The following is a 57,671-nucleotide window of genomic DNA, read 5'->3' on the forward strand; positions in this document are numbered from 1 at the left end:
CCTTTTTTGGAGAAATGATGGATAACGCGTCATTTCTACAATAAAGGAGCTTTAATGCGTTTGGCTACGAGAAAACAATCATAATATTCCTTATACAGGTAATTATGGAGATCGTTTTTTTCATGTTAGGTTTGATGCATGACTAGTGCAAAAAAGTGCCTTGACCCGACCCGACCCGGAGAATGGAGGCCAAAAAAGTGCCTCCACCTGACCCGAGCCCGGGGGCGGAGGCCAAAAAAGTGCCTTAATGCTCACCCAATGGCTGCGGTCGCTCATAGTTCGCCTAACCTGGCAACAGTGGGATGTATCTCCTGGAGGAGCCAGGCGTTTGCCTTTGGAAATCGTGAGATCTCGTTGTAACGAGTTTGCCCTTAAAGCAAGGGTGCTCATAAGTCGCTTATGAGTCGCTTATGTGACGGCCTCTTTGTCATGTTTTCCGCTCTAGCGGCCAATTCTTTTCCTTCACTAGCAACTCTATCCTTTCGAACGCGTCTAATAGGATACAATGTTCTATACGACATGAGTAAATTTTACCGGAGGATGGATTCATGCTTTTTCGTAATCGCCGCTATGCCTTGTTTTTGCTGTGCTTGTTCCTTCTCGTCCCGATCGCGGGGCACTCTGCTTCCGCGGAAGCGCCGCCGCAGATCGGCATTTACCTGGATGGGAAGAAGATCGTGACGGACGTTCCGCCGTTCATCACGGCGAAGACGAACGTGACGATGGTGCCGCTGAGCGTTATCAGCAAAAGCTGGGGAGCAAACGTCAGTTGGTCGCAAGCGACGAAAACGGCGACGATTCGGCACGAAGGTCTTGTCCTAGACATGACGATGGGCCAGAAGTTCGCGCTCGTTAACGGTCAACGTACGGACCTGGAGACGACCGTTCAAGTGGTGAGCGGACGCGTTATGGTGCCGCTTCGGTTCGTCGGCACGCAGCTGCAACTGCTCGTAACTTGGCAGCAGGCTACGCGGACGATTTTGCTCCAGTCTCAGGAAGGCGGAGAGGTCGGCCCCGGCCCCGGTCCTGGTCCCGGCTCCGGCAATAGCGAAACTCTGAGAGGCGCCTGGGTATCGACGGTGTACAATCTGGACTGGCCAACGGACAAATCTTACGGGAAACCGGAGCAGCAGAAGCAGGATTACATAAAGCTGTTGGACGATTTGCAGGCAATGGGGCTGAACGCCGCATTCGTGCAGGTGCGTCCGTCTGCAGACAGCTTCTATCCTTCCGCGCTTGTTCCGTGGTCGCGATATTTGTCGGGCAAGCAGGGAACCGATCCTGGCTATGATCCGCTGGCCTTCATGATCGAGGAGACGCACAAGCGGGGCATGGAATTCCATGCGTGGTTCAATCCGTTCCGCGCGACGGTCGACGAGAAGAAGGAGGGATTGGCTGCGAACCATATCGCGATAACCCATCCCGAGTGGGTCGTCCTATTTAATAAGAAGTATTACATCAATCCGGGCATCCCCGAGGCGAGGCAGCATATTATCGATGCGATTATGGAAGTCGTACGAGGCTACGATATCGACGGCGTTCATCTGGACGATTACTTCTACCCGTCCGGCTCGTTCCCCGACGATGCGACGTATGCGGCCTACAATACGGACTTGCTTAGCGCCAAAGCCGACTGGCGGCGCGATAACATTAACCGGTTCGTCAAGGAACTGGGCGAATCGATCCATCTGGTGAAGCCGCAGCTAAGCTACGGAATCAGCCCGTTCGGCGTCTGGCGCAACATTGCCGACGACCCGACCGGATCGGATACGAAAGCCGGCGTTACGACGTACGACAGCATGTACGCCGACGTTCGCACGTGGATTCAGCAGGGCTGGATCGATTACGTCGCTCCGCAGATCTATTGGAGCTTATCGTTCGAAGTTGCTCGCTACGACAAATTGGTCAACTGGTGGGCGAACGAAGTGAGAGGGACGAACGTCAAATTGCTGATAGGACACGCGCCTTACAAGTTGGGTACGAAAGAAGCCGGCTGGAGCACCGCTCAAGAGATTATCAACCAGTTGATCTACAATAAGAACGTCGTCGAGGTGCAAGGAGACATTTTCTTCAGCGCCAAAGATTTGCGAAGAAATCCGCTTGGACTCATTCCGCTTCTGCAACAATATTATCAACAGTAAGAAGTAAGAGGCTGCACGAGATCGATTAAGATCCCGATGCAGCCTCTTCTGTGTCATCCGCCCAATTGTCGAGCCAGCCATTGGCGAATGACGGTGAACACGTCCTCGCGTCGCGACTCGTTGTGCAGCTCGTGCTTGAAATCCGGCCATTCCCGCCAATCGACGCTCCTGCCGGCTTGACTTGCGAACGCTTTGCTCGCTTGGAGCGAGGTGACCTTGTCGTCGCCGCCGTGCATGAGCAGCAGCGGAACCTGCAGCATGTAGGCGTGGTTGAGCGCCCACAGTCCGGCCTTCTGCACGCCGAAGAAGAAGCGCGCCGTAATCTGCCCGTGTCCGAGCGGATCGTTCACGTACCGTTCGATCATCGCCGGATCGCTGGTCAGATGCTCCGCGACCATCGGGCGGTTATTCGTGTAGGACGGATATACCCGCTCGACGACTTTGCCCACGATCGCTTGCAGCGAAGGCGGCTTAAACGCCAGCTTCAGCCACGGTCCCGTCACGACTGCTCCGCGAATGGCCGGCTGCCGCCGCAGCAAATAATTAAGCGTGACATTGCCGCCCATGCTGTGACCGTACAGAAAGATCGGCAATGCCGGATATTTCCGCTGCGCCTCGTCCAGCAGCAGATCGACGCCCTCCAGCAGGGCTTCGTAGGTCGGCGCGTGGCCGCGCTTACCCTCCGTCTTCCCGTGACCTCTCTGATCGAATCCCAGCACGGCGTAGCCTTCTTCGTTCAGCATTTCCGCCAGATGAGCGTAGCGGCCCATATGTTCGCCCATGCCGTGGACGAGACCGACGACCGCCCGGGGGCTGCCGTTAGTAGTATCCGGACTCCACTCGTATGCGTGCATACGAGTCTGATCCTTGCACCGCCATTCCATGATGTTCATGCCCATCCGCCTTGCCTCCTCCTTTAGAGAAGTTTTTTCCATCTAGGGGTTGTTCTTATACGTTAATCATATCCGAAATCGAGCGAATCGGCGAGAGAATTACACCTCAGGCGGAAGGATTGGAATCGCGCATCGATATTGATTACAATAGAGACAGAACCTAAGCGACAGAAGGAACGGGAGGAGTATCAACATGGAAAATAACGCGCAATCGCAGCTCCATAAAGCGACTTTCGCCGGCGGGTGCTTCTGGTGCATGGTGACGCCGTTCGAGGAGCTGCCGGGTATTCACGGCATCGTATCCGGTTATACAGGCGGGCATGTCGCCAATCCCACCTATGAAGAAGTATGCTCCGAGACGACCGGACATACTGAGGCGGTGCAAATTACATTCGACCCGGGCCTGTTCCCGTATCGTAAACTTCTCGACATCTATTGGCGTTCGGTCGATCCGACCGATGCGGAAGGGCAGTTTCACGACCGGGGCTCGTCCTACCGTCCGGCAATTTTCTATCACGACGAGCAGCAGCGGGAGGAGGCCGAAGCGTCCAAAGAGGAGCTGCGGCGCAGCGGGCGCTTCGACAAGCCGATCGCGGTCTCCATCGAACCGGCGGTCGAATTCTATGCAGCGGAGGAGTACCATCAGGATTACCATACGAAGAATCCGCTCAGATACAAGTACTATCGCCACGGATCGGGCCGCGACGCGTTTCTTGAGCAGCACTGGAATACGGCGAAGGATAAGGAGGAGCTGCACAAGGAATTGCGTCAACGGCTTACGCCAATGCAGTTCGAGGTGACCCAGAACAGTGCAACCGAGCCGCCGTTTCGCAACGAGTACTACAACAATGCGGAGCAGGGGATTTACGTCGACATCGTGTCCGGGGAGCCGCTGTTTAGCTCTCGCGATCAGTTTGACGCAGGCTGCGGCTGGCCGAGCTTCTCCAGGCCGCTGCACGGAGGCAGCATTCAGGAACGTCAGGACTTTACCCACGGCATGTACCGCATCGAGGTGCGCAGCCGGGAAGCCGATTCTCATCTCGGCCATCTGTTCGACGACGGACCGATGCCGGGCGGACATCGCTACTGCATCAACTCCGCTTCCTTGCGTTTTATTCCGAAGGAGCGGATGGAGGAAGAAGGCTACGGCAGCTACTTGTCGGAGCTGTAAGCCGGCGCCGGGCAGCCGACGTCGTGCCGCATTAGTAGAGCACTCGCCATAAATAGAACGTCGTATAGGCTTCCCAGCCCTGCCAGCCGACCGCCAGCTCTTTAATCCGGGCGACGGTCGGCTTTTGTTCCATCTGCAGTACCGATTTGATTGCATTGTGCAGGCCGACGTCGTCAATCGGAAAAGCGGACGGGTAGCGCAAGCATCTCATCAGCACATAGTTGGCCGTCCAAGGACCGATCCCGCGAATCGCGACCAATCTTTTTTCCGCGGAGCGGATATCGCTTTCCAGCAGTATGGCTCTGCCGAGCTCTCCGCTGGCTATGAGACGCGCGACGCCGATCAGATACTCTGCTTTCTTTGTTGTCATTTTTAACTCCGTAATATCATTGACGTTCAGTTCGGCAATATCCCGAGGCTCCGGAAACAACCAGCAGTCGACGTCCCCGCGCCTCACCTGCCGCCCGAATGTCTCGACGAACCGACGCTTGAGCGTGTATGCGAATGCCAAATTGATCTGCTGCCCGATAATGCCCCAGCAGAGGGCCTCGAACAGGTCGGGAATGCCCATGTTGCGCAGGCCGTAAAGCCTGGGGACGACGTCGCGCAAAATCGGATCGCGGCTCGACATCGCGTAAAAAGCGGAAAGATCGTTGTCGAGATCAAACCATTCTCTCGTATAGGCGACGACCTCTTGCGCGATTTCGTCGTTCCACGGCTCCTCGTCCAGCGGACGAAGAAGCAGGCAGCCGGGCTCCGCGTCGACCTCGAAGAAAACGGCTCGAGAGCCGGCGGGAATCGCCTTGTACAGCCTGCCGTCGCGGATGCGATACAAGCTCTCGTCGGGAGAGCGGGACAAGTAATCGAGATTAACGGAAAAGTCGAATTCGGCGGGAACGGGGATGCGAATCGGGCCATTTATTTGGTTCATAGGCGGTTCTCCTGACTCTAAAAATTCAAGTAATTTAGTTGTACCATAAAACGGATCCCCGCGGCTTACGATATGTTGCGGTTATATTAAAGCAATGAAAGGTAATTCTATCGGAATAGAGCGGGGTTTATCTTGATTCCGATGCTGCTTTTGCGGTATACTTTTCTCGCCAATATCATAGATGAGGAGCAAGAAAATGAGCAAAGTATTGATTTTCGGTCACAAAAATCCGGATACGGATACGATTTGTTCTGCCATTGCTTATGCGGATTTGAAAACTCAGCTCGGCGAAGAGGTCGAAGCGGTTCGTCTGGGCGCCGTCAGCGGGGAAACCCAGTATGCGCTGGACAAATTCGGCTTTGAAGCGCCGCGGCTTGTTGAGACGGTTGCGGGCGAAGCCAAAGGCGTTATTCTCGTCGACCATAACGAACGTCAGCAAAGCGCCGCCGACATCGATCAAGTGACGGTGCTTGAGGTCATCGACCACCACCGGATCGCCAATTTCGAGACGAGCGCTCCTCTTTACTACCGCGCAGAGCCGGTAGGCTGCACCGCGACGATTCTGCTCAAGCTGTACAAGGAGAACGGCAAAACCGTTCCCGCCAACATTGCCGGCCTGATGCTGTCTGCAATCATCTCCGATTCCTTGTTGTTCAAATCCCCGACCTGCACCGCGCAGGACGTTGCCGCTGCCAAGGAATTGGCCGCGATTGCCGGCGTAGACGCGGACAGCTACGGCCTTGATATGCTGAAAGCCGGAGCCGATCTGAGCGACAAGACAATCTCACAGCTTATTTCTCTGGATGCCAAAGAATTCCAGATGGGCCAAGCAAAAGTCGAAATCGCCCAAGTGAACGCGGTTGACGTTAACGACGTTCTGTCCAAGCAAGCCGAGCTGGAGGACGCGCTGACAGGCATCATCAACGAGAAGGGGCTCGACCTGTTCTTGTTCGTTGTCACCGACATTCTGAACAACGATTCCGTTGGCCTTGCCCTCGGCAAAGCGGCTGACGCGGTTGAAGAGGCTTATAGCGTCAAGATCGAGAACAATCGCGCATTTTTGAAGGGCGTCGTTTCCCGCAAATCGCAGATCGTTCCCGTACTGACCGATATTTTTAACAAGCGCTAACGGTTGCTTAAGGGAGCTGTCCCATAACAGAGCGAATCCGGATTATCGATAATAGTAGGGGTATGTATCTCCTGGATGGAGGTACATACCCCCTTTAACCATTATGTTCGATAATTAACTTGATTGGCTTACAATTTCTCATCCGGGATGTATACAATACGCCTAGAGGTTCTCTGCCAAGGATGGCGGGGCCGCTTAGGTTGGATGTCCAACATAGAAGCATGGAGGCTTCGAAACATCATGAAACTTAGCGTACTCGAACATTCTCACGTGAATGAAGGCAGATCCGTGAGGGATGCGTTGGACGAGACGGTAGCGCTGGCGAGGGAGACGGAGAAGCTCGGATATTATCGCTTCTGGGTGTCCGAGCATCACGGAAGCGCGGCGTTGGCCTCTTCGAGCCCGGAAATTCTGATGGCGCACATCGCATCGCATACGAAGACGATTCGGATTGGCTCGGGCGGCATTATGCTGCCGCACTACAGCGCCTACAAGGTGGCGGAGAACTTCAGACTGCTGGAGGCTTTGTATCCGGGCCGGATCGATATGGGCTTGGGGCGCGCTCCCGGAGGAACGCCGATCGCAACTAGAGCGCTCCAGGAGCACAAAAGGTACGAAGTTGACCCGTATCCGCAGCAGATCGTCGATCTGTACCACTATTTGCGGGACGACAATCCGGCCAATCACCGGTTTTCCGGGCTGCGGGCGTTCCCGGAGACGGAGGGCATGCCCGAGCTGTGGCTGCTCGGCTCCAGCGACGGCACCGCCAAAATCGCGGCGCAGCTCGGCACGCCGTATGCGTTTGCTCAGTTTTTCGGCGCTGCCGGAGACGAGCCGCTTCAGCACTACAATTCGTATTTTCAGCCCTCGTCCTACTGCGCTCAGCCTAAGGCGCTGGCCGCTGTCATGGCGGTGTGCGCCGACACGGAAGAGGAAGCGCGGCAGCTTGCGCGGAGCAACGAGCTGTTCTTCCTTAAGTTGTTTGCGGGACAGGAGCTTCGCTCCATGCCTTCCGTTAAGACGGCTTCGGACTACCCTTATTCGCTTGCCGAGCAGCAAATGCTCGACCAGATGCGGACTCGCCGTTTTATCGGCACGCCCGGACAAGTAAAAGAAGCGCTCAAGCGTTACGCGGACCGCCTGCATCTAGACGAATTGATGATCGTCTCGCACATTCACGATTTTGAGAAGCGAGTGCGCTCCTACAGATATATAGCGGAGGCCTTTCAATGAAAAGAATTGCAATCGATATGGACGAAGTGATGGCGGACTTCATCGCGAAGTATCTGCTTCATTACAATAGGGACTTTAACGACAATGTCACACACGAACGGCTGCATGGAATGCATCTCAGACAGCTGAACCCGGAACTGGAGAGCCATCTTCGGAAGTGCTTGGACGATCCTTCGTTTTTCGGGGATTTGCCCGTTATGCCGAACAGCCAGGAAGTCGTTCGCGAGCTGAGCGAGCGTTACGAAATCTTCATTACAACGGCCGCTATGGAGGTTCCCGCCTCCTTCGCCGCCAAGTACAACTGGCTCAAAGAGCATTTCCCGTTCCTGAACGAAATGAACTTCGTATTTTGCGGCGACAAAAGCATCATCGACGCCGATTATTTGATCGACGACAACAGCCGTCACTTCAAGCGCTTCAAGGGGCAGGGTCTTCTGTACACCGCTTCGCACAACGTGCATGAAACCGGGTTCGTTCGGGTGAACAACTGGCTGGAAGTCAGGGAGTATTTCGCAGGGATTTAAGTTGCATAGAAATGTTGAATAGCAGCAATCCCGAAAGTAGGGGGCTGTCTCATAAGCAGGGTTGCATGATTATCTTTCAGAGCAACTTGGTTGGCTTATGGGACAGTCCTCTTTACTCGTTGTGCAAGAATCTATGATTTTCTACCAAGATTGTTGGATGCCTTCGACATGAAAAGTAATTACAATCGAAGTATAGCATTCCTAATCCATACAATCGACGAGGTGGTAAAATGACGATGCATACCCCGATTAAGCCTGCTCGCAAAGCAAGGATCGGATTATACAGCGTTGGGCTTCAAGCCTATTGGGAGCAGTTTCCGGGTCTAAGAGAACGGCTGATCGAATACGGCGTTTTTATCGAGAAAAAAATGGCGCAATGGGCGGAGGTGTTCAATTACGGTCTCGTCGATACGGAGGCGGAAGGTCGGAAAGCGGGCGAGTGGCTGAACGCGAACAACGTCGACTTGGTGTTCTGTCATGCGGCGACTTATTCGACGAGCTCAACGGTGCTCCCGGTCCATCAGGCGTGCAAAACGCCGGTTGTGTTTCTTAACCTGCAGCCGACCGAACGGATTGATTATGAGCGGACAACAACGGGAGAATGGCTTGCCCACTGCGGCGCGTGCCCGGTGCCGGAATTCGCGAACGTGTTCAATCGCGCCCGAATGCCGTTCCGAGTCTTGAACGGCCTGCTGGGATTGGACTACACCCCGGCGATTTCTTTGACGAACGAGAAGACGAACGACAGACCGGAAGCGATCCGGGCATGGCGGGAAATCGAAGAATGGATTCGTGCCGCTTCCGTACCTCGCACGCTAAAAACGAGCCGATTCGGTTTCCTTGGCAACACGTACAGCGGCATGCTGGATATGTATAGCGATTTTACGATGATTCAAGCGCAGACCGGACTGCACGTCGAAGTTGTGGAAATGTGCGATCTTGACCGGATGATGAAGGGCGTGACCCCTCAGGAGGTCAAGCAGAAGCTCGAAGAGGTTCGCGATATGTTCCAGATTAGCGGGGACTCCCCGTCAGACCCGATCGCGCGCAAGCCCACCGATGAGCAGCTCGAATGGTCGTGCAGAGTGGCCGCAGCGCAAGAAAGGCTCGTTCGCGAGTACGATTTGGACGCGCTCAGCTATTATTACCATGGCGCGCCCGGCGGGGAATACGAGAAGCTGCAGGGCGGCTTTATCGTCGGACATTCCTTGCTCACGGCTCGGGGCATCCCTTGCTCGGGCGAAGGCGATCTGAAGACGGCGCTCGCGATGAAAATATGCGACATTCTCGGTACTGGAGGCAGCTTTTGCGAAGTCGTCGTTACGGATTACGTCGATGGGACGATATTGCTGGGGCATGACGGGCCGTTCCATATTGCTATTTCTGCGGGCAAACCGGTGCTTAGGGGCATGGGGCTCTATCACGGCAAGCAAGGTACGGGCGTATCCGTCGAGGCGAAGGTGAAAACGGGACCGATTACAACGCTGAACGTTACGCAGACCGGGGACGGGAAGCTAAAGCTGATCATCAGCGAAGCGGAATCGACCGACGGTCCGATCATGCGCATCGGCAACACGCAGACGCCGGTGAAGTTTAAGATGCATCCGGACGACTATATGGCCAAGTGGTTCGCGGAAGCGCCGACACATCATTGTGCGATGTCGATCGGGCATAACGGCTCATTGTTCGCCAAAGTCGGAGAGCTGATGGAGATGAATTGCGTTACGATAGACGGCTAAACTTATCACGTAGCGGCATAGGAAGCGCATTATCTCTTATGGTACAATGACCTTAGCCTGGAAAAAGTAACTTCATGACTAAGGGAGCGGCTAAGATGAAAATCGGTTTTCTGGTGATTGATATGCAAGCTGTTCACTTGCAGGGCGTAGAAGCGCAAATGATAAATAATGCATGCGAACATATCAATTATGTAGCGGATCTGCTTCGCTCTAACGACCATCCCGTCATACACGTACAAGATATTGAAGGAATCACAGAAGCGAACAGAGGGGAATTCGATACGATATCGGAAATTCAAATCAAGGATACGGATTTGATTCTGACTAAAGAGTATTCAAATTCCTTTTGGAAGACCGAGCTTGAACAGATTTTAAGAGATCGCGGAGTTGAAGTTTTAATCATTGCCGGCAACGCTGCAGAACATTGCGTCTTGTTTACCTATAACGGAGCTCGTGAAAGAGGATTCAACACCGTGATTTTGCAGAATGGAATATTAAGCAAATATCAGGATGTCATAACAGCAACGTACAGAGACCGAAATCTCATCTCGCATCCGGTAATCAAGTATATGACCAATAAGTGACTGGACCGGTAGTTCGAGAAGATCGCAAAAGGAGGAGAAGTCGCCGCAGGGCGCTTCCCTCCTTCTTAAACTATTGATAAATGATTGGCAGATTTACAAAAAGATATTAACATTGAATGCTCAGTGAGACTGAGATTTTGTAATATCAAGAGTTCTGGGCACTAGCACGTACACTACGACAGCTACAGCCATCATAATGATGCCGCCGATCAAACCGGCCATCGCCAGGGAGTCATTGAAGGCGGATACAGCTGCTGCAGCAAGCTCGGCAACGCCAAGCTGAGCCGAAACCTCAAGCGCGCCTACCACCGATTCCTTGGCCAATTCCGCCAATGGTCCTGCAATGCCTTGGTTAATAAATGTCTCGATGTTCAAGTGATTACGATAAAGCTGCGCAGCTATGCTGCCTAAAATAGCGATGCCCAATACGCCTCCGAGATCGTACATGGATTCCTCAATGGCAGCAGCATTGCCGGATTTTTCTTGGGGTGCGCTTAACATGATAATTGCCGAAGCAATGGCTAGTGAACTCGAACCGGCGCCGATCAAAAGCAAAGATGCTGCTAATGCCGGGTAGCCGAGCGGGTGTCCGAAGAAAAACATAATCAGGAATCCGACTCCTGCAATCGCCAATCCTCCGGCAAGAACCGTTCGGGCGCCGATTCGAGCCGCTAGCATCGGAGCAAGCGGAGCAATGAACAACGAGCCAAGAGCCATGGGAAGCAGATAAACGCCAGCCTTAAACGGCGAAAGTCCCTCGACAACCTGAAGCCACTGAACGACCAATAGCAACAGGGCATTCATAGCAAACATGGAGATCAGCGTTGCGATCGTTCCTGCCGTGAACGCGTTATTTTGGAAAAGCCGAACGTCAAGCAACGGATCGGAACTCCTGAGGCAGCGGATCACAAACCCTACGAGCATGAGGATAGCGAAAGCGAAAACCATCCAAGAAGCGACGTCATTCAATCCCTCCTTAGCCAACTCCTTAATGCTCCAAACCAACGCAACCATACCCGCCATTGATAATCCGGTAGCGAATATATCCCAGCGCGCCGTATTTGCATTGCGTGCTTCGGGCAGTAGGAACACTCCGGCGAGCACAGCTAACAATGCAAACGGCACATTAATTAAAAACGTGGATTGCCAAGAAAAGTATTCGAGCAGCGCGCCTCCGACGATGGGTCCGATGATCGCACCGGCCGCCGAAACGGCGGACCATACGGCAAGCGCTGTTGCCCGTTCTTTGGGATCCTGGAAAATGGTTCGAATCATCGAAAGCGTAGTCGGCATGATCATGGCTCCGGCGGCTCCAAGAACTGCGCGAAGTGCGATAACCTGTTCGGAGCTATCAACCATAGTGACCAGCATAGAAATCAGACCGAATAGGGCAAAACCGGTTAACAAAACCTTTTTTCGTCCCCACCGATCGGCTAGAGCACTCATGGGAATAAGCATGCCCGCCAAAATCAGCGAATAAATATCGACAATCCACAGCTGCTGAACCGATGTCGTGCCTAGGTCCTTCACCAGGTCGGGCAGGGCCATAATCAAAATCGTCATATCCATCATAACTACGAGCAAACTAACGGATAGCACGGTTAATGCCGTCCAGCGTTGTTTGGGCGTCATGTTTTCCGCCGAAATAGCGAATGATGATTTAAGCATAGTTTCTCTCCTTTTTATCTAAGTTGCTCATGGTCAGACGAAGCTTGCATTTTGTCTGGATTATAGACCGACCGTACGGTCTATTGGAATTCTAACATAAGAATTTACATATTTCCAGTATTGTTACTCACTATGAACCCCTAATAAACTTGTAGTATACTTGCGATAAATGCGAAAGAGCAGGAGGTGGAAAAGTGAGAGAACGTATGCTGGAGGTGGCGAGAGATCTATTTGTTAAAAATGGATATAACGCCACGACGACTGCAGACATTGTTAAACGTTCGGGCAGCAGTAAAGGCACGCTATATTATCACTTTGAGACGAAAGAGAACTTATTCCTGGAGATTCTTAATAGAGAAGAAGATGGATGGCTGCAAGTATGGAGAGACGAAGAAAAGAAATGTTCGAACAACACGGAAAAGTTTCACCGTTTCAACGAACTTTCGGCAATAACCGATTTCTACTATCCGCTGCAAATGGCCATGATCGAGTTTTATTCCAAAGACCATGAGTCTAAGCTCGTTCAAGAGAAAATTGATGAATTGGACCAGCGCTATATTAACCAATATTACGAAATATTTAAAGCCGGGAATGAAGCGGGCGAGTGGAATCTTGAGGATATCGAAACAACGAGCCAAATTGCGGCAGCCACAGTAACGGGCCTCATACTATTCACCTTTAAGGCGGATAAAAACAAAAGGAAAGAGCTTTTTGCACGCTTTTCCCATACTTTCCTAAAGGGTTTGCTGTGAGTAGGAATTCAGGAGGCAGAGATAATGAATCTTAATCCTTATATTGGACAATACATAAGAGTCGTTACCCAAGATCAGGAATGGTTTGTCGGCGAACTGCTTACAGCTGCACCGCATGGTAACGACAATAATATTGAATTTGAGTTTAATATCATTTCTTCTAGTAAAGACAGAAATATGCGTTTAGGGAAACTTACTGAAAAGAATAGAGACCTTAAGAAAAACACAGGAATTCATATTGTGAAATCCAGCGAGATATTAGAAATTGAGGAATTAGATCCTAGGGTACAACAAGGCATAAAACTGACATTAAACAATGTACCGGACATCGCGGATGCCTATCGTTCTATGAGCATAGACACTCTTCCGAACAAAATCGAATTTGTCAAATTAGAAGAGCCTGACAAATCGTAATTCGGATAACGTCTGCAATGAATATTAAGTTCGAACTTCCGGGAGGAAGGATTGAGCTTTTTGAATCGTTGATCCTTGAAACGAGAGTAGATACAAAATGAACGGTTTAGTAGGAACCCGTTGGATTTTTCGGATGTCGATCGGGCCGGGATTAAGTATTATTTGAAATATCAGGGATTTTGCGGTGGGGGGAGTCGTGAATTGGGAAACTTTAAGGAGTCATTTTGCGGATCAAGGGGTACTTTTCGAAACAATTGAAGCGCATTCTGACAATGGCAGAAGAATGGTTGATCGAATAGCGTATTAATAAATATGATAAAAGCAAAGACGCTTTAAATGAATACAAATTAATTCATAAGACAGAACCTAAACGGGAACTTTATATTACTTATACAAGTAAGGTTGAGCTAGAAATTATAAAATGTAAGTGGCTAGGAGTTGGGCATGAATACAGCAATTGAACTTTCATCATTAGAAAAAGGATTCTCGGAGAATAATAAGAGAAGGGGGAGAGTTAATTGTATGTAACCCAAATTTCAGGTTGTCTATCTCTCATCTACCCTGGATTAGGTCATCTTTATCTGAAGAATTATCGTAAAGCAACAATTTATGCAGTAATTCCATTCCTATTTATATTGACTTACATCCTTTCCCCTTTTATTGCTTTATGGAATGCTCCCCTTCTATGGAGAGTTCTACATCTTTTTATTACTATTTATTGGTTATCTGTTTTTATCAAAACAGTGAGATATTCCAGGTTTTCAGACTTGAAAATATCTTTTTTGGTTCAAACAAAGTTAAAGATACGTTCTATTTGGTTTACATTTTTGGTTTTAATAATAGCATTAGTCGCACTTCCTTTTTATGTATATATGGGTTGCATAATATTCGGATCTATTATTTATTAGGATGTCAAACGCAGGAAAATGGCTCAATATAACACGGTGGGCAGGCTCCGAATGTAGCAAATAAAAATCTAGTTCTATCTCCGATGGTTGGGTGAAACAAAGGAACAAATTAATTGAGATGGGTGTTCCGTTCGATTACTAGGGGGAATTACCAATTTGAATAAAATTCCATTTTTTTCAAGTATCAGAGCTGCTGCCGCGATCGTTTTAGGTCGATAAGCAACCGAGCTTGTTGAATGGATTGACAAACACGGAAAGGCCTATAAGCAAAATCAAGAGAATCAATTTGAAAGGGATTTCGGTGATGACAATTGACTTGGCCAATCCTCTTTTGTAATTGATGTAGAATTCTCATTGAAGGAATTCAACAATGTCTATTTTAGAAGAATTGATCCGAACACGATTACTTTGGAGTTATTTGAGAGTTATTTATACACTAAGGGATAACCAGCTCCGGATCTTATTATTAGAACAAGCGGAAAGCATAGGCTTAGCAATTTTTAGCTGTGGCAGTTTTATGGCTACTCATGATCCGCAAAGGTTCCTATTTATTGGATAATGAGATTTTATGGCGGATCTATTGCACACATGAGTTTACGCTGGGAAGTTAGTCGGAAAATCGTACAACGCGGCTCGAATCAGGCTTAAACGATGGACTTTTGTTCGAAGAATCGTACAAAGCAGCTCGGTTCAAGCTCCAACGACGAACGTTTGTAGGAAAAACCGTATAAATCAACCAAGATCAAGGCAACCTTATGGCCTGATTTCACCGAGGAATTATTAATAGAAGCGGTTAGTGAATATAAGATGCGCAAATCGAGAAGAGAGTGACCATTAAGCACGTGTGGCGGTTATATCGATGAGACAGCGGATCCGATGAATCATCCCCCGATGGCCCAAATAAGAGAAATTTAGCCCCCATATACGTGAAATGGATGTCTATGAGCCAATTTCATTCCTCCGTATAATGAGCTTGTAGATAAAAATTTCCATGGGAGGTTATCTGATGAAGAATGTTAAAGCGCTATCACTCGCTGCGATTATGGCGATGACGGCAGTTGCGGCAGGCTGTGGCTCAGACAAGGGTTCAGGGTCGGGCGATTCGAAAGGCAAGGATGTAAAATTGTCCCTCCGTCATACGAACGTAAGGGATACGTCCAAGGCTACGCAGGATATTCTGCTCAAAGCGGTCAAAGCGGCGGAAACGGCGATTCCCGGACTGAAGTTTGAGCTGGACGGAGTAGAGGATACGGTTAACCGCGATACGAAGCTGAAAGCCGAGATGGCTGCCGGCAACCCGCCGAAAATCTTCGATCTCTTCGGTGGAGCCGATACGCAAAATTACTCCAAAGCCGGCCACTTGCTGGATTTGACCCCGATTCTCGCCGAATTGGGCTTGTCGGATAAGTTCCTTGATCTGGGCGAGTTTACGATTGACGGAAAAGTATACGGACTTCCAAGATCCGGCTATATCGAAGGCGTTTTCTATAACAAAACGATGTTCGCCGATGCGGGCGTTACGCCACCGACGACGTGGGATGAATTCATGGCGGTGTGCGAAGCTTTGAAAGCGAAGGGTATGGTGCCGGTTGCGGCGGGTACGGGCGGACCGGACGGATGGGTCGTGAACATGATCGCCAACTCGCTGTTCGTGCGCGAAGCGGGCATGGAAGTTCAAGAAGGCTTCGTCAAAGGCTCGCACAAATGGACGGACGCCGCGGTCGTGAACGCCTTCAAGAAGCTTGAAGATCTGAAAACGAAGGGCTATCTCGATTCGAGCGCATTGGCGTTGAAATACGCAGAGGGACAAGCGAAGTTTTACCAAGGCGGAGCCGCGATGCTCATGGACGGCAGCTGGGCCATCAACGCTTTCGAGGATGCGGAGAAATCCAAGATTGCCGGAAATGTCGGGTTCTTTAACTTCCCGCAAGTGGGCGGACCGGGCGACGGCTACATCAACGGCGGATTCTCTAACGGCTACGGATTTTCCAGTCATGTGAACGAGGACGAGTTAAAGGGAGTTAAAGAGTTCATCAAACAATTTTACACGGAAGCGTTGCAAAAAGAAGCCTTGTTGACCTCCAACGATTTCCCAGCCATGAAAATCGCGGATACGAGCGGCACGACGGGCGTTATTAACGAGGTTCTATCCGTCTCCAAGGACGCGAAAGGCATATTCCCGGCATTCGATTCCATCGTTCAGCCGAAAGTTAAAGTGACGCTGGAAACGACGATGCAAGAGCTGATCGGCGGCAAAACGACTCCGGAGAAGGCAGCGGAGAAAATGCAAAAGGTACAGGACGAAGCTAACGCGGAAAAATAAAGCTGACCGGAGAAGAGGTCGGGCACCTCGCATTCGCGGGTGCCCGATTTTCACCTAGATGGAGGTAAACTTTATGAACAAAGTACTCAGAAACCCGCTGGCTTATGCCCTGTTCATACTGCCCGCGCTTATTATGTATATTGCCATTTACATTTTGCCGCTGTTCAGTTCCTTGAGGAACTCTTTTACAAGCTGGAATGGCATTAACGAAGCAACCTTTAACGGCTTGGACAATTTCAGAACGGCGTTTTCGGACGAGCGGTTTTGGATCGCATTTAAGAATAACATTACGTTTGTATTGTTCTCCTCCTTCGTGCAGGTGCCGATTATCATCTTCATCTCGATTGTCATTAGCGGCGTCAGGAAGTTTTTGAATTTCTACAAGACGACCGTATTTCTGCCCAGCATTCTTTCGACGGCCGTGATCGGGACGTTATGGCAGTTCATCTATCATCCGGACGTCGGATTGATCAACCAGCTTCTCCGCGCGGTCGGTTTGGAAAGCTGGACGCATGCCTGGCTTGGTGAGGAAGGAACGGCGTTTCTGGCGATTTTGATCACCAACTCGTGGCAGTGGTTCGGATTTTATATCGTGCTTTTGCTGTCTGCGATTTTCGCCGTGCCGCGCGAACTGCTCGAATCGGCCGAAATGGACGGAGCTGTCGGCTTCAAGAAGTCCTGGTACATTACCATTCCGATGATTCGGCCCGTTATTCTGGTCATTTTGCTGCTCTCGATTACCGGCGCGATGAATGCGCTCGACATCGTCTTGATTATGACGTATGGGGAACCGTTCGGAAGCTCCGAGGTTATGGGAACCTATTTATACAAACAAGCTTACAAGTTTAACGAATTTGGCTACGCCAGTGCCATTTCCATTATCATTTTCGTATTTACCGTATTAGTCACGCTCATTTTTCAGCAGATCGCGAAACGGACAGAGGAGGTAGAGCAATAAGATGAACGTCAAGCTGAGCAAAGGAATCCCTCATCTGTTTCTGTTCGCTTATGTTTTTATCGTTTTGTATCCGCTATTTTTCCTGCTAAACACTTCATTCAAAAAGAATCTACAGATCGATAGCGATCCATGGGGGCTGCCTGAGCCGTTTACGCTTAACAACTACACCTACTCACTATCCAATAGCAAAATCGGAATCTACTTCTCCAACAGTTTATTTATCAGTATCGTATCTACACTCGCGACATTGGGGCTGTCCATCTGTATCGCATATGCGATCACGCGCATGAAGTATCCATTTCTTAGCAAGTATGTCTATGCTATACTCTTGTTATCCCTACTGATTCCTTCGCCGTCTTTGTTGATTCCACTCTATCGAATGGTGAACTGGCTGGGCATCTACAATACGCCGTTAGGCTTGATTATTCCGTACACGACGTTCGGAATACCGCTCACGGTATTCGTCATTTCCGCTTTTCTGAAATCGGTCCCAAAGGAGCTGGAAGAGGCGGGAGTGATGGAGGGGCTGTCCGTTTACGGGCTGCTGGGCAGAATTATTTTGCCGCTGACGCTTCCTACGCTTGTAACCGTATTCATCCTGAATTATTTAGGGAACTGGAACGAATACGTGCTTGCCAACCTGTTTTTGTCCAACGATAATTTACGTACGCTGCCGGTGGCGGTCGTCTCCTTCTTTAACAAATACAATACGAATTACGGCGCGTTATGCTCGTCCGTCATGATTAGCATTACGCCGATTATTCTGATCTACAGCGTGCTTCAGAAGAAAATTATCGAAGGGGTAATGGCCGGCAGCGTTAAAGGATAGTCACGGGGGAGTATGGTGAATGAGCCTATACAAGAAGATACTCGTCGCATTTTTAATTCTCATCATATTTCCTTTATTAATTTTAGGCTGGATCAGTTATACGCTGTCGCAAAACTTAATCGAATCCAAATTTAATGAGCAAACAGAGCTAACGATGAAATCGGTCGCGAGAAATATTCGCAATATCATCAGCGAGGCGAACTATTTCTCCGATTATTACTCGATTATGAAGCCCGAAATTAGTCGGGTATTCAAAGAGCTGAACACGTATCGTGACAATGGCAAAAAAATGCCGGATTACGAGTCGGAAATACGCAGCAGCCTGCTTTCCTATTCTCCGATCGTATCGGCGGCGCTGTATGCGAAGTCGGGCATTGTAGCTACCGCGACGAATAGCAGCAGCACGTTTATCTCTTATGAACAATTAATGGGCAGCTCCGTTTTCCAGGAAGTGAAAGAGCTCAACGGCATTCCGAAATGGATCGGACCCAAGGAGCACCAAGAGCTGCAACTGAACGACAACTACTTTTATCAAATTCGGGTCATTCGCGAGCTGTACAGTACGGAGGAAATCGGAATCTCGATTGCCCAGCTGCAATTGAAGGAATTGGAAAATACCTTTCAGTTGGATACCCCTAATCGGCTGCAAAACCATCGATTAATGATCATGAACAAGAACGGCCTTGTTATTTTCGACAATCGCAATCAGGAGTTGCTCGGCCATCAATTTCTTACCGAAATCTCCGAACAAGTGGAGCTGAATCGGCCGTTTTCCAGCGAATCGGTCATCTTCCAGGACGAGAAGAATATGGTGAGTTTCTATCCGTTGCAGCTTAAGGATTTGGGAGCAAGCGATTGGATTCTTGTCTCCATTACGCCTTGGCGGTATGTGGCGGGACAAATGCAGACGATAATGATCTGGATTGCGGCCTTGTTAAGCTTAATTCTCAGTCTCGCTTTGATTTTCAATTTTGTGTTCGTCAATCGAATCATTCATTTCCTGCTGCGGGTCGTCAACTCGATGAAGCGCGTTGAGCGCGGGGAGTTGAGCACTCGCGTTCACGTGAAAGGCAAGGATGAGACGACGATTCTGGCACGCGGCTTCAACAGTCTGGTCGGGCGCATTACGGATTTGCTCGAAGAGGTCAAGCTGCAGCAGAATCGTAAAAACAAAGCGGAGCTTATGCTGCTTCAGGCGCAAATCAAGCCGCATTTTCTGTTCAACACGCTGGAGTCGATCAACGTTCTTGCCGTTCAGAATCAGGGCGACAAAATCAGTCAAATGGTGTATCAGCTTGGAAATATGCTGCGGATTAGCATGTACGACAAAGAGGAAATTCGAATCAGAGACGAACTGGAGCACTTGCAGAGCTATTTGGAAATTCAGGAATTCCGTTTCGAGGACAGCTTCCGGTATGAGATCGACGTCCCTGAGCATCTCTTGGAATACTCCATTCAGAAGCTGACGCTGCAGCCGTTCGTCGAAAACTGCATTCAGCACGGCTTCGAGGGAATAGAGTATATCGGCTTGATTCGCATTTACGCGGAGGAGGAACGAGACGGTATCGCTTTCTACATCGCGGACAACGGGATCGGCCTATCGAACGAACAGCTTGCCCGGTTTCACTACAGCCTGGAAACCGACCGCTCCTTCGACAGCCGCGACGCGATCCGCGGAGAAAGAAGGGGGCTGGGGTTGGGTAACGTGGCGGATCGCATTCGCATCGGCTACGGCAAAGATTACGGCGTCTATATTTGCAGCCATCCCGATTCCGGGACGACCATTAAATGTGTGATTCCTAAATATAGGGGTGAGTGGGGTGCATTTAACCGCGCTGCTGGTGGATGATGAACCGAATATTTTGCGCAACTTGAAAAATATCATTCCTTGGGAATCGATGGGGATCAACCAGATTCGTCTGGCGAAAAATGGACAGCAAGCTTTGGACATCGCAAGGCAGCTAAGTCCGGATATTGTTTTTAGCGACATTCGTATGCCGATGATGGACGGGATCACCTTCCTTGAGCACCTTCGCGAGTTTAACGCCTATGCCGAAGTGATGGTCATCACCGGGTACCAGGATTTCGAATATGCGCGTTCCTTGTTAAAGTTCGGCGTCAGCGACTACATTATCAAACCCGTTAACTACAAAGAGCTGATCAAGCAGACGGAAAAAATCGCTCTGAAAATCCGCGCCAAAAAACTTGAGCAAATGATGCAAAAGAAACAATGGGGCAAAGTGGTCACGCTCGCTTACGAGAAAATTTTATATGATCTCATCATGGATTACACGGCGGTGAACACCAAGTATCAGCTATTGGAAGAGGCGCTCGACTTAGAAGAGTATGCGTATACCTTCATGCTTATCGATTCGGACAATTATTCACAGAAATCGTTAAGCTGGAACGAACAGGAGCGCAAGCTGTGGAACTTCGCCATTCGCAACGTGCTCCAGGACGCGCTGGCCGCTTACGGCTTAAAATATGTCGTCCTGCAGCTGCGCGAAGGCGAATGGTGCGCGATCATCGAGCAGGACAAACGCAAGCCCGGAATTGACATCGTCGAGGCGAGAAAATGGACCGAATCGATGCAAACCGAAGTGAGCAACCATCTTCATCTAAAGGTCAGCATCGTGGTTTATCCGAACTCTGTGGCTGTAAGCGAGCTTTCGCGGGTGTACAAGAAGCTGCAGCATACGCTCCAGCTCAGTCCCGGCAAGGAAGAAGAAGCGCTGCTCATCTATAATCCTGTAGCCAATCAGAACGACTCCTTGTGGAATTCGATTGAGAAGATGATCGTGGGACTCAAGATGTTGGATAAAACGGCAACGGAAGACGCCTTTCATAAATTGACCGCACAGCTGGCCGCCGTCTCGGAGCAAGCGTTCATGCCTGCCGAACAGATCTTGCATTTCGTCGTCCTGCACCTGCTGCGGGAGATGCGGGAAATATATATGATCACGATCCATCAAGAGGAAGCAGTATGGAAAAGGATGGATAGGAAGCTGGGCGTTCAGGGCATTATTGCGCTTATTCAAGAGCTCATCGAGAGCAGCATTAACTCGGCACTGAAGAAAAAGAACAGCGAAGTGCTGATGCAGGCGGCACAGGACTATATTTCCCGCAATCTAGGCTCTTGCTTTGGAGTTGAGGAGATCTCGGGCCATTTGGAGATCAGCTGCAGCTATTTCAGCTTGCTGTTCAAGCAGCATTACGGGGAAACCTTCATCGAATATTTGTCGAAGCAGCGAATCGAAACGGCCCAGTCCATGTTGCTTACCAGCGACAAGAGCATCACCGAAATCGGAGCGGCCGTCGGTTACGTGAATCGGCGCTATTTTACGAAGGTTTTTCAGAAGTATACGGGCGAGATTCCTTCGGAATATCGCGAGAAACGGAGGTAGAGCAGCAACAATGAAGGTTAAACGAATCGTAGCAAATATTAACACGCAGCGGATAGAGGCGGCGCGAAGCTTCTATGAAGAAGCGCTTGGTTTGGAATTGCTGATGGATCATGGCTGGATCGCGACGTACGGCTCGGAAGAGAACATGACTGTGCAGATCAGCTTTGCGTCAGAGGGCGGATCGCAGACGGAGACGCCCGATCTGTCGATCGAGGTCGATGACGTGGACGAGGCGTTAGAACGAATGCGGAGAGCCGGTTTTCCGATCGAGTACGGGCCGGCCGACGAACCATGGGGCGTGCGTCGGTTCTACGTGCGCGATCCATTTAACAAGCTCGTCAACATTCTGGCTCATCGCTAAGCTGGTTAAGAAACAAAAAGAGCGGCCGACGCACCACTGCGGGTCGCTCTTTTTGCGCTGCGAACAGAGAGGCGGAAATATGATAAGATAAAAATGATAATCATTATCAAATAGCTAAAATACATCGAGGTTACCTATGCAGAGCTCAAATTTTCATCATAATTTTCATCTCTTTTTCGACGGACTCGGATTGCCCCCGCAAAGCGGGAACGGGCCCGAGCATATGACCCTTGGTCCACAGATTGGAGGAGGGGGGATCCGGAGATTCATTCCTCGCCCAGATCTCGAAGTCGTGCTGTCCGAACTCAGATTTACTAGAGACTTTACGTTGCCGATAGAGACCAAGACGCCTATGGTGGAAATTCATTACGGATTGCAAGGCTCAAGACAGGTTCGCATTGAGAATAGGCAGTACGAGTTTGTTCCGGACATGTGTTCGCTGCAGCTGATCCGGGAAGCGAAGACGCGATTCGAGTTCGGCGGCAATCAGTCTTATTTGATGTTGGCAATCGGGCTCCCCGTTGCGTCCTTCCATCACTTCATGGAAGACCTGTCCGGAACGAGGAAAGTCGATTTTTTCTCGCTACTTGGCCGTAAGCCTTTTCGACTTTTTCAGGAGGCGATCGATCCCGCGGCAACCATCGTCCTGAACCGATTGCGTCAAGCGTTGCAGACACCCGGTACAAGGAAGCTTGAGGTGGAGTGCTGCGCGCTGGAGCTTCTGTTGTCTTCGTTTCAGTCGTTCCTGATCGGCGAGAAGCCTTTGAAGCTATCAGCAAGAGATACGCCGAAAATTAGGCAGGCGCGCGACATCATCATGGAACGAATGGCCGATCCGCCGTCCTTGGTCCAGCTGTCGAGAATGGTCGGCTTGAACGACTTTAAGTTAAAAATCGGATTTAATGAAATGTACGGAACGACCGTATACGGATACTTGCGGGAAAAACGGCTGGAGAAAGCTCTGCTGCTGCTGCAGCAAGGCGAGCTGAATGTCAACGAAACCTCGCTTGCGATAGGCTATTCCAATCCCAGTTATTTCTCGGAAGCGTTCCGGGCGAAATATGGAGTGAATCCCGGAAGTCTCAATCGACGCTCCGGCCTGAAATAAAGCCGATCTGGTCGAGTTGTACCGCCGTAAACCGGCCATTCACCCGAGTTGACCGTTTTCTAGTCGAATAACCTCCCTGCAACCGCGAAATTATTCCGCGCAGTGGTAGAGCCGCAGAAAGCCATGCGGTATGATCAACCTCAGTGATAATGAATCTCATTTTCACAAAAGGTTGCGTAACGACAAGGGAGGAAACAAAGTTTATGAGTGGTTTGAAAAAAGCGGTAGGGGTATGCGCATGCTTGTTGTCCATGGTACTGATATTCGGTTGTGCGGCTCAGAATAAAACAGCCGAGAACGGCGGAGGAGCGTCGCCTTCTGCGACAGTCGGCGGAGCTTCAGGTACGAAGGAGGCCGAAGAGCAGACGCGAACAGTGAAAGACGCCAAAGGGGAAGAGGTTGTGATCCCCGCCAATCCGCAGCGTATCGCCGATATATCCGGTTCCACGGAGGAGCTTCTGGTGCTCGGTTTCCAGCCCGTTCTGACGGGAAATACCGATATGGGCAACCCGACCGAGGTGACGCCGATTCTGAAGCAGAAGCTGCAGGATGGCGTAAGCATAGCGGGATGGTTTCAGACGGAAGTGAACGTGGAGGCGATTTTGCAAGCGAAGCCGGATTTAATATTGGCCGGTCCGACGCAGGACGGCATCTACGAGCAATTGACGAAAATCGCGCCAACCGTTAGAATTCCGTACGGCTTTAACGCCTTCCGCGAACGCTTTGCGTTCGTTGCCCAGATGCTCGGCAAAACCGGGGACATGGAAGCCTGGATGACGGAATACGAAGCTCAAGCCCAGGAAGGACACGACCGAATTACGGCTGTTACGAAGGACGAGACGTTCGCAGTGGTCGAGGCGACGGCGAAGGAGGTTCGCATCTATTCGCGTACCGGTATTGCCGATCTTGTCTATCACGATCTCAAGCTGCCGCAGGCCCCCGGAGTTCCCGAGCCGGACGCTTGGGGAGGCAAAGTGACTTCGTTGGAAGGCTTTATCGATCTCGATCCCGATCACCTCATTCTGCTCGCCGACGGCAGCGACAACATATTGGAGCAGAGCGGCTTCTGGAGCAAGCTGCAAGCGGTGAAAGCGGGCAATGTATATCGGATGACGAGTCTCCAGAATTACAATGAAGCGTTCTTCGCACTTGGGAAAAAGGCCATGATCGCACAGCTGGTCGACGACATTGTCAAACACGCGAATTCCTAGAAAAGCAGCGCGAAGACGAAATCGGTTGACGGTGAGAATGATTATCATTAAAATAATCCCAATGGACGTTACAGACCGAGAATGCGGGAACGGCGTTGTAACGCCGATTTGTCCGAGTTTGGCGGCAAACGAAGAGAGGGACGGAAATTGGGAGCAGCTGTGGACGGAATTGCCGGGGAATTTACCCGCGTTCCGATAACGATATACGGAGTACATCTGTTGATTTTGCAAGCCGGCACGGTGACGAAGGAGCATAAAGAGCGGCCGACGCAGCATTGCGGGCTGCTCTTTACGCTGCGCGGACAAGCGGGAATCCGGATCGATGACGCTTATTACGAGATGAAGCCGGGGAAAATGGTTCATTGCGCATACGGACGGATGCTGGAAATCAGGGTGGATGCCGAGGAATTCGAAGGTGTGCTTATTCAATATTTGCCGGATGAGGGGACGGGTGCGCTGGCCGGCTTGCGCTGCATGTCGGTCCCTTTCGAATTGGAGCCGGGAGCGGACGAGGAGCTGTTCGAATTGCTGCGTAAGCTGTGCTTGATATCCAGGCAGCCGGTTCCGACGACTGCGTTGAAGATTGGCGAGATAACGCAGCGCGTCATGAACCGGACGTTCCGACTATCGCGGCTCGAACCGAAGAACCCAAGCGAAGTCAGGGACGATAGACGTCGGCGAGGGGATGTCACGATCGATGCGCTGGCCGACCTGTTTAACAAAACGGCGTTTGTGGTGGAGGACGTCATGCGTATGTCCATACCGCCCGGCCAACAGCTTGAGCGTTACCGTCTGCCGAAATGCGGCTTTCTGTTCGCCGTACGGGGAGAGGCAAGAATGTCGTTTCCGGAGCGGGACTACCGATTGGAGCCGGGAGTGCTCTGTCATGGCTCCGATGGGGAGCGCATGAGCCTTGTTCCGGTCGGTGCGGAGAGCTTCGAATACTATGTCGTTCATTATCGTTTCTGCGAGCGGCATGAAGCGGTAGAGGAAGAATTGCCCGGTCACTTTACGCTGCGTCCCGGTCCCCAGCCTCGTTTGATCGAACTACTCGAGCGATTGCATTACACTGCGGTGATGCCGGGCAAGCTGACGAGCTTCCGGAAGAAGGAACTGTTCCTGGCCATACTCGGCGAAACCTTCGCAGCTTGCCAGTCCGTTCGGTATGGCCCGGATCAACTGGAAGCGATCGAACGCGCGATCGGCTACATTCACGTTCACTATGCCGAGCCGTTAACGCTTGAGGAACTGGCCCGCTTGCAGGGGATGAGCGTCAGGCAATTTTCGTATCTGTTTCACAAAAATATCGGAATTCGGCCAATCGATTACGTGATTCAATATCGCATCGGCCGCGCGAAGGAAATATTGGCGATGAGCCGGAAGCCGATCGGGGAAATCGCCGCGCAGGTCGGATACGACGATCCGCAATATTTCAGCCGCATCTTCAAACGTCACACGGGGCTGTCTCCAAGAGAAGCGCGTATGATGACGCAACCGGAGACCGGCGTAAATAATCATCCATCTTTTATTGAATAATCGTGTACTCCTTTCGACAACAAACTTTGTTACACTTCTAGTGAGAATGAATCTCATTTTCTTTTGGAGGTGGCGCATATTCGCGACAAACGATCCGGCCCGCCGACTGATCCCTACAGCGGCGGGCTTTATGCTGTGCGGCGGCTCGCGTTTTATTTGCGGGACCGGCGGCTGCTGATCGCAGGCTCGGCCGCGCTCGCCGTCCTATCGGCCGCGTTCGGGCTGGCGCCTTTTTTGCTTGTGTACGCAGCCATTGGTCTTATGCTTGAGCGGCCGGAATATGAAGGGGCTTCTACGGTCGCCTTGCTGGGCGGGGCAGCGGTCGCCGCCATCCTGCTCAAGACGTGGACGATGATCGGCTCGCACAATTTGGCGCATCGCACCGCTTACGAGCTGCTGTACGATCTTCGGTTGGAGCTGGCGCGCAAGCTTGGCCGGCTGCCGCTCGGCTATTTCCAGAAGCGGGACACCGGGCAGCTCAAGCATACGATGCACGAGCAGGTCGAGCGAATCGAGGAAGGCGTCGCGCATCTGATTCCCGATTTCGCCGCATCGATCGCGGTACCGTTGGTCGCTTACGCCGCGATGTTCGCGATCGATTGGCGGTTGGCTCTGGCCGCATCGGCAGCTGCGCCGCTGTTGTTCTTCATGTACCGGACAGTGCAGCGCAAAATGAACGGCTATCGTCATCGGTACGGGGAGGCGCAGGCGCGGCTCTCGTCGGCACTGCTTCGTTATGTGCACGGCATGAAAGTCATTAAGGCGTTCGCGCGCTCCGAACACGCTTACGGACAATTCGCCGAAGCGGTGAAAGAAAGCGAACGAATGACGACCGGGCTTCATCTGCGGAGCTTGCCGCTCAAGTCGGCGACGGTCATCCTGTCGCGCGCTCCGCTGCTTCTTGTCCTGCCGCTCGGCACGTTCCTGTACGTCCGCAGCGAGCTGACTCTGGCGACGCTTGTATTCTTTATGCTCGTTACGATGGGGATCGGCAAGCCGCTGCTTAAGCTGATGGGAACGGGAGGAATGGTGTCTTTCCGAATTGCCGCCGCCGTTCGCGAGGTCGGCGAGCTGCTGGACGAGGAGGAGCTTCAAGAACCGGAGAATCCGAAGCTGCCCGAGGGATGCTCGATTCGTATGGACAGAGTATCGCTCGGCTACGGAGACAGGAAGGTGCTGAGCGATGTCTGTCTGACCGTGCCGGAAGGCAAGCTGACGGCGCTTGTCGGACCTTCCGGCGCAGGCAAATCGACGGTGGCCAAGCTGATCGCCCGTTTCTGGGATGTAGACGAGGGCGGCGTAACCATCGGCGGCGCCGATGTGCGGGAGATGACGTCGGAAGTGCGAATGGCTAAGCTCTCCTTCGTGCTTCAGGATGAATTTCTGTTCGAGGAGTCGATTATGGAAAATATCCGCAAAGGTCGCGAGGAAGCGACCGATGCGGAGGTGATCGCCGCGGCGGAGCAAGCGGGCTGTCACGACTTTATCATGCAGCTTCCGCGGCAATACGACACTGTCGTCGGCGGGCATGGAGGGACGCTGAGCGGCGGGCAGCGCCAACTGATCGCCATCGCCCGCGCGATCGTCAAGGATGCGCCGATCGTCATATTGGACGAGGCGACCGCCTTCGTCGATCCGGAGAACGAAGGGCGGCTCCGCGACGCCCTGTCCGCGCTTATGCGCGGGAAGGACGGCAGAGGCAAGACGATGCTTATGATCGCGCACCGTCTGTCGAGCATCGTTCATGCCGACCAGATTGTCGTCATGTCCGAAGGAACGGTGCGCGCAGCAGGTACGCATGCGGAGCTGTTGGAAGACTGCGAGCTCTATCGAAATATGTGGCAGGCGTATAATACGAGTCCTGCGATCGGTACCCGGAGCGGGGAGCGGGCATCGAGATCGACGGTTCAGACGCCCCCCCGAAGAGCCTCCGAGACGGAGCCGTCCGACGAAGATGCGTTCGCACTCGACTCGAACGAGCTTACGCTCGGCAGGAGCCCGGTGGCGCTCTGGAAAGCGATCAAACGGTTGGCTGCCGGCTCCTTCCCGCAATTTCTCGGCAGCTTGCGCTGCGCCGCTCTGGAAAGTCCTTTTATCGCAACCGCGCCTTTATCCGCTGCGCTTGCCTTCTATGGCTTATGGACGGAAAACCTTACGCTCGCCTGGTCGGGGATCGGTCTTCTGGTTGCGTCGCTCGTCGGGCAGGGCGTGCTGTTTTATCTCGGTCACCGCCACGCCTTGCGTCTTGAAGGCGAGATTCGCGTCCGTCTGCGCACGCAGCTCGGCGTTCATCTCCGTCGGCTGCCGCTCGGTTTTTATGACAAGTACCCGGCTTCAACCGTGGAGAGTCGAATGCGGATGGACGCGCATAACAGCGCGCTGTTCCATACGATTGCAATTTCATCCGTCCGCGGGCTGCTGGTCGCGCTTCTCGTTTCCGGCCTGCTGCTGGCGCTGGATTGGAGACTCGCCTGCATCGCCTTGGCCGGCGTGCCGCTGTCTCTGGCCGTGACCGCGGCGGCCGACCGCAAATTCGCGGCGCTGCTCGACAGTCAGGACGAACCGCGCAAGGAAGCGAACAGGCGGATTACCGAATATATTCGCGGCGTACCGCTGATTCGGGCGTTCGGCCTGAAGAGTGCCCAACTTCGGCCCTTTATGAAGGCAATGGAAGAGTACCGCGACCGCAGCATCGCCTTTAATCGGAAGCTGGCCGGTTATATCGCGCTGGATGGCGTAGCGTTCGAACTGGGCTTTGCCGCCGTATTGGCGGCCGGCGCAGGCCTGTACGCGCAAGGGGCGGTCGAACCGCTCACGTTGTCGCTTGTGCTGTTGCTGACGCTTGGCCTGTACGAGCCGCTGCCGCTGCTTGAGCTGGCCGGCTTCCGCCGCTTGCTGCAGCGGGCCTTGCGCAACCTGCGGGAGATTTTCGGCGCACCCCCGCTTCGCGAACCTGCGGCCGACGAGGAAGAGCTTCCGCAAGACGGCGCCATCGCGCTGAAGCGGGTGGGCTTTTCTTACGGAGAGCGGCAGATTTTGCAGGGCGTTACGCTGCACATTCCGGAACGCCAAGTTACGGCGCTGGTCGGGCCGTCGGGGAGCGGCAAGACGACTTTGCTTAATCTGATCGCCCGCTTCTGGGACGTCGAGCAGGGCAGCGTCGCGATCGGCGGCGCGGATGTGCGGCAGATGCGCTCGGACACGCTGATGTCGCAGCTGTCTATGGTGTTCCAGGACGTTTATTTGTTTAACGATACGTTAATGAACAACATTCGCTTCGGACGTCCCGACGCTACCGATGAGCAGGTGTATGCCGCCGCCCGAGCGGCATGCTGCGACAGCTTTATCCGCGAGCTGCCGCAAGGATACGACACGATGGCCGGAGAAGGGGGCGGAAATCTGTCGGGCGGCGAGCGGCAGCGGATCGCCATCGCCCGCGCTCTGCTGAAGGACGCTCCGATTCTGCTGCTGGACGAAGCGACGGCCAGCATGGACCCGGATAACGAGCTGCTGGTAACTCGCGCTTTGCAGGAGCTTGCACTAGGCAAGACAGTCGTCATGATCGCCCATCGGCTGCATACGATTCGCAATGCCGACCGGATTGTCGTCATGGATCAAGGACGTGTCGCCGATGTCGGCGCGCATGAAGAACTGATGGGTCGCAACGAGCTTTACCGCCGCTTCTGGAATGAGCGGCTGCGGGCCGAAACCCGTACATGGAACGAGCATACACACAACTTACCAATCAAGGAGCATATACAATCATGAGAACCGCTAACCGATTATCCGTTATGATCATCATCCTGCTGCTGACTGCTCTTGTCGCCGCTTGCGGGGGCAAGGTGAACGACGCTTCGCCTGCGCCAACAACGTCTGCGCCCGCCACCGAGACTGCCCAAGCTTCGTCGCCTGCGGAGAGCGCTCCCTATCCGAGAACGATCGTCGATTTCAAGAACAACAGCGTCGAACTGAAAACCGAGCCTCAACGCATTGCCGTAACCGACTACGTGATTTTCAGCCATCTCGTTTCTCTCGATTACTTCCCGATGGCTGCCAATATGTACGACTCCTACATTTCGATCATGGAATCGATGAAGTCTCGTCTGCAGGGCAAGACCGTCGAAAACCTGGGAGAATGGGATGCAATCAACCTGGAAAAGACGGCATCGCTGTCGCCCGATCTGATTTTGTCGAGTACCTCGGATGCGGATAAGGTATACGAACAGCTTAACGCCATCGCTCCGGTGCTCTTCTACGATCCGGTCAAAATGGGCAACACCGAGACGGACTGGAAATGGGGCGTTCGGGAGCTGGCCAAGGTCATTGCGCAGGAGGAGAAAGCCGAACAAGTCATTGCGGACACCGAGCAGGTCATGGCGGAGAAGAAAACCGAATTTGCCGCCCATGAAGGGAAAACCGTTGCCTTCTTCCTTTACTCCAAAGCCCGCGGCGGCTTTACTATGCAATCCTACACGGCGCTGAAGGTGTATTACGAAGGACTCGGCTTAGCTCCGGCCCTTCGGAACGAGGCGGTCGAGACGGTGTCCATGGAAGGCCTGGTAGACCTGGACCCGGATTATATATTTGTTTTCGAGACGAACGGCTCTGTCGCCCAAGAGCTTGAAGAAATAAAAAACGACAAAGTCTGGAACGGTCTAAAAGCGGTCAAGAACGATCAGGTGTTTTTCGCCAACTTCTCCATGGCCGTCATGTCTCCCGTCAATATTTTGTATGGCATCGATGTGATAGATAAAGCTATGAATAAATAAAAGGGAAGAGAGCAAACCCCGGAGTGGAACGGCGCCTTGAGGCGGAAGTTCCTCCGGGGTTTCTTTCATCTCTATTACAATTGTATTGCAGAAATTGACGTTGAGAACGATTATCATTTACAATGACGAATGTGGAGCTCTTTCCTGTTGAACAAGAGAGCCGATCGATTTTGTTGCCTGAACATTTCGTTCTATCCCGAGGAGGGCGCACATTGGCTAAACTGGACTTTAACAGGATGGAGAAGAGCTTTCATGTGATGATGGTGGAGCCTAAGGGCAGCATCTACTCGATCTCTGTAGCGCAATTGTTAAATGTAAGGGACATGCAGACGTTTTTGGCCGTATATGCGCTTCAAATAGGAGCATTGGATCGGGCCGCCGCTGCCGCCTATTTTGTCCGACGCTTGGCAGGCGTGCTGTTGGCGCAGCAATATTTTATATCGATACATAATACGATAGTAGATTTCTCCCTTTCCAATCTCAAAGTCTACTTGACCGATCATGCGCTTGTCGTGTTTCAACCCCAGGTTTGGCGGGAGGAGACGGGGCCGGTCGAAGAGGACAAACGCGATCTTTGGCTGCTGCGGACGCAGAACTTTATGTTTGGCGAAGTAGCGCGTCCGCTGATCCAAAGCTTGTCCGCTCTGAGTCAGATGTGCGAGGAAGAACTGTGGGGCCAATTGCCGACCATGTTCTTGTGCCGCCTTAAGACGTTAAGCAGGGAGACGAACAAGCTGGAATATAGAAGGAGATTGGAGCACGACTTCTATTTTCTGCGTCAGAAGCTTCCGCCCTCCGTATTCCATCTTCCCTGCAACCCGTTCGACCATCAAGTAAAAATGGTTCCGCATATCGAGTTCCCGGATTTGCAAGTACAGCTTAGATCAGCTTGCTGTATGTATTATCGAACAGAGAGCGGCGTGTATTGTTATAAGTGTCCGCTGCTTAACGATGAGGATCGGGAGATTAGGCGGATGCTGCATAGGGCACAACGAAATTCCGTGTGATTCACATAGATGGAGCGAGGAGACAGGAGGGGGAGGAAAATGAAGCTGGAGGACAAGCGACATCCGTTTTTCCATCGGACTCTGACGGTGATCAGAGAGAGTGTCATAGTTACATTTGACTCGGAGCAGGGACAGGAGACGATAGAGCAGCCCGGCCATAGCCTTTTACTGGCGCTTAAAGGCAAGGGAGATATTTATATCAACAATCGTCCTTCACAGCTCAGTCGAAATAAAGCGTTCGTCATTCCAGCGGGCACGATCACGAAGATTCGCAGCGACAGCGGCAATCCTCTGGCGGCTTATTGGCTTTCCTTCGATCTCTACCGCATGGGCAAGCAGAACGAGCGACAGATGATACTGGAACGGGAGTTGTCTTTTCCGCTTGAAGGGAGGCTTCATATCGGAGACCCCGGCTCGATGGCGGCATCGCTGCGCAAGCTTGAGGCGATGGGACGTCATACAGAGGAGGACGGGGATCCGGCGCAGTATCAGCATATCGTTCAGGAGCTGTTCGATGCGTTGATGCAAGCCGGGCCTGTACCCTATGATGCGGACGAACCGATCCAAAGGACGATCCGGCACATGCAGCGCCATTATGCGGGCAGCCTTACGCTGCAGGACTTGGCGGCCATCGCCGGCTCGCATCCCACCTATTATTCGGCGCAGTTTAAGCGCAGGCTGGGCATAAGCCCCATCGACTATTTGAATCGCTTGCGCCTCAATCGCGCCAAGGAGCTAATGCTCTCCTCGCACGACAAGATGAAGGATATCGCCCGGCTCAGCGGCTTCAGCGACGAGTTTTATTTCAGCCGCAGGTTTAAAGCCGGTTTCGGCATTCCTCCCACGTTTTATTTGAAAAACCATCAACCGAGCCGCATCGTTTCTCTATCCTCCCCCTATACCGATCATCTGCTTGCGCTGGGAGTTCAGCCTTACCGGGAGGATACCCGGGAAGAGCTGGTTTCCGAGAGGAAGTGGATCGCCGCGAAGAAGGACGGCCTGGCAAGCTGGGAGCTGAGAAGGCGGGAGCTGCTCGCCATGAAACCGGACGTCCTCATCTGCAAGGAGCATATTTTGGCCGAAACGAGGATGTACATGGGAGATATTGCTCCGATTGTAACCGTCCCGTGGCTTAGGCTTGATTGCTTCGATCATATGAGAGAAATAGCGGTACTCACAGGGAAGGAGCAGCATGCGCGGGAATGGATCGAGCGGTACGAGAGCAGGGCGGAGAAGGGCCGGCGACAGGTCGGACGGAAAATCGGGGGCAGCTCCGCGGCAATCTGCGTTGTTACCGAGAAGCAGGTCAGGCTGTACGGGGAACGTAATATCGGGCATGTCTTCTATCGCTCGCTGCAGCTTGCGCCGCCGGATATTGTCCGCAAGGAGATGGACAAGCATCGCGCAGGCACCGTGTTTAACTGGTTGACGATTGCGCCCGAACAATTCGATCGTTGCGATGCCGATTATTTATTCGTCCTCATAGAGCCCAACGAAGGCGCGGTCGCCAATTTTCATCGGCTACAGGCCGGCGAGAGCTGGCAGCGGCACTCTGCCGTCAGGAGTCGACGGGTTTATTCGTTGGATTGGCAGGAGTGGCTGCCCTACTCGCCGTACTCCATCAGTCGCCAGTTGAACGGCGCTGTTGCCTTGCTCGCGGATACGGCATTAGGATAAAAAAATCCAAAGGCTGAATCGTAAGATTTGCCATGGAGCCTCAAAGGGCAGCGCAGTATAATCAATGACGATAATGATTATCATTATTGATTACAGCTTATGGAGGCGTACAGAAATGAAGAAGGGTTATGTTCTGATTTGTTTATTGCTGCTTGTGTTTACGGTCGCATGTGGCGCGAATAACGCGAATAACGCTAGCAGTGCCAGTGGCGCTAACGACGGCAACGGGCAGCAGCCTGTCGCGGAAGGATCGCAGGGAGCCGCCGAATCTTCGGCCGCTCAGGAGAAACGAATCGTATCGTTATCGATTCCGCATACAAGCAACCTGCTCGCTTTGGGGATCAAGCCTTACGGAGCCGTTACGTAAGGCGGCAAAAACTTTCTGCCCCATGTGGCGGACATGCTGTCGGGAACGGTCAACCTGGGCAGCTCGCAGGAGCCGAATCTGGAGGCGCTTGTCGATGCGGCCCCGGATTTGATCATCGGGCAGGACGAGCTGATGAAAGGCAGCAGAGAAACGATTGAGAAAATTGCTCCGCTGTATACGGTGCCCGTTTTCGGAGAGCTGAGCTGGCGCGATCAACTGGTCAAGCTGGGGGAAGAGCTTGGGCGTTCCCAAGAAGCGGCAGCGTTTCTCGGAGAGTACGATGCGAAATTGGCGGCGATCAAAGAAAAAGTGCAGCAGACAGTCGGCGAAGGCACGGTAATGGTGCTGCGAGTTATGCCGAAGGAGCTGCGCCTGTACGGATTGGATCGCAGCTACGGATCGCTGCTGTATCAGGATTTGGGACTGAAGCCGGTTGCGGGGCTGGAGAAGCTGGCGGAAGGACCCGAGGCGATCTCGCGGGAGCTGCTGCCGTCGTACGATGCCGATCATATTCTGCTTGAAGTCGCGTCTTCCGACGATGCGCAGCAGTTGTATCGAGAGCTTAATGAAAGCGCGATATGGAACGGCATGAAGGCGGTCAAAGCCGGAAATATCCACATGATCGAACAGCAGCCATGGCTGGATTATTCGGCAATGGGCATGATGAAGTCGCTGGAATTGGCGGAGACGCTGTTTGAAAAAGGATCGGCGGGAGGTGCGGGACAATGAGCAAGCTAGCGGAACTCGGCGATTACGGCGGACCTAGCAGCAGGAGCGTTGCTCCCGCAGACACCATCATTCGAGTACGGGATACGGTCATCGGGGGGCAGTCGATCTCTGTAATCGGCGGACCGAGCGACAGTATTCCCCGAGAGCAGTTTGAAGAGACGGCTCGGCTGCTCCGGATGTCGGGAGCGAACATTCTGCGCGGCGAATTCGTGCTCGGCGTGGAAGAGGGCATGGACGTCGAAGGGTTGAAAATGCTGCGGGACGTCGCTCACAGCAACGGCCTGCTGGCCTTGACGCCCGTTCCGTCCTCGCAGCATGCGGAGGTGTGCGCGGAACACGCCGATATTTTGGCTGTCGGCGTAAGGAATATGCAAAATCGCGACCTGCTCCACCATCTGGCCAAGACGGGAAAATGCATTTTACTGAGACGAGGCTTGAGTGCGACCTACCGGGATTTGCTCGGGGCGGCCGATTTTATTCTCAGTCGGGGCAATCCCAACGTGATTTTGCTGGAACGGGGCATTCGCACCTTCGAGTCCTATACGCGCAACACGCTCGACATTGCCGCCATTCCGGCGCTCCAGCGGCTTAGCCACCTTCCCGTATTCGCGGACCCTTCGCATGCGCCGGGAAGACGGGAGCTGGTCAACCCGCTCAGCAAAGCGGTAATCGCGGCGGGAGCCAGCGGAATCTTTATCGAGCTGGACCTGGATGGGGAACGCGGCGACGCCAAGGGCGTGGCCTTGTCCCCCGGACAATGGAGCGCGCTGGGACGCGACTTGACACAGTTGGCCCCGGTCGTAGGCAAATCCTATGGTGCGGCTAACGAATAAGTAGTTTGCTTGAGATGATTGATAAATAAAGTAAGGGGTATGTGCCGCCTGTAGATCTAATCATGACCCACAACGTTTACAATTTATTGGATATTAAACTTTTACGACGGATCTATTTGCACACATGAGCTTACGCAGGGAAGTTAGTCGGAAATTCGTACAACGCAGCTCGAAGCAGGTTTAAACGGCGGACGTTTGTAGGAAAAACCGCACAAAGCAACTCGGCTCAGACTTAAACGACGAACGTTTGTAGGGAAAATTGTATAAATCAACCGAGATCAGGGGTTATATGTCACTAAAGCATCTTCGATGATTATATGAATAACTTCTAGTGCCCGTCATTACGGTCATTGCCGCATATGTATGGTTGGATGAAACGCTCACCGCTGCCGCCTTGTCGGGAGCGATCCTTACGCTGATCGGGCTTATGGTGTCTGAAAAGCGATTTCTACGCAAGAAATCCGGGGTGCGAGCCTGAACCCGTCCGGTTGGAATAATACGAAAACACTTATTTGCACGAAGAAGGGGACGGAAGGCGCCCTTTTATTCGGCAGGTAAGTGTTTTTTTTGAGTACTAGACAGATAACGGTTTTGATATAATCATAGTAATACCAATGTTTGGAAGGATGTAGCCCTTTGTCGAGAGAGATTACAGTAAGAAGGCTATCTACTATAGAAGAAACAAAATGGTTGGACGAGCAGTTTGCTCAACACTATGCGTGGTATAAGCCCGGAAATTACTATGCTCAATGCCTCGAAGAGAATCGGGAAGGCGGCAGGGTAACGCTGCTTGCGTTATACGGAGAGGACCTGGCAGGCTGCTGTCATCTGCTGCAGCGTTCCTATTATCCCTATTTCAGAACAAAGGTATTCCCGAAATTAACGATCTGAACGTATTTTCCGATTACCGGGCCAAGGGAGTCGCCGGAGCGCTGCTGGACGAGTTGGAGGGGATTGCCGCACGCACTTCGGGTACGGTCGGTCTTGGCGTGGGGCTGTATGAGGATTACGGGAACGCGCAGCGCCTTTACGGCAAACGCGGCTACATTCCGGACGGCAGAGGTTTGATGTACGCGAATGAAGCTGTTCACCCGGGGCGAACGGTGACGGTGGACGACGATTTACTGCTGTATATGGTGAAGCAATTGTAGGTGTCGTTGCTTCTTATAAGCTCCTACTTGATAGCTGGTGAGAGCAGAAAGAGATCCTCGATTCGGAGTTGACTAAGCGCATGGAGCAACAGCTGCTAATCGTGTTTGCGATGACGATGATTATTCACGCCGCCGAGACATTATCTTACTCCGTTAGATTGGCGGGCGTGAGATTGAATAAAATCGCAGTCGCGCTGTCCCTCACCGGCATTATCGTGCTTGTATCCCGAACAGCCAATCTGATTCAAGCGCCGTTGACCGCCAAGTTTGTCGACTTCGCGAGAGAGCATGCTTCGTTTGATCTGCTTCGTTACTTGCGCTTTATTTTGCTGGCCTCGTCGGTGGGAACGCTAGTCGCCATCGTTCTTTTTCCCAGCTTTGTCGGCTTGTTTGCGAGGGTCATCAGACGCTTGGAAGTGACCGGCTCGATTCCGAAGCTGATTTCCAGCGTGACGCTTGGCCAGCTGCGCAACACGAAGCGCTATTTGCGGGTTCCGCGGCTGAAAATCAGCCAGTATCGGTATTTGGGCATATCGAAGAAGTTTATTTTGCTCAATATCGTCGTTACCGCTTTTTATACGGTTGGCGTACTCGCATCCCTTTATGCCGCCCATTTGTTGCCGCAGTTCAGCACGACCGCTTCGCAGGCTTCGGGCATCATAAACGGGATTGCGACCATATTGCTCACCGTATTTATCGATCCGCAGCTTGGTTTGATTACGGACAAGGCGTTAAACGATACGCGTCAGCGGGATCAGCTCGGCAAAATTTACGTGCTGATGATGACCACCCGCTTTTTCGGCACGATGCTGGCGCAGCTTGTGCTGATTCCGGCCGCTTACTTTATCGGCGTTGTAGTGAAGTGGATTTAAGAGAGGAAGTTGCGGATGGAAGAATCGATTCGGTACCCGATCGGACGTTTCGAACCAATTGACGATCTGACCGGCGAAAGACGCCTTGCCCTGATCGAAGAAATTCCCGGGCTGGCGAATCAGCTTCGCAAGCTAATCGCCGAACTGCCGCCGGAGCGGCTGTTGATTCCATACCGGGAAGGCGGATGGACGATCGCCCAAATCGTTCATCATCTCGCGGACAACGACATGAACGCCTATCTTCGCTTCAAGCGGGCATTGACGGAGGAAGAGCCGTTGGCCAGCTCCTATCGCGAGGATCTGTGGGCGGAACTGCCGGATTACAGGAAGCTTCCGCCCGAGCATTCGCTGTTGCTATTGGAGATACTTCATGCCCGATTCGCTACGTTGCTGGCTGATTTGGAGCCTGCGGCTTTCCGGCGCAAGCTTCGCACGCAAGTGCTGGGCAGCGTAACGCTGGACGTAGCTTTGCAGCGGTTCGTTTGGCACAATCGACATCATCGCGCTCAGATTGAAGTTTATTTGAACGGGAGGGATTAATATAGAAGCGTTTGAAGCCTTGGAGGGCGAACGGGTAAAATTGGCGCCGCTAACGCTGGAGCATGTTCAGCCTTTGTTTGATTGCTCCCGCGATCCGGCGATTTGGGCCGCATACCCCATTCGGATCGAGCGCGTCGAAGAGATGGAGCAATTCGTGCGGAAGGCGCTGGACGGACGGGACCGTGGCGAACAGTATCCGTATGCGGTATACGATAAGGCGCTTGACGCGTATGTGGGATCGACGAGGTTTCTTCGTATTGCCAAAGAGCATCGCAACCTCAATATCGGCTCCACTTGGTATAGCTCAGAGGTGTGGCGCACGAGAGTGAATACCGAAACCAAATATTTGATGCTTAGTCACGCGTTCGAGAAGGCGGAGGCCGTTCGCGTGGAAATCATTACGAGCACAGACAATACCCGCTCGCAGCGGGCGATCGAGAGATTAGGAGCCGTCAGAGAAGGCATTCTACGCAAAAAGTATTACGGCCTCGATTACGTCATCTACAGTATTGTCAGAGAGGAATGGCCGGCCGCTAAAGCGAGGCTGGAAGGGTTCCTTGCGACTCACGACCGATAAGCGGCTCTAATGGGACGATAGGCATTCCGGTAAAAAACTCTATTCCAAGGTGACGAATGAAAAAAAATTATGTTTACCGGCGGCGGCTCAGCAGGGCATGTGACGGTTAATCTGGCATTAATACCGCATTTTGTTCGCGAAGGCTGGTCAACCGTGTATATCGGCTCTATTAAAGGCATAGAAAATCAGCTTGTCAGCCAGCTAGACGATGTTCGCTATTATTCGATTGCCACGGGAAAGCTGCGCAGATACCTGGATTGGCAAAATGTCAAAGACCCCTTTAGAGTGGTCAAAGGGCTGTATCAGGCCTACCGCATCATCAAAAAGGAAAAGCCGAATCTGCTGTTTTGTCCGACAGCCGACAAACAATCGAGCAGTATATATGCCTGCAAATAATTCAGCCCGCTTATTGCGGGCTTTGCTTTTTTCTCGAGGGTACACTATATAATAGAAGTAATAAGCGAGAAGAGAGGTCGGAGCGGATGAGGGTTGTCGTCGTAGCCGATACACATATGCCGCGAATGGCGAAGAAGCTGCCAGGCAGATTGCTGGAGGAGCTGGAGAAGGCGGACGCGATTATTCACGCCGGAGACTGGACGAAGCAATCGGTGTATGAGCAGCTTGCTGCGTTTGCGCCGACCTACGGAGTGACGGGCAATAACGATGGAGCCGAGCTTCAGGCTAAATTTGGGCTAAGGAAGCTGCTCAAGCTTGAAGACTGTCGGATCGGAGTCGTGCACGGCCACGGCGCGGTCAAGCGCTCGTCGACGGAGGCGCATGCGATTGAAGCGTTTAAGCGGACGAAGCTGGATGCGCTTGTCTACGGACATTCGCATATTCCCGTTCGCAGAATGGAAGCGGGAATGCTTGTGTTTAATCCCGGTTCTCCCACGGATAAAAGGAGACAGCCGCTATATTCGTTCGGTCTGTTCGACATTACTGGCAGCGAACTGCGGGCGAGACATATCTTCTACGAAGATAAAGCCTGAACGCATATAAGGATAAAAGCGATAGCCGTCGTATGCTATAATAGGGATGATCGAATGGGCAAACCAGATTGGAGCACCGGACTTGAAGAAATTTAAAAAATTCTACATTGAAATTACGAGCATCTGCAATTTGGCCTGCAGCTTCTGTCCTCCGACGAAGCGGCAAGCGAATTTTATTAAAGTCGATGCTTTTAAGCATACGCTCGACCAGATCCAAGGGCACGCCGAATATATTTACTTTCACGTGAAGGGCGAGCCGCTGCTGCATCCGAAAATCGACGAGCTGCTCGACATCAGCCACGAGAAAGGGTTTAAGGTTAATCTGACGACGAATGGAACGCTGCTGGGCAAAAACAAGCATAAGCTGCTTGGCAAGCCGGCGCTTCGGCAGATGAATTTCTCGCTGCATAGCTTCGACGGGCATGAAGGCTCGGTCGATAAGGAAGGCTATGTCGGAAGCGTGCTCGATTTTGCCAAGGAAGCGGTCGCTACGTCCAACATGATCGTGTCTTTGCGGCTGTGGAACTTGACGTCTGACAATGATACGAATTTGAAGAACGACCGCAATCGCGAAATTTTGGAGCAGATTCAGCAAGCGTTTAATTTGGATTTCCGAATCGAGGAACGTTTCGTAAGAGGACAAGGCATCAAAATCGCCGATCGTGTGTACTTAAACCATGAGGAAGAGTTTAAGTGGCCCGACTTGAAAGAAAAAGAGGATGAGGGAACAGGCTTCTGCCACGCGCTTCGCAATCAGGCGGGCGTTTTGGTGGACGGCACGGTTATTCCTTGCTGTCTCGACGGCGAGGGCGTGATCAATCTGGGCAACCTCCATGCCAAGCCTTTTGCAGAAATTATTGAAGGCGAACGCGCCACTCGGTTGCATGACGGCTTCTCGCGCAGAGAGGTTGTCGAGGAGCTGTGCCGTAAATGCGGGTATCGTCAAAGATTCAGCAGCTAAACCAAAAGTCGCGGAAGCCGCGGCTTTTTACATATAGAAGGAGTGGGAAAACATGACAAAAGCACTACAGCCTGCGCTCGACAGGACATATATAATGAAAATACTCGAAGCCTTATTGGCGACGCCGAGCCCAAGCGGGTTTTGTATGGAGATCGTAAAACGGGTGCGAGCCGAGACCGAGAAGCTAGGCTTTGCGCTGGAGACGACGCCCAAAGGCAATGTCGTCATTACGTTGCCTGGAGCGGACTGCGAAGCCGGCGGCACGCTTGCGTTGACTGCGCATGTCGACACGCTCGGAGCGATGGTGCGTTCGATCAAGCCGAACGGGATGCTGCGATTTACATCTGTAGGCGGCTACGCGATGCAGACGGTAGAAGGCGAGTATTGCCTCGTGCATACCCGCGACGGGCGAACTTACGAAGGTACGGTGCTGTCGACGCAGCCCTCCGTCCACGTTTATGCCGACGTGCGCGACCAGAAGCGGGAAGAAGCGAACATGGAGATCCGAATTGACGAGCTGGTGGGCACGAAGGAAGAGACGGAGAAGCTGGGCATCGCTCCGGGAGACTTCGTTTCCTGGGATCCTCGGACCAGGATTTTGCCGAACGGCTGGATCAAATCTCGGCATCTGGACGACAAGGCGAGCGTCGCCGCTCTGTTCGGGTTGATGGAATGGCTGAAGCGCGAAGGCGTTCAACCGGCCAGAACCGTCAAAATCGTTCTATCGACCTATGAGGAGGTCGGACATGGCAGCTCCTACATCCCGCCGGACATTACGGAGCTGATCGCCGTCGATATGGGCGCAATCGGCGACGATCTGTCGACGACGGAGCGGGACGTCTCGATCTGCGCCAAGGATTCCTCAGGTCCGTACGATTACGGGATGACGTCCAGGCTGATTGAGCTGGCCCGCCGCGAGAAGCTTCCGCACGCCGTAGATATCTATCCCTTCTACGGATCCGACGCCTCCGCCGCTTTGCGCGGAGGCAGCAACATTCGCGCGGCGTTGATCGGCCCCGGCGTGCATGCTTCGCACGGAATGGAGCGAACGCATGCGGACGCCGTAGCGAACACCGCCGCACTGCTGATTGCCTATATAATGGACAAAGGAGAAGATGACAGATGAGCAACCTGACTGAACGACCGTCTAAGGAAGAATACGGTGGACATTTCGATACGTATATTAACGCTGTACCGGAAGGCAACATCGTCGATATTCTGGCGGAGGATTTGAAATCGACCTCCGAATTTCTGTCCGATCTTCCGCTGGAAAAGGCGGAATACCGCTATGCCGCGGACAAATGGACCATTAAAGAAGTCATCGGACACATCGCCGACACCGAACGCATTATGAGCTACCGCCTGCTTCGCATTGCGCGGGGAGACAGTACGCCGCTTCCGGGCTTCGATCAGGACGAATACATGAAGCACGTCAACTTCAACGCCAGTTCTTTAACCGATCTGATCGCGGATTACATCGCTGTTCGCAAAGCGACGTTAACGCTCATCCAGTCGCTGGCGGATGAAGCATGGGGCAGGAAAGGAACGGCCAGCAATACCGTCATGAGCGTCAAGGCGCTTGCGTACGTTGTCGCCGGTCACGGCATTCATCATATTCGCATCGTGAAAGACAAATATTTGGCTTAAAGCGGATTTTCCGCTTTATTTCCGGCTACCGGCCTAATTCGGCACGAATAAAGCGGGTTTTCCGGCTTATTTTCCCAAAAAGCTGCTTTTCCGGAATTTAAGACGGGTAATCCGCTTTATTTTCCTAGGAATGGTCGTAGCCTCAAATTTAAGACGGATAATCCGTGTTATTTCCGGCTCTATCGCTATCCGTCGTCCAATCGGCTCTTCATTCGTAATCCATATCGTCCAGCAACTTGATTGGCCGCCGTTCCGCCTTGCCTGCGGAGCGCGGCCGTTTTCCTTTGGAGCCGGCTTTGGCGGCGGACGACCGTTCTTTGCGAGCCAGATGCGCCAGCTCCTTCTCCGTCTTGCGGTAATTGGCGAACCGCTTGGCGTCAAGCTCGCCGCTGTTCAGCGCTTCAAGCACAGCACAGCCGGCCTCGCCCTCATGTCGGCAGTCCCTGAAACGGCAGCTTTCGGCAAACTGCTCGATGTCCGAGAAAGCTTGCTGCCAGCCTTCTTGGGCGTCCCACAGCTGTAGCTCCCGCATACCCGGCGTGTCCATGACAAGCGCGCCGTTGTCGAGCAGAAACAGCTCGCGGTGAGTCGTCGTATGACGGCCGCGCGCATCGTCTTCGCGGATTCCTTGCGTAAGCTGCAAGCTTTGCCCGGCAAGCCAGTTCAGAAGCGTAGATTTGCCGACACCGGACGAGCCGGTGACTGCGATCGTGACACCGGGCCGCATATAAGCTTCAAGTGCTTCTTTGCCTAAGCCGGTTAATGCGCTGACACAGTGAACCGGCACGCCAGGAGCGGCATCTTCGACTTGTGCGGCGAAATCGTCCGGTTCCGGACATAGATCCGACTTGGTGAGCAACACGACGGGGGAGGCTCCGCTTTCCCAGGCGGCGATCATATAGCGCTCAATTTTCCTCAGGTTAAAATCTTGATTCAGCGCGGTCACGATAAACAGGTAATCGAGGTTGGCTCCCACGATCTGGTCTTCGATTACGGCTCCGGCAACTTTGCGAACCATCGCCGAGCGTCGCGGAAGCACTGCATGGATGACCGAGCGATTCTCGCCGGGCAGCGGCTCGGCGAGCACCCAATCGCCAACGGCAGGGTAATCGCCCCGTTTGGCGGCAAGAAACTCGAACTTCCCGGTGACGGCGGCGCTGTGAATCCCGCTTGGGGTCATAATGTTGTACGAGTGCGAGAACTGGGCGACAACTCTCGCGGGCGAACATTCGCGAGGCGGCTTCTCCTGCGCCGCCAGCGTTTGCTGCCATTCCTCGTTCCAGCCGTAAGCTGTCAGTTGATCATTGCTTGTAACGTTCATATTGTAAATTTCTCCTTGTGATTTGAATTTGGCCTGGGGCGTGTCTGAAAACCCGCTCAGGGGCACCTTTCACCGCCTGCTGCGTCACTTTTGCTTGACGTACCTCAGGTACGCCTTCACAAAAAGTTCCTTGCATGGAACAAAAATTCGGTAAAATTTGCTGCCCTCGGAGTATTCAGACACGCCTTAACGAAGCAAAATAACCGCAGGGAATCCCTGCGGCTGGTCTGCGCGACGAACGAATCGGCGCACAAAAAAACCGCTCGGAAACCGGATGGTCTCCGAACGGCCTGCATCTGCAATGCGGTTAAGCATACGTTAAAATCCGTCTGCCTAAGCGAATGGCATTACAGCGCAACATTCCGTAGAGACCGAGAGCTATGCTCGCGAACAACCGACGTGGCAACCCATGTGTGAATGATGTTCCGCATATTCTTCAGCCTCCTTGCGTGTAATATGGTGCTATTATAATCAGCCTTTATTTTCCTTGTCAAGTCAAAAAAAGCCTGAAATCAACGTTTGAAGATTTATTAACCGGATGGTATAGTATGTAGGCTGGACATACAAACTCATTTTTGGATGGAGGAAACAACTAAAGTGAACACCGCAGACAACGCAGCGGGGCCACAGTTTAAGGAGCTGGAGAACGTCAAGCGATTGCCGATATTGATCACGTTGATCATTGGCGCGTTCTTCTCGATCTTGAATGAAACTCTGCTCAATATCGCATTTGTAGACTTGGTGAAAGATCTTGAAGTACCCTATACGACGATTCAATGGCTGTCCACTAGCTATATGCTCGTTGTAGGCATCCTAATTCCGGTATCCGCATTGTTGGTACAATGGTTTACGACTAGGCAAATGTTCATTGGCGCGATGGTGCTCTTCTCCATCGGAACGCTGGTGTGCGCGATTGCGCCGGGTTTTCCGGTACTGCTCGTCGGCCGAATCATTCAAGCGTTCGGCACCGGCCTGATGCTGCCGGTTATGATGAACACGATTCTCGTGCTGTATCCGCCTGAGAAACGCGGCGCGGCGATGGGAAGCATGGGTCTTGTCATTATGTTCGCCCCGGCGATCGGACCTACGCTGTCCGGCCTTATTCTCGAGTCGCTTAACTGGCGTTGGCTGTTCTACCTGGTGCTGCCGTTCGCCATTTTGTCCGTTCTTATCGCTACTGTCTATCTGAAGAACGTGTCCGATGTGACCAAGCCCAAAGTCGACGTTCTGTCGATTATTCTGTCCACGGTCGGTTTCGGCGGCATCGTCTACGGCTTCAGCAATGTGGGCGATCCCGAAGGAGCGGGTTGGTCCGAGCCTAAAGTGTATTGGACCTTGATCGTTGGCGGTATTGCTCTTATCTTGTTCATATGGAGACAGCTGGTGTCGAAGCAGCCGATGCTTAACCTTCGCGCCTTCCTGTCGCCGATGTTCTCTCTCAGCACCGTGCTTCTCATCATAGTCATGATGTCGTTGTTCTCGACGTTGATGCTGCTGCCTATTTTCCTGCAGCAAGGATTGTTGATGACTGCCTTCGCGGCGGGAATCATCTTGCTTCCGGGCGGTATTCTGAACGGCTTCCTGTCGCCTGTAACCGGCAAGCTGTTCGACAAGTTCGGCCCGCGCGTGCTGGCCATTCCGGGCGCGCTCATTCTTGTCGGCGTCATGTATCTGTTCACGACGATCGATCTGGAGACAACGAAGGGAACGCTTATCCTTTACCACTGCATCATGATGGTTGCCATCTCGATGATTATGATGCCGGTGCAGACGAACGGTCTGAACCAGCTGCCACGGGCTTATTACCCGCACGGAACGGCGATTCTTAATACGCTGCAGCAGGTATCCGGCGCGATTGGCGTTGCGTTCTTCATTAGCATTATGACCAACGGAACTAAGGATTATATCACCAACCCGCCTGTCGATGTCAACTTGGAGCAATTGCCAACGCTTGCGCTTAACGCGGGTATTCACAACGCGTTTAAGATCGGCATGGTGTTCGCAGTCGTTGCGGTCGTTCTCTCACTGTTCATCAAGAAGACGAAAGCGCCTGAAGCCGAAGTTCAGCAGAAGGCCGCTTTGAACCCGAGCAAAGGTTAAGCGAATACGATTGAAGGAGCTGTACTCCCGGATTCGGGGGTACAGTTTTTTCTTGTGCTGCACGATTGAAGCAACTTGTAAAGCTGCGTTCACCCGATGTTCATATTGCTTTCCTACAATTTCGGCATATCGACTGGCGAAACAGGAAGGAAGATGAACCTAATGTTGAACGTATTGAATCGAGTGACAGGTTGGGCAAGCAGTCGCAAAGGAGCGATAACGGTTTTGCTGGCATGGCTGATCGCAATTGTCGCGCTTACGGGGGCGGCCCCTTCGGCAAAAATGTATTCCGTAAGCGCGGGGGAAGGCAGCGTGAGGGACGATACGCTGTCCGCAGAGGCTAAGCGGGTTATGGAGGAACGTTTTCCTTCCGAGGACGGGCTGCCGGCGCTGGTCGTTTTTCACCAGCCTGACGGAATCGACGCGGACGGCCGATCCCGCATCGGCGAGTTTAGTCGCTGGCTTGCATCGGGCGACAAGCCGGCCGATATGACTAGCGCGCTTCCTTTCCATGAGCTGTCTGCCGAAGTTCAAGAGCGGATGTTTTCCCAGGATGGCACGACGATGGTGTATAGCTTTTCTTTTAAGCAAGGACTAGCCTCCGATCAAGTCTATGAAGCGCTCGGTCAAGTGCGGGAATGGCTGGATGGGCATTCTCTTCCGAGCCTGCGAGCGGAAATTACCGGGCCTGCCGGAATCGCTGCCGATACGTTGTCCCTGTTCAGAAACACTGATTTGGTGCTGCTCTTCGCCACGATTGGCTTGATTCTGGTACTGCTTGTCGTCATTTATCGTTCTCCGCTGCTGGCTCTGATGCCGCTTGTCATTGCAGGCGTCGTCTATCAAGCGGCAGATCGTTTAATCGGTCTGGGCGGCAAGAACGGTTGGTTTGTCATCGACAGTCAGGCGTTATCCATTATGCTTATTTTGCTGTTTGCCGTACTGACGGATTATTGTTTATTTGTATTTTCTCGATACAGAGAGGAGCTGCGCAAGGTTGGCAGCCAGTTTGAAGCGATGAAGCTGGCGATGTCCCGCGTAGGCGAGGCGATCCTGTTCAGCGGCGGTACCGTGCTCGTTGCGATGCTGGCTCTGCTTGCAGCATTGTTTAAGCCGTATCACAACTTCGCCCCTGTGTTCGCCATTGCGATGGCGGTCATTCTGCTTGGTGGGCTGACGCTGATTCCCGCCGTTTTCTCCTTGCTTGGACGCAGAGCGTTTTGGCCGTTCGCGCCGCGTTTGGAGGCCGGGGAGAAGATTGGGCGCCAAGGGCTGTGGGCGAGAATCGCAGCCTCTGTCGTCAAGCGCCCCGCTGCCTATGCCGGGGGACTGCTTGTCCTGTTGCTGCTCGCCTCCGCTAACGTCGGAAGCTTGCACTATTCGTACAATTTGCTAAAGTCGTTTCCGGAGGAGCTATCGTCGCGCCAAGGCTTCGAGCTGTTGGAACGGCATTTTCCGAAAGGCAAGCTGGCTCCGGTTTCCGTCGTATTGGAATCGACCGAAGAGCTAGCGCTTAACGAAGAATTATTGCAAAGATTAATGGCATTAACGAATGCGATGCGACAGACCGTCGGCATCGATACTTTAACGCCGGAGGTAACGTCGGAGATGGCCGGTCCGGATTCCGGGCTCCCTCGGAATTTCCTGTCGGAGGACAAGCGGGCGATCAAATGGGAAGTCACGTTGGCGGATAATCCCTACGATGCTGAAGCGCTCCGCGTCATGGACGGCCTGCGGCAAAATTCCGCACGGCTGTTGCAGGAGAATGGACTGGGCAACGGGAAGTATAGTATTCATTTTGCGGGACAAACGGCCGAGCAGCTCGATGTCAGCCTCCTGAACAAACGGGATACCGTTGTCGTGTTTTCGCTAATCGCCGTTTTGATCTTGATGATGCTGCTACTTCAAACCCGCTCGCTATGGATGGCGCTGCTGATGCTCGGCACGATATTGCTGTCTTATACTGCCTCTCTCGGACTGGGCTGGATGATCTTTAGCGGAGCGCTCGGGTACGAGGCGATCAGCTATCGGATTCCGATGTATACGTTTGTGTTTCTGGTCGCGCTAGGCGTAGATTACAACATTATGCTCGTATCCAGAATTCGCGAGGAGGCGGCAAAGAGAGAATGGAGGGAGGCCATCCGTCACGGGGTTGCGCATACGGGGAGCGTTATTTCCTCGGCAGGCATTATCCTGGCCGCGACATTCGCGGTATTAATCACGCAACCGATGCAGGAGTTGTTCCTGTTCGGCATTACGATGGCGATGGGCATTGTGCTGGATACGTTCGTCGTGCGCGGAATTTTGCTTCCCTCGATTCTGGCTTGGATCGGAAGAAAAACGAAACAAACTGCAAACGCTATGTCCAAGGGCGATATAGGGGCTTAGAAGCAAGCGAATTTACATCAGGAGGAGGGCGGGAAGATGAGAGTGCAACTGCTGGTTGCCGACGACGACCCGTACATTCGGGAACTGTTAAGGCTGCTGTTCAGAAAAGAGGGCTATACGGTTCACGAGGCCGAGAACGGCGAGCAAGCTTCCGCTATTCTGGATAAAGAAACGATTCACGCCGCAATCGTCGACATTATGATGCCGGTCAAAAACGGCTGGGAGCTGTGCGAGGAGATCCGCAGAGACTACGATATTCCGGTGCTGCTGTTGACGGCCAAGGGCGGGCTCGACGACAAGGAAAAGGGCTACTTGTCCGGAACCGACGACTATCTCGTGAAGCCGTTCGAGCCGAAGGAGCTGCTCTTTCGCGTCAAAGCTCTGCTGCGCCGATACCAGGTCGTGTCCGCCGAGCTGATTCGCTTAAACCGTACAGTCATCGACCGCAACAGCTATGAGGTCAAGATAGGCGGCGAAGTCGTCGCTATTCCGCTAAAGGAGTTTGAGCTGCTGGCTCAGCTGGCAAGCCATCCGGGACGGATTTTTACGAGAGAGCAGCTGGTTCAGTTGATCTGGGGAGCCGATTACGAAGGAGATAGCCGAACGGTCGACGTGCATATCAAACGGCTGCGAGAGCGGTTTGCCGAGCAAGCGGACGATTTTGTCATTACGACGGTACGCGGCATCGGCTATAAAGTCGAGGTTAAGGCGGAATGAAAACACTGTATTTGCGGATCGTCGTTACATTTGTGCTTATCTCCTTGGTCAGCAGCTTGTTTGCGTTATGGATTGCGGGTTTTTATTATCAATCTCAATTAAAGGACGAGAACGAGCGGAAAGTGACGCGTATCGGCGAAGAGATCCGAGCTTTATACGGGCAGACTTCGGGGCTGGACTTTGACGTCTACCTCAAGCATATCGCCAATATGGGGTTCCAAATTTATGCGGTGAACGAGCGGCTTGAGGGCGCTTATTACGGCAGGCCCTTCAAGCACGAGAAGCTTGAGCCCGAACAAATTCGAAACGTGCTGGCAGGGGGGACCTACGACGGCATTCGGAAGGAGCGCGGACTTCTGCTCGGCTTTTTCGAGAACAGTCTGCGCAATAGCGTCGGATTGCCGATCCAGGTCGGAGAACAGAGCTACGCTCTGTTCATCCGGCCGGACCTGGAGCAGCAGATCGGCGAAATTCGCCTATTTATGGCCGTATTGATGGGAGTCGCTTTTATGAGCAGCGTGGCGCTGATCGTCATTTTCTCCCGATCCATCGTCAGACCCGTCAAGCATTTGACGCGGGCAACGCATCAAATCGTCGGCGGCCATTACGATGTCGCTTTGAACGTATCGCGGCGGGACGAGATCGGCAACCTGGCCCGCGACTTTACGGCAATGGCGCAATCGCTGAAGCAACTTGACGAGATGAGGCAGGAGTTCGTCGCCAACGTCTCTCACGAAATTCAGTCTCCGCTGACCTCCATTCAGGGCTTTGCGCAGACGATACTGGATCGGGAAGCGACGCCGGAGGAAGCGGAGCGCTATCTGACCATTATCGTCAAGGAAAGCAACCGACTATCCTCCTTAAGCAAGCAGCTTTTGACGCTGGCGGCGTTGGACAAGGAAGCCGGGTTAATTCGCAAAACCCCGTTCCGCTTGGATGAGCAAATTCGCCAGGCGCTGATCGTAACGGAATGGCAGTGGAGCGAGAAGCGTTTAAACGTCGAACCGGAGCTGGCCGAAATCGTCGTGTCCGCCGATCCGCAGCTTCTGTACCAGGTGTGGTTTAATTTGATTGTTAATGCCATTAAGTTTTCTCGTCCCGGCGGGACGATTCGAATCGAAACGGCGGTTGAACGGGAGGTCGCAGTAACTGTAACCGACACCGGCATCGGGATCGGGGAGGAGGAGCTTCCCCATATTTTCGAGCGTTTTTACAAGGCGGACAAGTCAAGGACTCCGGCCCGTTCCGGCAGCGGACTGGGGCTGGCCATCGTGCGCCGAATCGTCGAGCTTCACGGAGGAAGCGTCTCGGTAAGCAGCAATCCGGGCGAAGGAAGCGCGTTTACAGTTCGACTGCCCTATCGTTAAGCGGCTATGCTGCCTTTTCCATTTCGGATTGAGGACCCGTTTAGGTTATACTAGAGATTGACGCCTAATCTTTCCATACGAGGTCATCATCCATGAAAACAATGAGAACAAGGTACATCGCCGCGCTGTCGTTAGTTGCGATGGGAGTCGGTTTTGTCGTCACGCTGCTGCTGCCCTATCATCCAGTGACGGAGCTGCTGAAGGGCGGCTTCGAAGCGGGGCTCGTCGGAGGGTTCGCGGATTGGTTCGCGGTAACGGCGCTGTTTCGTCATCCGCTCGGCATTCCGATCCCTCACACGTCGCTGCTGCTCAAAAACCGGGACAAAATTTCCCGATCGCTCATATCCGCGCTGGAAAACGAGCTGTTGAACAAAGAAAGCATTAAGGAAAAGCTAAAGCAGTTTCAATTGATGAAAACGGCGGGCACGGGGCTCGTTCGACTGGTCGCCAAACGCAGCAATCGGGTCGGCGTCCTGAAGCTGGCGCACGCTTTCGTCGCCCGGCTGCCCTTGGAGACGTTCGCGCCTTACATGCAGCGCGCAATTGCGGAGGCGGTTAGTCGGATCGACGTGAAGCCTATGGCGGACAAAGCGGTAGAAGCCGTCATTCGGGAGCGGATGGACGAGCGTGCGCTCGATTACGCGCTTAGACAGGGTGGACTGTGGGTAAGCAAGCCGGAGACGGCGTACATGCTCGGCTCGATCGCCATGCAGAAAGTGTCCGAAGCGAAGGTCGGCGGGTTTATGGGCTTTGCGGTGCAGGCTTTCGCCGGATTTATGAGCGAGGACAAGTTGGGCGGGATGATTCAGCAACTACTGCTGTCGAGCATCCGGGATTTGCTCATGCCCGGAAACGCAAACAGGGACAAGCTGTTGACGGAAATTCGCCGTCAGTTGAAAGAGGCTGCAGACAACGGGTCGCTACTGTCGCAGGGCAAATCTTGGGTCTTGGACAAAATCGAGCATCCGGACAGCGGTCAGTTTTTGCTGGACCGTCTGGAGTCGCTGCGCCAATCGATACTTTCGGCGCTGGAGCAGGAGATGGAACGGGGCGGGCGCAAAGTCGTCTCCGCGCTCCGCTATGTCGTGCGCAGGCTTCAGGCCGAACCTGAGACCGTGGAAGAGGCGGAACGCAAAGTGCTCGCCTTCGTCGCCGACGCCGTGGAAGCGAACCATTATCGCATCGGGCTGCTGATTAAAGACAACATCGACAAGATGAACGACAAGCAGCTCGTCGAGATGCTGGAAGAGAAAATCGGCGGCGATCTCCAATGGATTCGCGTTAACGGCGCTCTGTGCGGCTTCCTGATCGGCTTAGTGTTATCGGGCATTCAGTTGTTGAGTTGAATGGAGTTAAGCGGCGCAGCCCTCAAGCCCCGATTCTATAGTTGGAGATAAGGCGGTTTTCCCGCTTTATTTCCGGCTACCGGGCGGATTCGGCATGAATAAAGCGGTTTTCCCGCTTTAAATTTCAATAAATCCACTTTTCTCGAATTTAAGACGGAGAAACCGCTCTATTTCCCGCAAAATGTCTCTTTCCCCATATATAAGCCTGCTTTTCCGCTTTATCGCATGCTGTCCAACCGACTCTCCCCCGTCCGAAACTAGGGCGTGTATGCAAACCCGCTCAGGCGCATCTTTCACCGCCTGCTTCGTCACTTTTGCTTGACGTATCCCCGGTACGCCTTCACCAAAGTTCCTTGCATGGAACGAAAATTCGGCAAAATCTGCTATCCTCGGAGTCTGCATACACGCCCTAGGGTTGATATCGAACATTTCACTTTATTTTCTCCTACCTCTCAGACCTTGCCCCGCCTCAATTAGGTTTCGTCTTTCTGCTCAAGAATTTTTCAACATGACGGACAGAAATTAACGGTAATCCGCAAATCGCTAATCCCGATATACATTTTTATAGTGGAAAATAATCAAAATGTCGGCTACACTTAATTGAGAATAATTCTCATTAATTAATTAGGGAGGGAGCAGGTATGAACGCCTCCTTGGATACCATCTATCAGCTTTATTTCGATACCGCTCCTTTTTCCCGCATCGGCCCGACGACTTATTCTCTCTCGCCGTCCGTAGGGGAAGGGACGATCCATCGATTAAGCACCTACAGCGGGATTGAAATCGTGTATTCGGAGTATCGGCTGCATTCGCGGCAGACGAATCGCTTTGCGACGCGGGAGCGAATGGTCGAGCTGCAGTTCGCCATGTCGGGACGACGCTCCGCCAGCATATCCGGGCTGGATTTTACGTTGGAGAGCGGCAAGGGGGCTTTGCTGCTGATGCAGGATTTCGACGTCAAATTCGACTTCGGCTGCGAGGAGCCGATCTGTTCGTTCGCGCTCGGCATTCCGGTCGAGCTGTTCGAATATGCGATGTCCGCGCTTACGCGTCCGGTCAACCGGCATTTCGAGCGGCTGACGGAGGGAGCCGTCTTTAAGCAGCTTGACTTCATGCCCGACGAGCGCGGCTTGAATCTGGCGAATCAGCTGATCGGCGAGCTGCGAGGGACCGGACGATCTCCGCTGTTGATGGAAGCGGCCGCTTACGAGCTGCTGAACTTGTACTTTATGCAGCTGTTCGATCCGGTGCCCGTCTGCGAGGGACTGTCGAGGGAAGATCTCCGTCGGGTGCGCCGGGCGGCGGAAATTCTCGAAGCGGAGATGCGGCACCCGCCGTCGCTGCTTGCGCTGGCGAAGCGGGTGGGCATCAACGATTTCAAGCTAAAAAAAGGGTTTAAGGCCATTTTCCAATCCACCGTGTTCGATTACTTGCGGCAAATCCGGATGGACCATGCGATGAAGCTGCTGCGCAGCGGACATTGCAACGTCACGCAGGCGGGGATCGAGACCGGCTACAGCAATATCAGCGCCTTCTCCGAGCAATTCGGCAAAACGTTCGGCATCAAGCCTTCGGCGGTCAAACGGATCTATTAGCGCGGGGACGGCGCGCAGGAATAATCCGTGGAGCGGCAAGAAAATCCGTACAGAGGCGGCGAAAGGCCGACCTCTCCTGTATCGTTTAGTCCAGACGAGAGAAGGAGAGGAGAAGCATAAGATGTTCAGAATCAAAGCCAGTATTTTTTTCAGCGTATTTGTAGCCATGCTCAGCCTGATGCTGATCTCGCCGATCATGCCGCCGCTTATTCGCGAGCTTGGCTTAAGCGAAAGCCATTCCGGCTGGATCATTTCGCTTGGCTCCGTATGGATGGCGATCATGGCTCCGATCTGGGGCCGTCGGAGCGATACGAGAGGGCGGAAGCCGATCATTTTAACGGGATTTATCGGAATGGGCGTAAGCTGCCTGTTGTTCGCGCTGGCGCTGTACTCCGGTCTTAAGGGCTGGATCGCCGGCGGTATGCTGGTCGCGCTGCTTATCGTCACGCGCAGCATGATCGGTCTGTTTATCCCCGCAGTACTGTCTTCGGCGCAGGCCTATATGGGCGATGTCACCGAAGGACAGGAGCGTACGGCCGGCATGGCGATCATTAGCGCGGCGAACGGCATGGGACTGGTGTTCGGTCCGGCCATTGCGGGGGCTTTCACCGGAATCGGGCTGCTGTGGCCGCTTTATTTCGGCACGGCGCTGTCGTTCGTGGCGTTCGTCGCAGCGCTGCTGTTCATTCCTCCGGCGAAGCCGATCATGCAAGAGAGGCCGCCAAAGGTTAACCCGTTCCAATCCGGACTGCGACTTTATTTGCTGGCGGGTTTCGTGACAATGACCGCGGTGATCGGCATTCAGGTCGTCGGCGGATTTTATTTTCAGGACATGCTGCATCTGACCGGACAGGAGACGGCACGTATGCTGTCCGTCGGACTGATGCTGGCGGGAGTCGCCATGCTGCTTGTACAGGTCGTTCAGATGAAATGGATGAAGCTTCAGCCCAAAACGATGATGTTGGTCGGATCGTTGTTTATTTTGCTCGGTATGCTGATCTTTCTCTATTCGGGGAGCAAAGCTTACTACTATTTGGCGTTTTTCCTGTTCGGGGTAGGTGCGGGCATGTCTATGCCGGGGTTTATGGCGGCGGCCTCGCTCTCCGTATCGAAGGAACAGCAGGGCGGCGTGGCCGGCCTGATCGCATCCGTCCAGGGCATAACCGCCATCGTAACGCCGATCGTCACCACCACGCTCTACCAAGCGGACAAGAGCCTGCCGTTCTGGCTCATTATCGCGCTGAGCGCAGCGATAGTCCCGGTGCTGCTGTTCGTTAAAGGCAGAGCTTCGGCTAAGCCTTCGGCCAACGAGGGGCTTGCGAGGGAATAAGGGGGGCTATCCAGGCGAAGGCGGATCGAAAGCGACTCAGCCCCGCCGATAACTCGCCGGAGTCGTACCCGTAAGCTTCTTGAAGACGCGGTGAAAATGGGGCAGACTCTCGAAGCCGCAACGCTCGGCGATCAGGCTGACGTTGTCGTCGCTGGCAAGCAACTGCTCCTTGGCTAGTACGACGCGTTTGGCGTTGACGTAATCGGTCACATTCATGCCGGTAATCTGCTTGAACACCCGCGAGAAATGCGCACCCGTGACGGACGCTTGCTTCGCCAGAGCGGCGAGGCCGAGATCGGATGCAGGGTGCGCCGCGATATAGTGGAGCACGTCCTTCATCCATTGCGGGCCGATGCCGGATTCGTCGCCATCGTCTTCCAATAGGCTGTTCATATGGCGGTTGATCAACAGCAGCCACTGCTGCAGCAGCAAGTTGACGGCATGGCGATAGCCGACCGCTTTGTTCTCAAGCTCTTCGCGCATGCGCTCCATCGCTTCCTCCGTAGCCAAACGGAGCGGCTTGTCGAGCTCCAATCGATAACGCTTGCGCTTGCGAGCGAGGTCGAAGCAGCGTAGGCTGCTGTACGACTCGCCGATATCGTCGACGGAGACGAAGCTCGGGGCGAAAAAAACGGCAGTCGAGGTCACCGGATCTTGAGCGTCCTGAAACGAGCGATGGATCGAATTGCCCGGCACAAGCAGCAGATCGCCGGCTTTAATGTCGTACAGCTTCTGATCGATGAAGAACGTCGCTTTGCCTGTGTAGACGTAAAAAAACTCATATTGATCGTGCAAATGGTCCGGCAGCTCTCGCTCCGGGCTTTTCTTATCTCTATAGACGAATTGGAACGGAAACAATGGCTCGCTCGCGAACGGTTTGCGGTAAATTTTCATCGGATGCGTCTCCCTGACATGCGTTATGCTTAGAACATATCAAAATTGAGTATATTTTCGCAAGGATTAAACCTTTTTACAACGATTATAGCTGATAAAATAAAGCAATAGGACGACAACAACCCCCGGGATCGGGAGCGGTTTAGGCATGCAAGGGAGAGGTTACATGAGAATCGACGCGCATCAGCACTATTGGAAAATCGAACGAGGCGACTACGGCTGGATTACTCCGGAGCTGCCTACGCTGTACCGCGACCTGTTGCCGGAGCACCTTCGGCCGTCCCTTTCCAGGCATCGCATAGATGGAACGATTGCGGTACAGGCAGCGCCGACAGTGGAGGAGACGGAATATTTGCTGGGGCTTGCAGCGCGGGAGCCTTCCATATTAGGGGTAGTCGGATGGCTCGACCTGCACGATCCGAACCATCGGGAGCATTATCGGCGGATGGCGGCCCATCCGAAATTCGTCGGCTTCCGCGTGATGATTCAGGAGATGCCGGACGCTTCCCGCATTTTGGAGCCAGCGTTCGTGGAAGCGCTTCGCTCTTATGCCGAGGAGGACGTCCCGGTCGATCTGCTCCTCCGCTCGGATCAACTGGGGCCCTTGATCCGACTGCTTCGCCTCGTCCCGAACTTGCGCGGAGTGGTCGACCATATCGCCAAGCCCGCCATCGCCGAGGGACGACTGGAGCCGTGGCTGTCGCAGATGAGCGAGATTGCCGGACATCCCGGCATCTATTGCAAGCTGTCGGGCATGGTGACGGAGGCCGATCACGCGGAATGGCAGTATGAGCAGTTCCGGCCATATGTGCGCCATACGCTGGAGCTTTTTGGTCCAGAGCGCGTTCTCTTCGGAAGCGATTGGCCGGTGTGCCTGCTTGCCGCAGAATACGATGAAGTGTTCGAAGTGATCGAGCGGAGCTTGCCCGAACGTTGGGGAGCGGCGGAGCGCGCCCGTCTGTATGGACTTAACGCAAAGGAGTTTTATAAACGATGAACAAGCTGAATCGACAACAATTGCAGATTGTGGACGCTATGGCGGCAGGTCGGATAACCGATAATGCGCCGGTGACGGTGCTGCAAATTGGAGAAGGCAACTTTTTGCGCGGTTTCTTCGATTGGATGGTGCAGACGAGCCGCCAGCAAGGTTTGTTTCGCGGAGGGGTTGCGGTAACGCAGCCAAGGCCGTCGGGCAAGCCCAAAATCGAAGCCTTGAACGAGCAGGATCGACTCTATACGCTGGTGCTTCGCGGAATCGACGAAGGCAAGCCGGTAGAGCGCAGGGAGATCGTCTCCGTGTTCGCGGAAGCGTTCGATCCGTATGACGATTGGCAGCGGATGATCCGGCTGGCGGTCAGCCCGGAGCTGAAGCTTGTCGTCTCCAATACGACGGAGGCGGGGCTTGTCTATCGACCGGAGACGCTGACGGAGGGCGAACCGATCGTGTCCTTCCCGGGGAAAATCGCCTACCTTCTCTATCGCAGATACTTGGAGTACGAAGGGGCGGCCGATCGCGGTCTGCTGTTTCTTCCTTGCGAGCTGCTGGAGCGCAACGGAGACGCGCTTAAGGAAAGCGTGCTGCAATATGCGGCCGATTGGGGATTGCCTGAAGCGTTCCGGGAATGGGTGCGAACGGCTAACCGTTTTCTGAATTCGCTCGTGGATCGAATCGTGGCCGGCTATCCGGATGAAGAACAGGCCGAAGCCTGGTTCGCCGAGTGGGGGTATCGCGACGAGCTTCTTTGCGTAGCGGAGCCGTACCATCTATGGGCGATCGAGGGCGAGCCCGAGCTTGACGAGCTGCTGCCCTTTGCCAGTGCGGGTCTGAACGTCGTATGGACGGACAGTTTACAGCCCTATCGGGAGCGCAAGGTGCGAATTCTGAACGGAGCCCATACGCTGATGACGCCGCTAGGCATTCTCAGCGGAACGGAGCATGTTCGCGAGCTGATGGAACACGAGAAGCTCGGATCATTCGTCAGATCGACCGTACGCGAAGAGATTATTCCGTCTTTGCCTTATCTTCAGGAAGAGATGAACGCGTACGCCGAGGTGGTGTTCGACCGCTATATGAACCCGTACGTCCGCCACAGATTGGCGGATATTGCGATGAACAGCGTCAGCAAGTTCAAGGCGCGTCTGCTTCCCTCGCTTGAGCATTATGTACAGAGCGGACAGTCGATACCAAGCGGGTTAGCCAAAGGATTGGCCGCGCTGCTTCGCTATTATCGCGTTCGGCGCGAGGGGAACGAGTATAGAGGGGCGGCGTTTGACGGACGCGCTTATACGGTGCGAGACGATGCGGCGGTATTGGAAGTTATGGCAGCGGAATGGGAAGAGGCGCAGCGAACGGGAGAAGCGCCGAGACGGACGGCGGAACGGCTGCTCGCTTGTGAGAAGCTGTGGGGAACGAATTTGGCGCAGTGGCCGGGCTTGACGGAAAAAGTGGAGCAGGCGTGGGCGGAATGGACGAAGGAGGAGCAGGCATGAGGGAATGGCTTCGCGTATCGGAGCGCGACCAGGTCGTTATTGCGCTAAGAGCTATGGCGGCGGGAGAGACAATCGTTCTGGAGGACGGAACGCAGCTGACGTTAACCGAGGACGTGCCCGCAGGGCACAAAATATTGACAAGACCCGTCGCGGAAGGCGACGATGTGCTCAAGTTCGGCTATTCGAT

49 protein-coding genes and 2 pseudogenes (1 of these 51 running past the window's edge) are annotated in these 57,671 nt (G+C 53.2%); 45 read left to right on the forward strand and 6 right to left on the reverse strand.

Annotated elements, in window-relative coordinates:
• The first annotated feature begins 548 nt into the window (after nt 1-548).
• A complete protein-coding gene (locus DFP98_RS23400; RefSeq protein WP_116063044.1) occupies nt 549-2,141 on the forward strand; it encodes a family 10 glycosylhydrolase in 1,593 nt (530 codons plus the stop codon).
• A 53-nt stretch (nt 2,142-2,194) separates the two neighbouring features.
• On the opposite strand, the gene DFP98_RS23405 is transcribed toward DFP98_RS23400, so the two are convergent.
• On the reverse strand, nt 2,195-3,040 hold the full coding sequence (locus tag DFP98_RS23405) for an alpha/beta hydrolase (protein WP_116063045.1): 846 nt from the start codon (nt 3,038-3,040) through the stop codon (nt 2,195-2,197).
• Nucleotides 3,041-3,227: 187 nt separating this feature from the next.
• Here DFP98_RS23405 and msrA point away from each other — a divergent pair, with 187 nt between their 5' ends.
• Nucleotides 3,228-4,205: a peptide-methionine (S)-S-oxide reductase MsrA gene (gene msrA / locus DFP98_RS23410; RefSeq protein WP_116063046.1), complete on the forward strand. Its 978-nt coding sequence runs from the start codon at nt 3,228-3,230 to the stop codon at nt 4,203-4,205.
• Nucleotides 4,206-4,236: 31 nt separating this feature from the next.
• On the opposite strand, the gene DFP98_RS23415 is transcribed toward msrA, so the two are convergent.
• A complete protein-coding gene (locus DFP98_RS23415; protein WP_116063047.1) occupies nt 4,237-5,136 on the reverse strand; it encodes a DNA-3-methyladenine glycosylase family protein in 900 nt (299 codons plus the stop codon).
• Nucleotides 5,137-5,332: 196 nt separating this feature from the next.
• On the opposite strand from DFP98_RS23415, the gene DFP98_RS23420 reads away from it, so the two are divergent.
• The 5 genes from DFP98_RS23420 to DFP98_RS23440 all read left to right on the forward strand — a co-directional run bounded on the left by DFP98_RS23420 (nt 5,333) and on the right by DFP98_RS23440 (nt 10,345).
• On the forward strand, nt 5,333-6,265 hold the full coding sequence (locus DFP98_RS23420; RefSeq protein WP_116063048.1) for a manganese-dependent inorganic pyrophosphatase: 933 nt from the start codon (nt 5,333-5,335) through the stop codon (nt 6,263-6,265).
• Between the two features lie 237 nt (nt 6,266-6,502).
• Nucleotides 6,503-7,498, forward strand: coding sequence for an LLM class flavin-dependent oxidoreductase (locus DFP98_RS23425; protein WP_116063172.1), 996 nt, complete (start codon nt 6,503-6,505; stop codon nt 7,496-7,498).
• Nucleotides 7,495-8,022, forward strand: a complete 528-nt coding sequence (locus DFP98_RS23430; RefSeq protein ID WP_116063049.1) for a 5' nucleotidase, NT5C type — start codon at nt 7,495-7,497, stop codon at nt 8,020-8,022. Before DFP98_RS23425 ends, DFP98_RS23430 begins: the two co-directional genes overlap by 4 nt.
• Nucleotides 8,023-8,252: 230 nt before the next feature.
• Entirely contained in the window at nt 8,253-9,761 is a 1,509-nt protein-coding gene (locus tag DFP98_RS39825) for an L-fucose/L-arabinose isomerase family protein (protein WP_116063050.1), read from the forward strand.
• 95 nt (nt 9,762-9,856) lie between these two features.
• Nucleotides 9,857-10,345, forward strand: a complete 489-nt coding sequence (locus tag DFP98_RS23440) for a cysteine hydrolase family protein (protein ID WP_116063051.1) — start codon at nt 9,857-9,859, stop codon at nt 10,343-10,345.
• A gap of 120 nt (nt 10,346-10,465) precedes the next feature.
• Here the strand turns inward: DFP98_RS23440 and DFP98_RS23445 are convergent, their stop codons facing one another.
• Nucleotides 10,466-12,013 carry an MFS transporter gene (locus tag DFP98_RS23445; protein ID WP_246016666.1) on the reverse strand — a complete coding sequence of 516 codons (1,548 nt, stop codon included), beginning with the start codon at nt 12,011-12,013 and terminating at the stop codon, nt 10,466-10,468.
• Between the two features lie 194 nt (nt 12,014-12,207).
• Here DFP98_RS23445 and DFP98_RS23450 point away from each other — a divergent pair, with 194 nt between their 5' ends.
• From DFP98_RS23450 to DFP98_RS23585, 28 genes and pseudogenes are all read left to right on the forward strand, one after another.
• Nucleotides 12,208-12,765 carry a TetR/AcrR family transcriptional regulator gene (locus tag DFP98_RS23450; protein WP_116063052.1) on the forward strand — a complete coding sequence of 186 codons (558 nt, stop codon included), beginning with the start codon at nt 12,208-12,210 and terminating at the stop codon, nt 12,763-12,765.
• A gap of 24 nt (nt 12,766-12,789) precedes the next feature.
• Nucleotides 12,790-13,179 (forward strand): LSm family protein, encoded by a 390-nt coding sequence (locus DFP98_RS23455; RefSeq protein ID WP_116063053.1) that lies wholly within the window; start codon nt 12,790-12,792, stop codon nt 13,177-13,179.
• A gap of 1,355 nt (nt 13,180-14,534) precedes the next feature.
• Nucleotides 14,535-14,591 (forward strand): annotated as a pseudogene (locus DFP98_RS39830) (undecaprenyl diphosphate synthase family protein); the annotation flags it as partial.
• 502 nt (nt 14,592-15,093) lie between these two features.
• On the forward strand, nt 15,094-16,410 hold the full coding sequence (locus DFP98_RS23465) for an extracellular solute-binding protein (protein ID WP_116063054.1): 1,317 nt from the start codon (nt 15,094-15,096) through the stop codon (nt 16,408-16,410).
• 73 nt (nt 16,411-16,483) lie between these two features.
• Entirely contained in the window at nt 16,484-17,368 is an 885-nt protein-coding gene (locus DFP98_RS23470) for a carbohydrate ABC transporter permease (RefSeq protein ID WP_116063055.1), read from the forward strand.
• A gap of 1 nt (nt 17,369) precedes the next feature.
• On the forward strand, nt 17,370-18,197 hold the full coding sequence (locus DFP98_RS23475) for a carbohydrate ABC transporter permease (RefSeq protein WP_116063056.1): 828 nt from the start codon (nt 17,370-17,372) through the stop codon (nt 18,195-18,197).
• Nucleotides 18,198-18,216: 19 nt separating this feature from the next.
• The gene (locus DFP98_RS23480) at nt 18,217-20,046 is read left to right on the forward strand and encodes a cache domain-containing sensor histidine kinase (protein ID WP_116063057.1); all 1,830 of its coding nucleotides are present in this window, start codon (nt 18,217-18,219) and stop codon (nt 20,044-20,046) included.
• Complete coding sequence (locus DFP98_RS23485; protein WP_116063058.1) at nt 20,018-21,601, forward strand: response regulator; 1,584 nt, start codon at nt 20,018-20,020, stop codon at nt 21,599-21,601. The genes DFP98_RS23480 and DFP98_RS23485 overlap by 29 nt, the downstream gene beginning before the upstream one ends.
• A gap of 10 nt (nt 21,602-21,611) precedes the next feature.
• Complete coding sequence (locus DFP98_RS23490) at nt 21,612-21,962, forward strand: VOC family protein (protein WP_116063059.1); 351 nt, start codon at nt 21,612-21,614, stop codon at nt 21,960-21,962.
• Between the two features lie 136 nt (nt 21,963-22,098).
• Nucleotides 22,099-23,070 carry a helix-turn-helix transcriptional regulator gene (locus DFP98_RS23495; protein ID WP_116063060.1) on the forward strand — a complete coding sequence of 324 codons (972 nt, stop codon included), beginning with the start codon at nt 22,099-22,101 and terminating at the stop codon, nt 23,068-23,070.
• A 203-nt stretch (nt 23,071-23,273) separates the two neighbouring features.
• On the forward strand, nt 23,274-24,281 hold the full coding sequence (locus tag DFP98_RS23500; protein WP_181917894.1) for an ABC transporter substrate-binding protein: 1,008 nt from the start codon (nt 23,274-23,276) through the stop codon (nt 24,279-24,281).
• 147 nt (nt 24,282-24,428) lie between these two features.
• Entirely contained in the window at nt 24,429-25,817 is a 1,389-nt protein-coding gene (locus DFP98_RS23505) for an AraC family transcriptional regulator (protein ID WP_181917895.1), read from the forward strand.
• Between the two features lie 135 nt (nt 25,818-25,952).
• On the forward strand, nt 25,953-29,585 hold the full coding sequence (locus DFP98_RS23510) for an ABC transporter ATP-binding protein (protein WP_220377155.1): 3,633 nt from the start codon (nt 25,953-25,955) through the stop codon (nt 29,583-29,585).
• The gene (locus DFP98_RS23515; RefSeq protein WP_181917897.1) at nt 29,582-30,586 is read left to right on the forward strand and encodes an iron-siderophore ABC transporter substrate-binding protein; all 1,005 of its coding nucleotides are present in this window, start codon (nt 29,582-29,584) and stop codon (nt 30,584-30,586) included. Before DFP98_RS23510 ends, DFP98_RS23515 begins: the two co-directional genes overlap by 4 nt.
• A 212-nt stretch (nt 30,587-30,798) precedes the next feature.
• Nucleotides 30,799-31,593: a (2Fe-2S)-binding protein gene (locus tag DFP98_RS23520; RefSeq protein ID WP_181917898.1), complete on the forward strand. Its 795-nt coding sequence runs from the start codon at nt 30,799-30,801 to the stop codon at nt 31,591-31,593.
• 39 nt (nt 31,594-31,632) lie between these two features.
• Nucleotides 31,633-33,270: an AraC family transcriptional regulator gene (locus tag DFP98_RS23525; RefSeq protein WP_181917899.1), complete on the forward strand. Its 1,638-nt coding sequence runs from the start codon at nt 31,633-31,635 to the stop codon at nt 33,268-33,270.
• 115 nt (nt 33,271-33,385) lie between these two features.
• Nucleotides 33,386-33,637 carry an ABC transporter substrate-binding protein gene (locus DFP98_RS23530; protein ID WP_116063066.1) on the forward strand — a complete coding sequence of 84 codons (252 nt, stop codon included), beginning with the start codon at nt 33,386-33,388 and terminating at the stop codon, nt 33,635-33,637.
• Between the two features lie 33 nt (nt 33,638-33,670).
• Entirely contained in the window at nt 33,671-34,366 is a 696-nt protein-coding gene (locus DFP98_RS23535; RefSeq protein ID WP_220377156.1) for an ABC transporter substrate-binding protein, read from the forward strand.
• Nucleotides 34,363-35,199, forward strand: coding sequence for a 3-deoxy-7-phosphoheptulonate synthase (locus DFP98_RS23540; protein ID WP_116063068.1), 837 nt, complete (start codon nt 34,363-34,365; stop codon nt 35,197-35,199). Before DFP98_RS23535 ends, DFP98_RS23540 begins: the two co-directional genes overlap by 4 nt.
• Nucleotides 35,200-35,948: 749 nt before the next feature.
• Nucleotides 35,949-36,350, forward strand: a complete 402-nt coding sequence (locus tag DFP98_RS23545; RefSeq protein ID WP_116063069.1) for a GNAT family N-acetyltransferase — start codon at nt 35,949-35,951, stop codon at nt 36,348-36,350.
• A gap of 80 nt (nt 36,351-36,430) precedes the next feature.
• A complete protein-coding gene (locus tag DFP98_RS23550) occupies nt 36,431-37,222 on the forward strand; it encodes a lipid II flippase Amj family protein (protein ID WP_116063070.1) in 792 nt (263 codons plus the stop codon).
• A gap of 15 nt (nt 37,223-37,237) precedes the next feature.
• On the forward strand, nt 37,238-37,762 hold the full coding sequence (locus DFP98_RS23555; RefSeq protein WP_116063071.1) for a YfiT family bacillithiol transferase: 525 nt from the start codon (nt 37,238-37,240) through the stop codon (nt 37,760-37,762).
• Nucleotides 37,763-37,781: 19 nt separating this feature from the next.
• Nucleotides 37,782-38,339: a GNAT family N-acetyltransferase gene (locus tag DFP98_RS23560; RefSeq protein ID WP_181917900.1), complete on the forward strand. Its 558-nt coding sequence runs from the start codon at nt 37,782-37,784 to the stop codon at nt 38,337-38,339.
• Nucleotides 38,340-38,408: 69 nt separating this feature from the next.
• Nucleotides 38,409-38,687: pseudogene (locus tag DFP98_RS23565) on the forward strand (glycosyltransferase); the annotation flags it as partial.
• Nucleotides 38,688-38,821: 134 nt separating this feature from the next.
• Entirely contained in the window at nt 38,822-39,328 is a 507-nt protein-coding gene (locus DFP98_RS23570) for a metallophosphoesterase family protein (RefSeq protein WP_116063074.1), read from the forward strand.
• Between the two features lie 82 nt (nt 39,329-39,410).
• Nucleotides 39,411-40,289 (forward strand): radical SAM/SPASM domain-containing protein, encoded by an 879-nt coding sequence (locus DFP98_RS23575; RefSeq protein WP_116063175.1) that lies wholly within the window; start codon nt 39,411-39,413, stop codon nt 40,287-40,289.
• 52 nt (nt 40,290-40,341) lie between these two features.
• Nucleotides 40,342-41,415: a M42 family metallopeptidase gene (locus DFP98_RS23580; protein ID WP_116063075.1), complete on the forward strand. Its 1,074-nt coding sequence runs from the start codon at nt 40,342-40,344 to the stop codon at nt 41,413-41,415.
• 5 nt (nt 41,416-41,420) lie between these two features.
• Nucleotides 41,421-41,936 (forward strand): DinB family protein, encoded by a 516-nt coding sequence (locus DFP98_RS23585; RefSeq protein WP_116063176.1) that lies wholly within the window; start codon nt 41,421-41,423, stop codon nt 41,934-41,936.
• Nucleotides 41,937-42,144: 208 nt separating this feature from the next.
• On the opposite strand, the gene rsgA is transcribed toward DFP98_RS23585, so the two are convergent.
• Nucleotides 42,145-43,257: a ribosome small subunit-dependent GTPase A gene (gene rsgA, locus DFP98_RS23590; RefSeq protein ID WP_116063076.1), complete on the reverse strand. Its 1,113-nt coding sequence runs from the start codon at nt 43,255-43,257 to the stop codon at nt 42,145-42,147.
• A gap of 597 nt (nt 43,258-43,854) precedes the next feature.
• Here rsgA and DFP98_RS23595 point away from each other — a divergent pair.
• The 5 genes from DFP98_RS23595 (at nt 43,855) to DFP98_RS23615 (ending at nt 51,175) form a co-directional block, all read left to right on the forward strand.
• The gene (locus tag DFP98_RS23595) at nt 43,855-45,357 is read left to right on the forward strand and encodes an MDR family MFS transporter (RefSeq protein ID WP_246016667.1); all 1,503 of its coding nucleotides are present in this window, start codon (nt 43,855-43,857) and stop codon (nt 45,355-45,357) included.
• 162 nt (nt 45,358-45,519) lie between these two features.
• Entirely contained in the window at nt 45,520-47,745 is a 2,226-nt protein-coding gene (locus DFP98_RS23600) for an MMPL family transporter (RefSeq protein ID WP_116063078.1), read from the forward strand.
• A gap of 36 nt (nt 47,746-47,781) precedes the next feature.
• The gene (locus tag DFP98_RS23605) at nt 47,782-48,462 is read left to right on the forward strand and encodes a response regulator transcription factor (protein ID WP_116063079.1); all 681 of its coding nucleotides are present in this window, start codon (nt 47,782-47,784) and stop codon (nt 48,460-48,462) included.
• A complete protein-coding gene (locus DFP98_RS23610) occupies nt 48,459-49,829 on the forward strand; it encodes a sensor histidine kinase (protein WP_116063080.1) in 1,371 nt (456 codons plus the stop codon). The genes DFP98_RS23605 and DFP98_RS23610 overlap by 4 nt, the downstream gene beginning before the upstream one ends.
• 92 nt (nt 49,830-49,921) lie before the next feature.
• A complete protein-coding gene (locus DFP98_RS23615) occupies nt 49,922-51,175 on the forward strand; it encodes a DUF445 domain-containing protein (RefSeq protein WP_116063081.1) in 1,254 nt (417 codons plus the stop codon).
• A 117-nt stretch (nt 51,176-51,292) separates the two neighbouring features.
• On the opposite strand, the gene DFP98_RS23620 is transcribed toward DFP98_RS23615, so the two are convergent.
• On the reverse strand, nt 51,293-51,604 hold the full coding sequence (locus DFP98_RS23620) for a hypothetical protein (protein ID WP_116063082.1): 312 nt from the start codon (nt 51,602-51,604) through the stop codon (nt 51,293-51,295).
• Nucleotides 51,605-51,816: 212 nt separating this feature from the next.
• On the opposite strand from DFP98_RS23620, the gene DFP98_RS23625 reads away from it, so the two are divergent.
• Both DFP98_RS23625 and DFP98_RS23630 read left to right on the forward strand, forming a co-directional pair.
• On the forward strand, nt 51,817-52,770 hold the full coding sequence (locus DFP98_RS23625; protein ID WP_116063083.1) for a helix-turn-helix transcriptional regulator: 954 nt from the start codon (nt 51,817-51,819) through the stop codon (nt 52,768-52,770).
• 121 nt (nt 52,771-52,891) lie between these two features.
• A complete protein-coding gene (locus tag DFP98_RS23630; protein ID WP_116063084.1) occupies nt 52,892-54,100 on the forward strand; it encodes an MFS transporter in 1,209 nt (402 codons plus the stop codon).
• A gap of 36 nt (nt 54,101-54,136) precedes the next feature.
• Here DFP98_RS23630 and DFP98_RS23635 read toward each other — a convergent pair whose 3' ends face one another.
• The gene (locus DFP98_RS23635) at nt 54,137-54,994 is read right to left on the reverse strand and encodes a helix-turn-helix domain-containing protein (RefSeq protein WP_116063085.1); all 858 of its coding nucleotides are present in this window, start codon (nt 54,992-54,994) and stop codon (nt 54,137-54,139) included.
• Between the two features lie 166 nt (nt 54,995-55,160).
• Here DFP98_RS23635 and DFP98_RS23640 point away from each other — a divergent pair, with 166 nt between their 5' ends.
• The 3 genes in view from DFP98_RS23640 to DFP98_RS23650 are tightly spaced (each overlapping or abutting the next) and all read left to right on the forward strand, a layout consistent with a single transcriptional unit that may run on beyond the window.
• On the forward strand, nt 55,161-55,991 hold the full coding sequence (locus DFP98_RS23640) for an amidohydrolase family protein (RefSeq protein WP_116063086.1): 831 nt from the start codon (nt 55,161-55,163) through the stop codon (nt 55,989-55,991).
• Nucleotides 55,988-57,484 (forward strand): tagaturonate reductase, encoded by a 1,497-nt coding sequence (locus tag DFP98_RS23645; protein ID WP_116063087.1) that lies wholly within the window; start codon nt 55,988-55,990, stop codon nt 57,482-57,484. The genes DFP98_RS23640 and DFP98_RS23645 overlap by 4 nt, the downstream gene beginning before the upstream one ends.
• Nucleotides 57,481-57,671, forward strand: partial view of a UxaA family hydrolase gene (locus DFP98_RS23650; protein ID WP_116063088.1) — the 5' portion only. 1,303 nt of this gene lie beyond the right edge of the window; 191 of the gene's 1,494 nt are visible here — the first part of the coding sequence; it begins with the start codon at nt 57,481-57,483; the stop codon falls past the right edge of the window. Before DFP98_RS23645 ends, DFP98_RS23650 begins: the two co-directional genes overlap by 4 nt.

Source organism: Cohnella phaseoli (assembly GCF_003386235.1).
GTDB classification, from domain to species: domain Bacteria; phylum Bacillota; class Bacilli; order Paenibacillales; family Paenibacillaceae; genus Cohnella; species Cohnella phaseoli.

Coding starts and splice junctions, on each gene's coding strand:
- DFP98_RS23400 (WP_116063044.1), top strand. CDS start 549: ATGCTTTTTCGTAATCGCCGCTATGCCTTGTTTTTGCTGTGCTTGTTC.
- DFP98_RS23405 (WP_116063045.1), bottom strand. CDS start 3,040: ATGGGCATGAACATCATGGAATGGCGGTGCAAGGATCAGACTCGTATG.
- msrA (WP_116063046.1), top strand. CDS start 3,228: ATGGAAAATAACGCGCAATCGCAGCTCCATAAAGCGACTTTCGCCGGC.
- DFP98_RS23415 (WP_116063047.1), bottom strand. CDS start 5,136: ATGAACCAAATAAATGGCCCGATTCGCATCCCCGTTCCCGCCGAATTC.
- DFP98_RS23420 (WP_116063048.1), top strand. CDS start 5,333: ATGAGCAAAGTATTGATTTTCGGTCACAAAAATCCGGATACGGATACG.
- DFP98_RS23430 (WP_116063049.1), top strand. CDS start 7,495: ATGAAAAGAATTGCAATCGATATGGACGAAGTGATGGCGGACTTCATC.
- DFP98_RS39825 (WP_116063050.1), top strand. CDS start 8,253: ATGACGATGCATACCCCGATTAAGCCTGCTCGCAAAGCAAGGATCGGA.
- DFP98_RS23440 (WP_116063051.1), top strand. CDS start 9,857: ATGAAAATCGGTTTTCTGGTGATTGATATGCAAGCTGTTCACTTGCAG.
- DFP98_RS23445 (WP_246016666.1), bottom strand. CDS start 12,013: ATGCTTAAATCATCATTCGCTATTTCGGCGGAAAACATGACGCCCAAA.
- DFP98_RS23455 (WP_116063053.1), top strand. CDS start 12,790: ATGAATCTTAATCCTTATATTGGACAATACATAAGAGTCGTTACCCAA.
- DFP98_RS23465 (WP_116063054.1), top strand. CDS start 15,094: ATGAAGAATGTTAAAGCGCTATCACTCGCTGCGATTATGGCGATGACG.
- DFP98_RS23470 (WP_116063055.1), top strand. CDS start 16,484: ATGAACAAAGTACTCAGAAACCCGCTGGCTTATGCCCTGTTCATACTG.
- DFP98_RS23475 (WP_116063056.1), top strand. CDS start 17,370: ATGAACGTCAAGCTGAGCAAAGGAATCCCTCATCTGTTTCTGTTCGCT.
- DFP98_RS23480 (WP_116063057.1), top strand. CDS start 18,217: ATGAGCCTATACAAGAAGATACTCGTCGCATTTTTAATTCTCATCATA.
- DFP98_RS23490 (WP_116063059.1), top strand. CDS start 21,612: ATGAAGGTTAAACGAATCGTAGCAAATATTAACACGCAGCGGATAGAG.
- DFP98_RS23495 (WP_116063060.1), top strand. CDS start 22,099: ATGCAGAGCTCAAATTTTCATCATAATTTTCATCTCTTTTTCGACGGA.
- DFP98_RS23500 (WP_181917894.1), top strand. CDS start 23,274: ATGAGTGGTTTGAAAAAAGCGGTAGGGGTATGCGCATGCTTGTTGTCC.
- DFP98_RS23515 (WP_181917897.1), top strand. CDS start 29,582: ATGAGAACCGCTAACCGATTATCCGTTATGATCATCATCCTGCTGCTG.
- DFP98_RS23525 (WP_181917899.1), top strand. CDS start 31,633: ATGAAGCTGGAGGACAAGCGACATCCGTTTTTCCATCGGACTCTGACG.
- DFP98_RS23530 (WP_116063066.1), top strand. CDS start 33,386: ATGAAGAAGGGTTATGTTCTGATTTGTTTATTGCTGCTTGTGTTTACG.
- DFP98_RS23535 (WP_220377156.1), top strand. CDS start 33,671: ATGCTGTCGGGAACGGTCAACCTGGGCAGCTCGCAGGAGCCGAATCTG.
- DFP98_RS23540 (WP_116063068.1), top strand. CDS start 34,363: ATGAGCAAGCTAGCGGAACTCGGCGATTACGGCGGACCTAGCAGCAGG.
- DFP98_RS23545 (WP_116063069.1), top strand. CDS start 35,949: ATGCCTCGAAGAGAATCGGGAAGGCGGCAGGGTAACGCTGCTTGCGTT.
- DFP98_RS23550 (WP_116063070.1), top strand. CDS start 36,431: ATGGAGCAACAGCTGCTAATCGTGTTTGCGATGACGATGATTATTCAC.
- DFP98_RS23555 (WP_116063071.1), top strand. CDS start 37,238: ATGGAAGAATCGATTCGGTACCCGATCGGACGTTTCGAACCAATTGAC.
- DFP98_RS23570 (WP_116063074.1), top strand. CDS start 38,822: ATGAGGGTTGTCGTCGTAGCCGATACACATATGCCGCGAATGGCGAAG.
- DFP98_RS23580 (WP_116063075.1), top strand. CDS start 40,342: ATGACAAAAGCACTACAGCCTGCGCTCGACAGGACATATATAATGAAA.
- rsgA (WP_116063076.1), bottom strand. CDS start 43,257: ATGAACGTTACAAGCAATGATCAACTGACAGCTTACGGCTGGAACGAG.
- DFP98_RS23600 (WP_116063078.1), top strand. CDS start 45,520: ATGTTGAACGTATTGAATCGAGTGACAGGTTGGGCAAGCAGTCGCAAA.
- DFP98_RS23605 (WP_116063079.1), top strand. CDS start 47,782: ATGAGAGTGCAACTGCTGGTTGCCGACGACGACCCGTACATTCGGGAA.
- DFP98_RS23610 (WP_116063080.1), top strand. CDS start 48,459: ATGAAAACACTGTATTTGCGGATCGTCGTTACATTTGTGCTTATCTCC.
- DFP98_RS23615 (WP_116063081.1), top strand. CDS start 49,922: ATGAAAACAATGAGAACAAGGTACATCGCCGCGCTGTCGTTAGTTGCG.
- DFP98_RS23620 (WP_116063082.1), bottom strand. CDS start 51,604: ATGTTCGATATCAACCCTAGGGCGTGTATGCAGACTCCGAGGATAGCA.
- DFP98_RS23625 (WP_116063083.1), top strand. CDS start 51,817: ATGAACGCCTCCTTGGATACCATCTATCAGCTTTATTTCGATACCGCT.
- DFP98_RS23630 (WP_116063084.1), top strand. CDS start 52,892: ATGTTCAGAATCAAAGCCAGTATTTTTTTCAGCGTATTTGTAGCCATG.
- DFP98_RS23635 (WP_116063085.1), bottom strand. CDS start 54,994: ATGAAAATTTACCGCAAACCGTTCGCGAGCGAGCCATTGTTTCCGTTC.
- DFP98_RS23640 (WP_116063086.1), top strand. CDS start 55,161: ATGAGAATCGACGCGCATCAGCACTATTGGAAAATCGAACGAGGCGAC.
- DFP98_RS23645 (WP_116063087.1), top strand. CDS start 55,988: ATGAACAAGCTGAATCGACAACAATTGCAGATTGTGGACGCTATGGCG.